This is a genomic window from Moraxella lacunata (genome assembly GCF_900453205.1).
Taxonomy (GTDB): Bacteria; Pseudomonadota; Gammaproteobacteria; order Pseudomonadales; family Moraxellaceae; genus Moraxella; species Moraxella lacunata_B.
On the sequence record NZ_UGQU01000003.1, the window covers coordinates 57,672 to 115,342 of the forward strand.

Consider the following 57,671-nt stretch of genomic DNA (forward strand, 5'->3'; position numbering starts at 1 on the left):
TGTAAGCTGGGCGGTGGCGGTAGGATAAACCACGACCAGTAAGCAGGGCGATAGCAAGAATGCCAAGTGATGTCGCCTTGTTTGGTTGAGCCACTGATAAGATATAGATAAAAGCACAGTAAAATGGCGATAAGTGTAATGATAAAAATAGCGATATATTTTAAAAATGATTTTAAGAATTTTAAAGTCATACAAAACCCAAAAACTAACAAAATTTTAAAAGTTATATGATAACATAAAATGTAACAAAATATGTATAATGATTAGTTTGCTTTATGATAATGGCAAATAAAATATGGTTTGAGAAAGTTTTCTCACAAAATGCTACAAATCATCACGCCATCGCCCTTGTAATTGTAACAAAAAATGTCAATAATAAGCCCATGTTTGAAATTAATTTGCAAAGCAAGAGAGTGATTATGTCTGTATTAAATAAATTTTTCAAAACTGCCACCACTGCCACTGTTGCCACAGGCATTGCCATGGGGGCAACCTTATCTGCCAATGCGGCGGATTTATCGGGCTTTTCTGCCACTTATGCGGTCAAAGCAGATGGCAAAAATGGCACGGCAACACGCACTTTGACCAAAAATGGCAATAATTACAGCTACAACGTCAAAGCCAGTGCTGCAGGCGTGGCAAGCGTGAACCAATCGGCAAATTTTAGCTTATCTAATGGCAGAATTGTGCCGTCTAGCTCCAATATGTCGGTTAAAGTGCTGGGTGTGGGGCGTACTCATAATATCAAGTTTAATAACTCTGCCAAATCGGTGGTTAGTACTTATAAGGGTAAATCCACCACCTTAAAAATGAACGGACAAGCCTATGATGATTTAAGCCTAGAAGCTCAAATCCGTCAAGAGCTGATTAACGGTAAGTTTAGCGGTAATTACCATTTGGTTAAGAAAAATGAAATAGAAGCCACCAGATTTAGACGTTCGGGCAGTAGCAAAATCACCGTCCCCGCGGGTACTTATGACGCCATTCGCATTGACCGTGTGCATGATGACAAAGGGCGTGCCACGAGCTTTTGGCTTGCCCCAAGTCTAAATTACCTACCCATCAAAGTCAGCCAAACCAATGACGGCAAAGTCATTAGCATGGAATTGACTAAGGTTAATTAAAAAGTGAATTAAAGACAAATTTAAAAGTAAAAAGGCGGACAGGGTTTCGCCTTTTTTAATTTTACAATATTTGGCAAAATGTGATAGAATTACTTAATTTGTATTTAAATTATAACAGGTGTGCCATGTCAGACGTCCATAACCCCAACGACAAAAATCCAAAATTTTCCCGTATCCTACTCAAACTCTCAGGCGAAGCCCTAGCAGGGGGCAAAGACATGGGTATTGATGCGTCCATTCTTGACCAGATGAGCTTGTCTATCGCCCATTTGCGTGGGCTTGGCGTGCAAGTGGGGATTGTCGTTGGGGGCGGTAATTTGTATCGTGGCAGTACCCTACAAAAAGAAGGGCTTGTTGGACGTGTTACAGGCGACCAAATGGGCATGCTTGCCACCGTGATGAACGGGCTTGCCATGCGTGATGCCCTAGTCCGCCGCAACATCAAATGCCGTCTCATGTCCGCTCTTAACATCGCCACCATTGGCGAGCCGTATTCTAGCCGTGAAGCCATTCGCCACCTAAATAATGGCGAGGTGTGTATTTTTGTGGCAGGTACGGGCAATCCGTTTTTTACCACCGATACGGCGGCGTGCTTGCGTGGGATTGAGATTGAAGCAGGGCTTATCTTGAAGGCGACCAAAGTGGACGGCGTGTATGACAAAGACCCAAGCGTTCATGCCGATGCGGTCAAATACGACAGCCTAACCTTTGACAAAGCCTTAGAAGACAAATTGGGCGTGATGGACTTAACCGCCATTGCCCTATGCCGTGAACACAACGTACCGTTGCAGGTGTTTGACATGAACAAACCCAATGCTCTATTAAATGTCGTTATGGGCGAAAAAGAAGGTACACGAGTGTATCATTAATTCAATTTTTATTGAATTTAAAATCAACTTTAAAAAGTGTTAAATCTTGCTTATCATGCCGATTGGTAGGGGCGAATCATATTCGCCCTGATTTAACAAAATCAATGTTTAGTAAATATTGCAAATAGGAAACCCTTATGATTAACCAAATCAAAACAGACGGCAAAGCCCGTATGGAAAAATCGCTTGAAGCTCTAGAAAGTGCGTTTGCCAAACTGCGTACAGGACGGGCTCACCCTGGTATCTTGTCAAGCGTCATGGTCAGCTACTATGGCTCGGACATGCCCCTAAACCAAGTGGCAAGCGTGAACGTAGAAGACAGTCGTACTCTGCTTGTACAACCCTTTGACCGCTCTATGGTGCAAGCAGTGGATAAGGCAATTCGTGAAGCGGATTTGGGGCTTAACCCCATGACCGCAGATGTGATTCGTGTGCCAATGCCTGCCTTGACCGAAGAGACTCGTAAGGATATGCAAAAATTGGCTCGCTCTGATGCTGAGTCTGCCCGTGTGTCGGTGCGTAATATCCGCCGTGATATGCTAGGCGACATCAAAAAATTGGTCAAAGACAAAGAAGCCAGCGAAGATGATGAACGCCGTGCCGAGACCGACATTCAAAAGCTTACCGATGACTTTATCAAAGCGATTGACACTCGCCTTGCCAAAAAAGAAAGCGAACTGATGGAAGTTTGATTGGTGGGCTTGCACATCCATGGGCGTGCAAGCCTTTTTTATTGAAATTTATACAGCCAACATATCATGTCAAATACCCCCATTCCCCCAAACAATCCGCCCCAACACATCGCCATTATCATGGACGGCAACAACCGCTATGGTAAGGCTCATGCTTTGCAGGCAGGGGCAGGGCATATCAAGGGCAAAGACGCACTTGACCCCATTGTGGAGCATTGTTTGGCACGGGGGGTTAAAGTTTTGACGGTGTTTGCGTTTTCATCAGAAAACTGGGCAAGACCACAGGCGGAAGTGGATTTGCTTATGCGACTCTTAGAAAGCACCATTCACGAGCAAATGCCCCGCATGAACAAATACCAAATTCGCCTAAGATTTATCGGCGACAGGTCAATGCTAAATTCCGACCTGCAAGCCCTTATGGCAGACGCAGAGAATAAAACCGCCCATTTTGACAAAATGACGCTTGTCATCGCAATCAGCTATGGCGGACAATGGGACATCGCTCAGGCGTGCCAAAAATTAGCCATGCAGGTGCAAAAAGGCGAGCTTGCCCCAAGCGATGTCAATGCAAATCTTATCGCAGAGAATGTAGAACTTGCCGATTTGCCTGATGTGGATATGCTCATTCGCACAGGGGGCGAGTATCGCATTTCTAACTTTTTGCTGTGGCAGTCGGCTTATGCCGAGCTGTTTTTTACCGAGACGTTGTGGCCTGATTTTGGGGCGGACGAGCTTGATAAGATGATACAAGATTTTGGTAATCGTGAACGGCGGTTTGGTAAAACCAGCGAACAGGTGCAAAACGAAAGTTAAGGATTGATTTTAATACGCCATTTAAAAAATAGTGAGTTGATGTTAAATGAAATAGAACAACTTGTTTTAATATTTTAAGTAATAGAAAAATGAAAAACTTATTTAACTATGATTTTTTAGATAAAAATAAGGGCATTCAATCGGCATTTTTTAGCGTGTCATTTTGTGTATTTATTGCCATTCCAAAATATAATACATTGTTTATTATTGTCTTGGGTGTGATTTGGGCGGTTTTGTTATTTGGTATTTATGCCTTTCTTGATAAATGGTTTTTAAAACAAAATTTTAATCAAAATCAATTAAGTATTTTTAATAAAATAGGTTGGATTATTTATATTATCAGCTTTATGGTAGCGGGTTATTTGGTCATTTGGCAAGATTGATAAATGAATTGTTAATAAGCCGTAAGGTGTGTATTACGCACCATTGAGTGAAGTAATAAAGTTGAATTAAAAGGAAGTTTGTATGAATGAATTGCAAAAAACTTACCGTTATTTGTTTAAATTGCCCATTAGTGTGCCGTTAATTATTCTGTTTTTTATGTTAATGGTAACCGATAAACAAGCATTGGTAATGCTATTAAGAAAAGAAGGGGCAATTTGGATTTCTGTGGCGTTGTTTGTTGTTTTGGCTTGTGAGTTTATTTTTAAAAAAGTGGTAAAATTTTATTGTACCAATGGACAATTTTCAAACGAGCAATTAGAAAATGCCAACCAAAAGGCAAAATGGGTGGTTTATTTTTCTATTGTAGCGTTGGTGTTTTCGTTATTTTATATGCGTTATTTGATAAAAATCGTGGTTTGAGTTTTAAGTATGAGGTGCATATCACGCACCATTTAAAGCACAATGCCAATAGCGGTGCGTAATATGCACCTTTACGAGTGTTATATTATTTTTGAGATTATTAAAACTGGAAACCCTTAAATGTGGCAACGAATTAAAACCGCAATCATTCTAGTCATTATTGTTGGTGTGGCGATGTTCACCAGTCGTCAGCCCTTTTTGTTTTTGCCACTTTTGATGGTCGGTACGCTCATTGCGTCCCATGAGTGGACAAAACTCATGCCAAAACGCAAACAGCCTGCTCAGTTTATCGCTCTGATGCTTGCGGTTACGCTTGTCAGTATTTTTGTGCCTGTCTCTTGGGTGGTATGGTGGGTGTTGTCTTTTGGGATATGGCTTATGGCAACCAAATGGGTGCTGGTTTATCCCGCCCAAGAAAAATGGTACGGCAAACGCTTGTTTTTTATGGGGATTGTCATCTTAACCGCCAGCATTACCGCCATGTATAGTCTATGGCAAGTGTCGCCTTGGTGGCTCATGTATGTGTTTCTTTTGGTGTGGTGTGCCGATAGTGGGGCGTATTTTGTTGGGCGTAAACTTGGCAAACGCAAACTTGCCCCCAACGTCTCACCCAACAAATCCATAGAAGGGCTGATTGGCGGTATCATCACGGCAAGCCTTGTGGCGGTGGGCGTGGGCTTTGGGCTAAAACTTGACACGGTGGCACTTGTTGCCTTTTTGGGTTTATCGGGTCTTACGGTACTGGCAAGTGTGCTTGGCGATTTGTTTGAATCCATGCTAAAACGCCGAGCAGGGATTAAGGATTCTGGCACCATTCTGCCAGGGCATGGCGGTGTGCTTGACCGCATTGATAGTTTGCTGTCGGCAACGCCTGTGTTTGCTCTTGGGGTCTTGGTGCTCGTGTATTTGGGTGTATTGCCTGCTCTTGGCGACTTAAAGGGGCTTTTGTGATGACGGCATTGACAGTACCATTAACAGTCCTTGGAGCAACAGGCTCAATCGGCGACAGCACGCTTGACATCGCACGCCTAGCAGGGTTGCCTGTGTACGCTTTATCGGGCTTTGGTCGCTTGGATAAGCTCTTTGATTTGTGCGTGGAGTTTCGCCCAAGCCGTGTCGGTGTGCCATCTGATAAGGTGGATGAATTTGCCAAGCGTTTAAAGTCGGTAAATCTTGCGATTGACGTGGTGGGCGGTCAAGATGGTTTGGCGGAGTTGGCAAGCGATAAAGGGGCGGGCAGGGTCGTGGCAGGCATTGTCGGCTCGGCAGGGCTTGGCTCTACCTTGTCGGCGGTTCGGGCAGGGCAGACGGTGCTACTTGCCAACAAAGAAAGCCTTGTCATGGCAGGCGAGTTGGTTATGAACACCGCACGCACGTACAACGCTGTCATTTTACCCATTGACAGCGAGCATAACGCCATTTTTCAATGCTTGCCAAAGGCGGTGCAAGACGACAATACCGCCATTCATCGCACCGAGTTTGGCATAAAAAAATTGTGGTTGACCGCAAGTGGTGGTGGATTTTTACACAAATCTTATGATGACATGAAAAACGCCACAGTCGCCCAAGCGGTCAAGCACCCCAACTGGAACATGGGGAGCAAAATCACGGTGGATTCTAACACCATGATGAATAAAGGTTTGGAGCTGATTGAAGCGTGTCATTTGTTTAATTTGTCCGAAAGCCAAATTGACATCGCCATTCACCCCCAAAGTATCATTCACTCCATGGCAGAATATGTGGACGGCTCTATCTTGGCACAGCTCGGTACGCCTGACATGAGAACGCCCATTGCTCATGCACTTGCGTACCCTGACCGCATGGAGAGCGGTGCTAAGTCTTTGAATTTATTTGACATATCCGCCTTGGAATTTATCCGCCCTGATAAGGATAAATTTAAATCCTTAACGCTTGCCCGTCATGCCATACAGACAGGCGGTGGGGCGTGTATCGCCCTAAATGCGTCTAATGAGGTGGCGGTATCGGCATTTTTGGACGGTCGCATTCGCCTGACCGACATCGCCGACACGGTGGAGCGTGTGCTAAATGACGATGAGCTAGGGGCGGAATTTGGCAGGCATTTTGATGAGTTGGACGAGATTTTGGCGTTGGATAAACGGGTGCGAGATAGGACGGATGTTTATTTAAGAAAATTAACGGATTGATTTTACATGATTTTTTTAAATTAAAATGTATTTTTTAAATTAAAATGCGTAGGAGCGATTTATTCGCCCAAATTTACCCAACTATCCAAAATTTTTAAACCAAATCCTTGTATTGATTAAAATTTATCATTTAACCATATTTCAAAAATCGGTAAATGTCGTGGCGAATACACCGCCCAAAAATTAAGAGAACCCAAAAAGCATGACCGCTTTATATTTATTTTTATCCGCCTTGCTTGTCCTGACGCCCCTTGTCGCCTTGCACGAGTGGGGACATTATATCGTGGCACGGCTGTGCGGTGTGAAGGTGTTGACTTATTCTATCGGTTTTGGCACTCGGCTGTTTGGCTGGACAAGTCCCAAAACGGGCATAGATTATCGCATTTGTGCGATACCGCTTGGCGGATATGTTAAAATGCTGGACGAGCGAGAAGGGGACGTTGCCGAGCATGAGCGACATTTGGCGTTTAACAATCAGCACCCCTTAAAGAAAATTGCCATTGTGGTGGCAGGGCCTTTGATGAATTTTATCATCGCCATTGGGCTGTTTTTTGTGCTATTTTTACAGCCAAGCGAGCAGTTATCGACCAAAATCGGACGGATTGTGAGTGATAGCCCTGCCCAAGCGAGCGGACTTATGGTGGGCGAGACGATACACGCCATTGATGGCAAAGACACGCCCACATGGGAGAGTGTGAATTTTGCCCTAGCTGACCGCATGGGCGAGCGTGGGGCGGTGGTTGTGGCGACCGATAAGGGCAAATACAGCGTGCAGGTCAATGACTTTATGCAAGGGGCGGACAAGGGCAAAGACCCGCTCACCGCCTTAGGCACCTTGCCTTGGCGACCTGACATACCGCCTGTGATAGGCTCGCTCACCGCTGACGGAGCAGGGGCGTTAATGGGGCTAAAAGCAGGCGATAGGATTGCCCATATTGACGGCAAAGAGATAAAAGATTGGCTCTCTGCGACCGAAATTATCCAAAATAATCCCGAAAAATCGCTCACGTTTGGCGTTGTCCGAGATGGGCAAAACATGGACATCAAGGTCATGCCCCGAGCGGTCAAGGTGGATAATCGCACGGTTGGGCAAATTGGAGCAAGGGTGCAAGAGACTAAAATTACCGTTCCCAATGATTACAAAATGACGGTAAACCATACGCCATTAGAAGCCCTACAAAAATCCTTTGTCAAAACTTATGATTTGTCCGTGATGACTATTAAGTCTATGGGTAAGATGATTACAGGATTGATAGGGCTTGACAACCTATCGGGTCCGATTACCATTGCCGAAGTGTCCAAAGACAGTATCCAAATGGGCTGGGAGCAGGTGCTATCTACCGCAGGACTGATTAGTCTGTCGCTTGCCGTGCTAAATCTGTTGCCGATACCTGTGTTGGACGGTGGGCATTTGGTGTTTTATACTTATGAGCTGATTCGGGGTAAGCCCATGAGTGAGCGATTACAAATCGCAGGGCTACAAGTGGGCATGTTATTGCTGTTTGGTTTCATGGTGCTGGCCATTGGTAACGACATATCAAGAGTTTTTGGCTGATAGCGACTTTTGGTAATAATTGAGCAATATTTATAGAAATTTTTTAAAAATTTGATAATTTTACTTGCCAAAATTGATTTTTTGGCTTAACTTACACCATATTTTTGGTTAATTAACATCTGCCTATTCAATCATTATCAATATATACTTATAAAAGATATTTTTGGTGTTATTGCTAATGAGTTGAACGACTTTGAGTGAATCTGTTATGCGTACTTCTTTTCTGACTAAAACCTTAACTGCCTCAGTGATGATGGTCATGACAACCGTGGCTTATGCTGACGATACGGTCAGTAGCATTACCTTTAATGGACTAAGCCGAGTAACCCCCCAGAGTTTGCAAGTAGTACTGCCTTTGGGCGTGGGGCAGGCACTTACCTCAGATGCGTTAGCGGACAGCATTCGTGCGTTATATGCCACCGAGCAGTTCTCCAACGTACAGGCAGATGTTGATGGCGGGCGTGTGGTGTTTCATGTGGTGGAGCGTCCGATTATCGCTGAGTTAAATTTTGATGGCAATAAACTTATCCCTGATGATGGCTTAAAGCAAGGCTTGGAGAGTACGGGACTTGCGGTTGGTAATGTGCTAAAGCAAGCAACCATACAGACCTTGGAGAGTGAGCTTGAAAACCAGTACATCTCACAGGGTTATTATAATGCCGACATTGAAGTTAAACAGACCGAGCTAGACGGCAACCGTGTGAAGTTAGACATTAACTTTGTCGAGGGTAAACCTGCCCGTGTGGTGGATATTAACATCATTGGCAACACCCATTTTAGTGATGAAGAGCTAAAAGATGAGTTCGTGGTCAAGGATAAAAAATGGAATCCCTTGTCCAAAGCCGACCGTTATAGCCAAGAAAAACTCAATGCCAGCCTAGAAAATGTCAAAGCCAAATACCTAAATGATGGCTTTGTGCGTGTCAATGTTGATAATGCGACCCTAAACATCGATGATGAGAAAAAGAAAGTCTTTATTGAGACGACCATCAGTGAAGGTCAGCAGTATAAATTTGGGCAAACCCAGTTTTTGGGCAATCCAACATATAGTACCGATGAGCTAAATGAGTTGGTGAAATTTAAAGAGGGTGGCACTTATTCACAAAAAGAGCTTGATGAGACCACTGCTGACATCGCCAATAAATTCGGAGATGATGGCTATTACTACGCCCAAATTCGCCCCGTACCACGCATTAATGATGAAACCCTGACAGTTGATGTGGATTATTATATCGACCCTGTGCGTCCTGTTTATGTTCGCCGTATTAACTTCACAGGTAACCTAAAAACCAAAGACGAAGTGCTACGCCGTGAAATGCGTCAGTTAGAAGGGGCGCTCGCATCCAACCAAAAGATTCAGCTGTCTCGTGCCAGACTGATGAGAACGGGCTTTTTTAAAGATGTTAAAGTCGATGTCAAACCTGTGCCAAACAGTCCCGACCAAGTGGACGTTAACTACATGGTCGAGGAACAGCCGTCAGGGTCGTCCACCATCGCCGCAGGTTATTCTCAAAGTGGCGGTATGACTTTCCAAGTGGATTTGTCGCAGTCTAACTTTATGGGAACGGGTAATCGTGCCAATATGTCATTTAGTCGCTCAGAGACCCGCGATAATTACAGTCTAGGCATGACCGACCCTTACTTTACCGTCAATGGCGTGTCGCAAAGTGTGAACGCTTACTACCGTAAGACCAAGTACGACAGTAAAAACATTTCCAACTATGTGCTGGATTCATACGGAGCGAGCTTGATTTATGGCTATCCCATTGATGAGAAGCAACGCCTTAGTGGTGGTTTTACCATTGACAAAACCAAAGTGCGTGGCGGACGTTATATGGGTATTGCTAATGTCAAACAGCTGTTGGAAGACGGTGGTTCGGTGGATGATAGCGGTACTACGGATCTGAGTGATGATAGTTTTAGCAACAGTTACACCACTTATGGCGGGGTGCTTGGATGGAGTTATTCTAGCCTTGATAAGCCCGTATTCCCAACCAAGGGGATTAGTCATAATGTCGATGTCAACCTAGGCTTTGGTGATGACACATTCCAAAAAGTCAACTACCGTCTAAATGCCTACTACCCACTATGGAAAGGCATGGTACTGCGTGGTCATGCTCGTTTAGGTTATGGCAACAACCTACCATTTTATGAGAATTTCTATGCTGGGGGTTATGGATCGGTGCGTGGTTTTGAGGCGTCATCACTGGGTCCGACATCGCGTGCTTATGCTTGGGCAAATAACATAGGCACCATTCGTGGTGAAGAGGTAGGCGGTAATGCTTTGGCGACTTTTGGGGCAGAGCTAATTCTACCAGTACCGTTTAAAGGCGACTGGGCAGACCAAGTGCGTCCTGTACTGTTCTTTGATGCAGGTCAAGTATTTGATACCACCAACCTTGATAGTGAAGCAATTAATCTACCAGACTTGGGTGTCAGCAACGCCAACCTAACTTATATTGAGCAGGATAAAGAGCTGCGTTATAGCGTGGGTGCGGGCGTGACGTGGTATACTCCGATTGGACCTATTTCCATCAGCTATGCTAAGCCGTTAAATGAAAAAGAGGGCGACCAAGTAGAAAATGTCCAATTCCAAATCGGTAGCGTATTCTAATCATGATTGGTTTGGATAAACTTATCTGTGCCATTGAGCGTTGCCAAGTGGTGTCAAATAAAGATAGCTTGGCAAATCGCCATGTGTCGGTTAGCCGTGTGGCGGATTTGGCAGATGCCGATAAGGACAGTTTGGCGTTTTTGGCAAAGGCAAGTTATTTGTCTGATTTGGTGGGAACTTGTGCAGGCGTGGTGCTGGTGTCGGAGCGATTTGCTGACAAACTGCCCGCCCTGCCTGATACCACCGTTATCCTTGTTAAAGATGCGTATTTGGCATATGCGTCTGTGAGTGGACTGTTTGATTATCAAGTCGATAATGGTATTCACTCTACTGCTATCGTCTCGCCCACTGCTATCATCGGCAAAAACGCCAAAATTGGGGCGTATGCGGTGATTGGTGATTTTGTGCAAATTGGCGATGATTGTCAGATTGGCTCGCACGTTAGTATCGCTCACCACTGTGTGATTGGCGATGAGGTGCAGATTCATACTCATGCCAGTATTGGTGCGGACGGTTTTGGTTTTGCTCCAAAAGTGGGGGCGGACGGACTTTCTTGGCAAAAAATCCACCAGCTTGGACGTGTCATCATCGGTCATCGTGTGCGTATCGGTGCAAGCACTTGCATTGATAGGGGGGCGGTGGGCGATACCGTGATTGGCGATGACGTGATTATTGATAATCTGGTGCAGATTGCTCATAACGTCCATATCGGGCGTGGCACGGCGATTGCGTCCATGACAGGCGTGGCAGGCAGTACGCACATTGGGGCGAACTGCATTATTGGTGGTGCGGTGGGGATAGCAGGGCATTTGCACATTGCTGATAATGTCACGCTAACTGGCATGACGATGGTTACAGGCTCTATCAAAGAAGCAGGCTCGTACTCATCAGGCACGACCGCCATGCCGAGCAATGACTGGCGACGTGCGGCGGTCAAGTTTCGCCAAAGTGGACAAAAGTAAATTTTTATTTCAATGGATATATCCATGACAAATTCTACCCTAGACCTAGAACTGATGACCGATGGCGACCACGCACGCCTAACGGCTCAAAACTTGACCTTGCCATTTGGCTATTCCGTCATCAAACGGTATCTACCCCACCGTTATCCTTTTATGCTCATTGACCGTGTTACGGCAGTGTCGGCGGATAATTGGATTACGGGCTATAAAAACATCACGATTAATGAAGAGTTGTTCAACGGTCATTTTCCTGATAATCCTGTCATGCCGGGGGTGCTTATGGTGGAAGCTATGGCACAGTTGTCGGGCATTTTGGGCTTTGTCAGTGCAGGGCAATCGTCCGAAGACGGCTATCTGTATCTGTTTGCAGGCGTGGATAAAGTGCGTTTTAAAAAGCTCGTCAGCACAGGCGATACGCTGGTGATTCGCTCAAAGCTCGTTACCACCAAGCGTGAGATTTATAAATTTGAATGTACTGCTCATGTGGACGGCAAACTGGCGTGCAGTGCCGAGATTATGATTGCCCGTCAAAAGCTGGACTAATGTGGATAGCATCATGAACATACACCCCACCGCCATTATTGACCCGAGTGCTGTCATACACCCAACCGCTGTGATTGGGGCGTATTGTATTGTGGGCAAAAATACCACGATTGGCGAGGACACCATGTTAAAATCGCACGTCATCGTGGGCGATAATACGACCATTGGTAAACGTAACACCATTTTTCAATTTGCCAGCATTGGCGAGATTCCGCAGGATTTGAAATTTAAAGGCGAAACCACCTACCTAGAAGTGGGCGACGATAATACCATTCGTGAGTCTTGTACCTTTCATCGTGGTACAGCAGACGGTGGTAATTTGACCAAAATCGGCAATCACAACCTATTTATGGTAAATACCCACATTGCTCACGATTGCATGGTGGGCAACCACAACGTGCTTGCCAATAATGTGGGCGTGGCAGGGCATGCTTATATCGGTAATTATGTGATTGTCGGTGGGCAGACGGGTGTACACCAATTTTGTCGGATTGATGATTATGCGATGATTGGTGGGGCGAGCCTGATTTTAAAAGATGTCTGTGCCTTTACCACTGTATCGGGTAACCCATCCACAGTGCATGGGCTAAACAAAGAAGGCATGAGACGAAAAGGGTGGAGCAAAAAAACCATTGAGACGTTGGATAGAGCCTATGACGTAGTGTTTCGTTCTGGTAAAATCAAGGCGGACGTGATTGCTGAGCTGTCCACTTGGGTGGCGGATGAGCCAAAAGTGGCGTTGTTTATCGAGTCGCTACAAAACAGCAAGCGTGGACTGATTCGCTAATTTTAAGTCTACAGATGTTATCACCAACCCATAATATTTTGTTATGGGTTTTTATTTTTTTATTTATTTGACTTTTTTAATTGATTCAATCAAACTATGCAGGACAAAATATTTTTACAAAATTTAACAGATTTGGCATAACAGATGACAATGGGTAAATTCCCCATTAAATGGAGTTGCCAAAACATTAACAAGGAGCAATTATGTCCACACAACGAGAAAGTTGGTCGGCACGCTCAGGCTTTATTTTGGCGGCGATTGGGTCGGCGGTAGGCTTGGGCAACATTTGGCGTTTTCCTTATGTGTCCTATGAAAATGGTGGTGGGGCGTTTTTTATCCCCTATCTCATTGCTTTGGCAACCGCAGGGTTTCCCTTGCTGTTTTTGGATTATGTCGCAGGGCAAAAATATCACGGAGCTCCGCCTACCGCTTATCGGCGAATGATTAAATCAAAAGAAATCGTGGGCTGGTGGCAGGTGCTGGTGTGTACCGTCATCGGGATTTATTATGCGTCCGTGTTGTCATGGGCAGGGCAATACACCCTATACGCCTTTGGGCAACAGTGGGGCGATGACCCGCAGACGTTTTTCTTTGAGCATTATTTGCAAAATGGCTCGGGGCTAGATTTTGGCATTGTGCCTAGTCTGTTTATCGGGGTGGCTATCGTCTGGGCGTTGGTGCTGTTTATCATGTATGGCGGTATCCGAAAAGGCGTGGAGCTTGCCAATAAAATCTGCATTCCGCTCCTTGTTATCATGTTTACCATCATGGTTGTGCAAGCGGCACAGCTAAACGGTGCGTCCGCAGGTCTAAATGCCTTTTTTACCCCCAACTGGGAAAAAATGGCTGACCCCAAGGTCTGGCTTGCCGCTTACGGACACGTCTTTTTCTCCATGTCTATCGGCTTTGGGATTATGGTAACGTACTCATCTTATCTAAAGAAAAATGCCAACTTAACAGGCTCAGGACTGGTGGTGGGTTTTGCCAACTCATCGTTTGAAGTCATGGCAGGTATCGGGATTTTCTCGGTGCTGGGCTTTATGGCAACCCAATCAGGCGTGCCTGTATCAGAAGTGGTGTCGGGCGGTATCGGTTTGGCATTCATCGCTTTTCCAAAAATCATCTCTAGCATGGGAGACGCTGGTACGCTCATCGGTATCTTGTTTTTTGGTTCGCTGTTTGTGGCGGGCGTTACGTCCATGGCAAGTATCCTACAAGTACCAATCTCAGCGGTCAAGGACAAATTCGGCTGGTCGCATAAAAAAGCAGTTAGCGTGGTCGGTGGTGTATCAGCTCTCATCTCACTTGCCCTGTTTTCTACCAAAACGGCGATTACCTTTGTGGACGTGATTGACCATTTTGCCAATAACATCGGCGTGGTAACAGGGGCGATTTTGTCTATCATTTGGGTAACGTGGTTTAACCGTCCTGTCATGGATAAGCTCATCAACCACATTAACGCCATTTCTAGTGTGAAAGTGGGTAAGGGCTGGGCATTTATGCTGACCATTGTTACGCCCATTTCGCTCATCGTGGCGTTGGTGCTAAGTGTGTTCTCACTCGTTACCAAGGGCTATGACAGTTATGATTTGGCAACTCAACTTATCTTTGGTTGGGGTGTGGTGGCAGTGTTTGCACTCGGTTCATTCTTATTGACCAAGGCACCTGCTCACGCCACACATCATCAGCATAAATCCATAGAAGGAGAAAACGCATGAACGGTACCGCATTAGCAGTCATGGTGGTGGCTTTATCTATCGTTTGGGGTGGATTGATATTATCTATCATTCACTTAACCAAAAATCCCGACATTGACATGGATAAAGTGCCAAGCGACCATTAACCATTAGAGTAAAAACGGCAATGATAAGTTGCCGTTTTTGGTATTGTTAAATAAAGATAGATTTTAAGGTTTTCCGTTCGGACTGAGCTTGTCGAAGTCTAGGAAAACCGTTATGGTTCGACAAGCTCACCACGAACGGCTTTCTAGAAAAGTATACTCAATTAACAATACCCCGTTTTTTAAGGTAAATTTATTTAACATAATCCATTTTGATTTTTATAATTTGGTATTTTGGGGTGTGGGAGTGAATTACGTTCGCCCAAAATCAACACCTTTTAAAAGGCTAAATATCAAAAAAGACAGGGTGTTAAAAAGGGCAAACCCATGCCCTTTTGTATTATCAATCAATTATTTATAATACGCATTTTCCGTCTTAGTGTGGTCGGTTTCGTCAATGACTTGGGTGAGCTCGGGGATTTGTTGTTTTAGCTGAACTTCCACGCCTTGACGCAAGGTAACGTCCACCGCACTGCACCCTTGACAGCCACCGCCAAATTTTAACACGGCGGTTTTGCCTGCATCGTCTTCGATGACTTCCAAAAGCTCCACATGACCGCCATGACTGGCAAGTTGGGGGTTAATCTCGGCTTGTAGCACATAAGTAATCCGCTCTTCAATGCTGGCATTTTCGCCCACTTGGGGAACTTTTGAGTTGGGGGCTCTAAAAGTGAGCTGACCGCCAAAACGGTCTTTGTTATAGTCAATCACCGCATCATGCAGATAAGGAATGCTCGGTGCATCAATGTGGGCGACAAATTTGTCATAAGGAATTTGCAAATCGTCTTCATCAATCTCATCGGGCTGGCAGTAGCTCATACAACATTCGGCTCGGGGCGTGCCTGCGTGTTCCACAAAAATACGCACGCCAATGCCTTCAACTTCTTGCTTGGCAAGCAGTTCTGCCAGATAGTCTTGGGCGCTCGGTGTGATGATGATGTTACTGCTTAATGGTTCGTTTTGCAAATCACTCATGGTAAAAACTCAATAAAAAGATAAAAATTTATGCTTTTATGGTAACATAATCGCTTTTATCAAGTCTAATTTTTTAAATAATGAGATTTAACATGGCTCAATTTGATTATTTGGTATTTATCGGGCGATTTCAGCTGTTTCATCATGGACATGAATTTGTCGTGCGTGAAGCCCTAAACCGTGCCAAAACCGTCATCATGCTCATCGGTTCGGCAAATAGCCCACGCACCATTAAAAATCCGTTTAGCTTTGATGAGCGTGAAAGCATGATTTTAAAAGCCTTTGATAATGATACTGGCGACAGCGAGCGGATTATTTGTATGCCCATTGATGACACGCTCTATAATGACCATAAATGGCTACAAAACGTCCAACAAGCGGTCTCATTCATCACCCAAAACGAACCTGCCAATATTGGTATCATTGGGCATGCCAAAGATGACAGTTCGTATTATTTGTCGTTATTTCCTGATTGGGGTTTTGTTGATCTGCCCAGTTTTGAAAATCTGTCCGCCACACCGCTAAGACGGGCGTATTTTTTAGATGAACGCCTAAAAAATGGCGATGATTGGCAAGATAAACTGCCTGCCCCGAGCGTGGCGTTTTTACAAAAATTTGCCCAAACGGATGATTTTACTCATCTGCAACGTGAATACCGCCATGTCCTAGATTATCAAAAGGCGTGGGAATCTGCTCCGTATCCGCCCGTATTTGTCACAGCGGATGCGTTGGTGGTGCAGGCAGGTCATGTGCTACTTATCGAGCGTGGGGGCGAGTATGGGCGTGGGCTGTATGCGTTGGCGGGCGGATTTTTGGATAAAGATGAGAGCCTGCTTGACTGTGCCTTGCGTGAATTGCAAGAAGAAACGGGGCTTATCATCAGTCCCAATGCCCTAAAAGCAAGCCATACCTTTGATGCTCCTGACCGTTCGGTTCGTGGACGGACGGTAACGACGGTGTTCTATTTTGAACTGACAGGTGATAAGCTCCCCGATGTGGCAGGGGGCGATGATGCCAGCCTTGCGTTTTGGCTGCCGCTTGGCGAGCTTGATGGGCGTATGATGTTTGAAGATCATTATAGCGTGATAACCAAGATGTTGGGGTTGTAGGGGTGCTTTGATGAGATGGTTGCTTTGTTTGATGATGTTTATGAGTGCTTGTGCTTATGCAAACAGCCATCCAAATGCTGATGAGCTGATTGGTTGTTTAAAACATGACGAAGACAAGCCTTATCAGAGTATGATGTGTCTTTTGCCCAATCAGCGTGTGATGATAAGTGCGATGGGCATGGTGGTGTTTGGCGGTTATCAGCTTGTGGATGATGTGATGTCTATTGAGATGGACAAGCCTTCTGTGTTTGCCGTGATGAGTAGGCATAACCGTTATCAAGATGGCACGCGTCTTCATATCAAGGGGCGAAGTGATGAAGATGGTTTTTTATTACAAATTAATGATGATGAGCCAAATTACGTCTCTGGCGGTAGTGCTTATTTGTGTCATGGTAATGATGTCAATACCTTGAAGTTTTATGCTAACATGAATGAAGTGGGTAAAGATGGCAGGAAGCACCAAGAGGGCTATGCATGGCAAAATGATATTCCGAGCGGTCATAATGACATCATTGTCGTGTATGGTACCAAACGAGAGCGATTTAGCCAAAGTTTTAGTTATAAACTGATGACTGATAATGGGCGGATTTATTTTACACAAGATAGGGCGGATGAGACAGTAGGGCGAGCGTATCTGAGCCGTGATGAGAGCGAGCTTGATTTTATTGATGAATATTTTGATGACAACGGCAATCCCATTGTGGAAAAATTAAACAACCCTAATTTTATCCTGCTAAATGGGTTTAATCAAATAGACATCCTGATGAGTGATGATCAGTCGTATGGGTGGGATTTGGATGCGTTTGATTATCATGAAAACGGTGATTATTATACGGTTAAACCTGAGCATTTGTCTGAATTTCATGCCAAAGATGATAAAATCTATCGGTATCATTGGGTATCAAACCAGCCCAACAAGACGGCAAAGACAGACATGGCTAAGCATCAAGACATCCGTCAAGGTCGGTGGCAGTGCCAAGCAATCGCAAATGATTGGTGATGGGGTGTGGGCATGATGGTGTGGTTTTTGTCATCATGTCCATGGTGTCAAGCAACTAATGACATAACCAAAAATAAAAAACCCTTTCCAAAATAGAAAAGGGCTTTTAAATATGGCTCCCCAACCTGGGCTCGAACCAGGGACACACGGATTAACAGTCCGATGCTCTACCGACTGAGCTATTGGGGAATAACTTGTCGTATCAAGTGATTGCGTATTATATAGATTTTTGACATCTTGTCAAGCAAATTTTTCAAAAAAATGATAAAAATTTTGAGATTAAAAATATTTTTGTTTAAAATCAATATTTTAAAAGCATAAAAAATAAAAAACCGAAACACCGCTGTCAAGTGTTGCCCATGAACCAAGTAGTTCAAGGCGGGTAAATCTTTGCTGTTTTAGGTTTCCCGATACATCAGATGATGCGGGCATACACACCACAGCAAACAGTCATTACCCTGTAAGTGTGATTATCGGCTCAGGTGTATTCTCAACTGGCGAATGTTTCAGTGGCTCTATTGTACGATAATTTTGTAAAAATTTCAAGATTTGGGCGGTTTTTGCCGTGCCGAATGGGGGTATTTTGTGATAAAATGAGAAATGAGTTATCATTTTTGATTTGTTAAAAAAGGCTTTATCATGAAAAAAATCCCCCACGTTTTGATGATTTTGGACGGTGTTGGACACCGAGAAGACCCCCGAGACAACGCCGTTTATACCGCCAAAAAACCCAATCTAGACACGCTCATGGCGACTTGCCCACATGGGCTTATCTCAGGCTCAGGGCAGGATGTGGGCTTGCCTGACGGTCAATTTGGCAATTCAGAAGTGGGGCATATGAACCTAGGAGCGGGGCGGATTTTGTACCAAGATTCTACCCGTATCATGAACGACATCAGATCGGGCGAATTTTTTAATAATGACGTGCTGGTTAAGGCGGTCAAGGACACGATAGACAATGAAGGGGCGGTGCATATTTTGGGCTTGCTGTCGGACGGTGGGGTTCATGCTCACATTGACCACATTAAGGCGACCGCCAAACTTGCCGTAGAGCAGGGGGCAAGCCAAGTGTTCGTTCATGCGTTTTTGGACGGGCGAGACACTCCGCCAAAATCGGCAGACGGCTATGTGGCGGATTTGGAGCAGTATTTGGCAACTCTTAGCCAAGAGTTTGATGCCGAAGCCAAAATCGCAAGTTGTATCGGACGCTTTTTTGCCATGGACAGAGACAAGCGGTGGGATAGGGTGGAGCAGGCGTACGACCTGATGACCCAAGCCAAGGCGGTGCGTGAAGCGGACAGTGCCAGTCATGCCATAGAGCTTGCCTATGGGGCGGACGAGACCGATGAGTTTGTACAAGCAACCATGATTGATGATAATGGTGTGATAGCGGACAATGACGGCGTGATTTTTGTCAATTTTCGGGCTGACCGTGCCAGAGAGATTAGTGGGGCCTTTGTGAGTGCTGATTTTGACGGTTTTAATCGTAAGGCAACGCCCGAGCTGTCCGCCTTTGTCATGATGACTAAATATTCTGATGAGTTGGAGGCTAACCCCAAAACAACAGTGGCGTATTATCCCACAAGCCTTGCCAACACACTGGGCGAATACCTGCAAAATCACGGCAAAACTCAGCTTCGCATTGCCGAAACCGAAAAGTACGCTCATGTTACGTTCTTTTTTAGTGGTGGACGTGAAGAGCTGTATGACGGCGAAAAGCGTATTTTGGTAAACAGCCCTGATGTTAAAACCTATGACCAAAAGCCCGAGATGAGTGCTTTTGAAGTTACCGATAAGCTAAAAGAGGCGATACTCTCAGGCGAGTTTGATGTGGTCATCATCAACTACGCCAATGGCGACATGGTAGGGCATACGGGCGTGTTTGATGCGGCGGTCAAGGCGGTGGAAGCGGTAGATGCCTGTATCGGCGAGATAGTCGGTGCGGTGCGTGAGATGAGAGGTCATCTGCTCATCACTGCCGACCACGGTAACTGCGAGCAAATGCAAGACTATGAGAGCGGGCAGGTGCATACTCAGCACACGACCGAATTTGTGCCGTTTATCTATGTGGGCGACAAGCAGGTGAGCGTGCGGACAGGCGGACGACTGTGTGATGTCGCTCCGACCATTTTACACCTGATGGGTATGCAAAAACCTGCCGAGATGACGGGGATGAGTCTATTGGTGGATTTATGAAACTGACAAAAACACTACTGGCGAGCATGGTGGCGTTGTCGCTAAGTGTGCCGACGACAAGCCATGCCGAGCTACCCAAAGCCATCAGTACTCCCATCAATAAAGTGGCAAATCTGCTCGGCTTTGGCGATGATGTGCAAGCCGACAGCGGTCTGGATGTTGAAGCAGAGACAGGCGAGCAGATGGATGTTCAGGACCCAACAAGCCCGACACTTGATGCCTTAGAGAGTAAGCCTAATACACTGCATGGCATAGAAGGGCTTCATCAGGGGCGTGTGCCGTTGGGGGCGGTGTCGCCAAACACCCTAAAAACCTTTGTGTCGGTGGTGGATTTGGTGCGTCGTGACTATGTCGAAGAAGTCAGTGATGAGAAGCTCTTTGAAAATGCGATGAGTGGCATGCTGACAGGGCTAGATAGCCATGCTGAGTTTTTGGACAAAGAAGCCTTTGCCAATCTACAATCATTCACCGCAGGCAACGTGGCGAACATCGGACTGTCAGTAGTGTGGCAAGCTGATGAAGAGCATTGGGTCGTCACTGATGTTCATGAAGACTCATCTGCCAAGCGTGCTGGCGTGAAAGTGGGGGACTATCTACATCAAGTGGGTGATACTAAGCTGTCCGACAGTCATAGTGAAAATGACGTCAAGCAGTTATTAAATGGTATTGCAGGCACGCAAGTGGATATTGTGATATCAAGTGCGGGGCGTAACAAAAGACGACTTACCGCTCAGCGTAATGAAGTACTAAAAAGCAATGTTGAAACCAGTATCGTCGGCGGGGTAGCCATCATTAAGCTCCCTGTGTTTCAAAATAACACCCGTCAGCAGATTTTGGAGAGCTTGGGGCAGGCGGGCGTACCCATATCGGGGGTAATATTGGACGTGCGTAATAACCCCGGTGGGGTCTTAGAGTCGGCAGGGGCAGTGGCATCGCTCTTTATGCGTAATCAGACGTTGGTGCAGGTGGCAGGGCGACAAGGGGTAGAGCGAGAGCTAAAAACCGAAGGTTCACCACTGCTGATTGATTTACCAGTGATGATACTACAAAACCGTTATTCGGCATCGGCCGCCGAAGTGCTTGCCAGTAGCTTGCAGTCGCAAAAGAGAGCGTTGATAGTCGGTGAGACGAGCTATGGCAAAGGCTCGGTGCAGTCGGTCATCCCTATCGGTGACAATCAAGCAGTTAAGATGACCACCGCTCATTACCTAACTGCCGATGGCAAGCAGATTGATGGGGTAGGGGTCGTGCCTGATGTGACATTTAATAAATCTACCGATTTGGTACCGACCATGATGGCGGTGTCTGACGTGTGGCTGTCGCAAGCACTCATCTTGATGGATGGAGCAAAACTAGAAACAGGCGTGGAGTTTGCTCCTGTGGGTGGATTCTAGGCGTGTAAAAAAAGGGGTGTGATGTGAACCGCCCCCCCCCCAAAAGTTAGACACCAAACTAACCTTTGGGGTGCTTTCTATGGCAAAATACACCACCGACTTTAAACTGTCTGTCATAGCATATTATCTAAACGGACACAGTTACAAGCAAACCGCTAAACAGTTTAACCTATCCACAGACAGCATTGTTGAACAGTGGGTCAAACTCTATCAAACACATGGCATTGATGGCATTAAAAGACGAAGTACCAAAGCTGTCTATGACACAGACTTTAAACTTAATGCAATCAAACAACTTCAAAATGGCAAATCCTTAACCCATCTTGCCATAGAGCTTAATCTACCAACCCCCGTCTTTACTGTCAAACTGGTTAAAGTCTTATCAAAGCTTTGGTATAATGGGACTCACCCCCAAACCTAAAGGCAGAAAGTCTGTGTCCAATTCAAACAAAACCAAATCAACCAGCAAAGTCAATCTACAAGATGATGACTATGCCAAACTTCTAAAACGCTTAGCCTATTTAGAAGCAGAGAACGACTACCTAAAAAAGCTCGATGCCTTAATTCGTCAGAAAGAGCAAAACAAGTAAGCTCATCAGCCAAACACCTAAATCAGTTAAAGACAACCATCGTGCAAGAACTAAGGCATAAGCACACCCTAAACACCTTACTTGGCATTGCCAAATTACCAAGAAGTGTGTTTTATACTCACCAAACCCCAAAATAACACTTCAAACCTTCTTCGATTGTATCAAACTCTGACAAATGACTTCTAAGCCATCTTTTAATCGTTGCCCAAGTTTGCTCTATTGGGTTTAGCTTGGATGAGTAAGGTGGTAATGGTAAGATGATGTGTTTGTATGTTGTGTTATTGATAAGCTCTTGCAAGTGTTTCATTCTGTGAAATCTTGCATTGTCTAAGATGATGATACAAGGCTTGCCTGTTTGTTTGGTGTGATTGTTAAGACAAGGCAGTAGCATTTGTTCAAACCACGTTTCAAACAAAGCACTTGTCATTGTATTGTTGTAGATGAGTGGAGCAATCAAGTTTTTGGCTTTGCCCCCTATTTGTCCTGCCACTAAGGAGACTCGTTGATAGCGTCTGCCACTGACTTTATCATAGGCTCTTTGACCTTTTAGACTTCTTGCATGAGTACGGTGTAGATAAGTGCCAATGCCTGTCTCATCTATATAGACAAGCTCATAACCGTGTTTGGACGTAGCTTGTAGTTGTGTTAATTTGTCTTGGAAGTCTTTGACTTTATTTGGGTCTTTCTCGAAGTAAGTTGTGGTCTTTTTTTAAGAGTAATGTTCATTGCTTTGAGTGCTTTATGGATTGCCATATCACTACACCCAAATACTTCACCAATTTCACGTAGGTATTTGTCAGGATTTGCTTCTACGTAAGCAAGAAGCTCTTTTCTGTCAAACTTTCTGGGTCTGTTGGTGGGTTTTTTACAAGACAAATTGCCTGTTTCTTTAAGTTGTCGTCTCCAACGAAACACGGTGTGTCTTGATACACCAAAAGCTTCCATAACAAGGTCAATGTTCTTGCATTTGTCATAATAAGCCAAGGCTTTTTGTCTGATTTCTAGTGAATAAGCCATTTGAAGTAGTGATTAGTGAATGGTGATGGAGATATGGGGATGATTGGTGTTGTTTCAAGGTTTGTTGGTTATATTACCACCCAAAACAAAACAAACAGCAAGACAAAGACCTATCCCTAAAAGAACAAATCAAGCACATTTACCACACCCACAAAGGCAGATACGGTTATCGTAGGATTTGTGCAGAGCTTAATCAAACACTTGCTGGTCAGGGCATTGTCATCAACCATAAAAAAGTACAACGACTCATGCGAGAGCTTGGTTTAAAATCCAAAATCAGACAACGAAAATACAAAGCTTACTCATCTTATCAAGGTGAACACCAAGGCAAGATTAAAGACAATGTCCTACAAAGAGATTTTAAAGCCACAAAGCCCAATCAAAAGTGGGCAACAGACATCACAGAATTTAAGGTTGAGGTTATATCACATGGTGATGATGGTAGTCATGGTAAAACTTGCCAAAAACTCTACCTATCGCCCATCATAGACTTGTTTAATGGAGAGATTGTCAGTTATGCCATCAAAGAGCGACCAAACTATGACTTGGTCAAAGAGATGCTTGATGATGCCTTAAATAAGCTAAGCCAAGAAAAGAGGGATGACAAGCCCATCATTCATTCAGACAGAGGTTGGCATTATCAAATGTTTCATTATCAACAAACTACCCCACTCTCAACTAAAAATCATCTCAAACTTAAGCGGTGGGTTGCCAAGTTGTTTGTTAATCTCTATGCAAAAACTGTGGGCAAGTAGCTTTCTAGTAAGTCGGTTAGACAGATGCCATAAATCTCTTGCTTTTGTTTGTTGAATGTTAAATCTTTGTGACAGTTGCGAGATGACGGTCTCTATGGTTTTTCTGCTTTTTTTAAGATGGCTTAAAAACCCTTTATCCCTGTCATCGGTCATATTGTCCCTAAGCGGTGTTTGTAAGTCAATGTCAGCTTTGGCAAGTTCGCTTTGCAGATCTTTGGATAAATACCCTTTGTCGCCAAATAACTGACAGATGTGTTGCTTTGATTGGTTTTGTAGGATGTCTGTTAGTTCAAATACCATTTGTCTATCATCAATGTTGGCAGGTGTTAAACCAAAGCCAATCACTTGACCTTGTACACTGGTCAGTAGATGACCTTTAAAGCCAAAATAATGCTCATGTTGACTTGCACAAAACCCAAAACTTGCCACGGATTTAAAGCTTTTGTTTCGTCTTGCTCTACCATAACGACACACAGGCAAGGGAAAACTGTCAATCAGATAAGGGTTGTATTCATTCTGGCTGTGTATGCTGATTGCATTCATCATCTTATCTTTTACCCAAAGCAAATTGGCACAATGTTTGGCAAAATTAGGGTATGAGCCTAATTTGGGAAAGTAGTGAGTGTAATGATTGGTAAAATAAGCCCAAATACCTTTGTCTGTATCAAAACCCAAACACTCACCAACAAGTTCCATAGTGATGACTTCGGCATCGGATAAGGCAGGAGGATAGCCTTTGGTTCTGATAGGCTTAGTTACAATATTTTTATAAAAAGCATCTACCATAAGATAGACACTAATGATAAAATCATCATAAGACATAACTTACTCCCTTTGTTTTGTGGTGAAACTTGGATTGGGCTATGTCTTTTTTTATTTCAAGGGAAAGTTGAGAGTGGGGTACAAACTTTAAAGAACCATGGCATTACCCAAAGTATGTCAAGAAAAGGCAACTGCCTTGATAATGCTGTCATTGAGAACTTCTTTGGAACACTTAAAGAAGAAATCTTTTATGAACAAACCAAGTTTACAAGCCTTAATGAGCTTAAAAAAGTAATTGATGAGTATATACACTACTACAATTATGATAGAATAAAGACCAAACTAAAAGGACTAAGTCCTGTCAAGTTCAAAGAACAGTACAGAGACTTAGTCCTTGGTCAAACCACTTAGCTTTATTAACCTAACCTTTAATCTTGTGTCTAAGATTTGGGGGTCGGTTCAATGAACACCCCTTTTTTTGTGGCTGATTTTTATGGTTGGTATGTCAGAGGTTATTCATCGTCGCCATCATCGATATCAAGTTTTTTCATGCGATAACGCAGAGAGCGAAAGGTCATGCCAAGCAGTTTGGCGGCTTGGGTTTTATTACCTCCTGCCTGCTGTAAAGCGTTGCAGATTATTTGACGTTCTTGGTCAATCAAATAAGCTTCTAGTCCTTGACTGGGTAGTTCGCCGTTTGCCAAATTTTCATGCTCTGACGAATTTAGGTCATCAAAAGCTTGGCTGACACTATTTGAGTCAAGTGGACTGACTTTTTGGGATTTTGGGGTGGATAAGGGCGTGCCATAGTTGGCAGAAGCGATGATATTTAGACCTGGGGTAATAGGCTTGGGCTCTTTATTTTCTTTGATGACGGTGTTGGCGGTATAGGTTGGTCGTTGGTCATGATAGGGTGATACCTTGATGACATTGGAGGGGGTGGGGATGTCATTGGTAATAGTGTTGATCGCCTCTGTTGCAGGTTCGGACGGTGCAAGCGTGATGATGTCATCATGGCTGACATGAGATGGGGTGTCATCTAATTCTGATATGTCGTGAACATCATCTAGCATGAGATGATGGGCATCAATCTCATCACTGTCGCTCATGGTAACAGCACGTTCTAAGATGTTTCTAAGTTCACGCACGTTGCCTTTAAAATTATGATAGGTCAGCACATCGATGGCATCATCGGTCAGGCTAAGATTATCAAGCCCCCAATCTTTGGCAATCAAATCCAGAAAATGCTCGGCCAGCATGGGAATGTCATCACGACGGTCATTTAAGGCAGGGAGTTTCACTTCGATGACGTTAATGCGATAGAACAAATCTTGACGAAACGCCCCTTTTTGTACCAAATCCGCCAAATCCTTGTGCGTGGCACAGACAATGCGAATGTCCACAGGCACTTCTTTGGTGTCGCCAATGGTTCGCACGGTTTTTTCTTGGATGGCACGCAGGAGCTTAACTTGCATGGCAAGCGGTAGATCCGCCACTTCATCTAAGAACAGCGTCCCGCCATCGGCTTGCTGGAACAGTCCGATTTTGTCTGATGTCGCCCCCGTGAAACTGCCTTTTTTGTGCCCAAAAAATTCACTCTCCATTAGCTCAGATGGTATCGCCCCGCAGTTGACAGGGACAAAGCTACCATCACGGTGAGGACTTAGGTCATGAATGAGTCGTGAGACGACCTCTTTGCCCGTGCCTGACCCGCCCCACAAAAATACAGGGGCTTGCGAGCGAGCCAGTTTTTTGATGGTAGAGCGTAGCTGTTTCATGGGGCGAGAATCACCAATGAGCCGACCGCCAAAAATGTCATCGTCACTGACGACGGCGACAGGCGTGGATGACTTGCTTTTTTTGGTGCTATTTTGACCTGTTTTTTGGGGCTTATCTTTGCTAGTTTCGGTGTTGTGTTCTGTGTCTGTCTTGGTATCATTTTCTGTGGGTACAACCAGCTCACCTGTCAAAGGATTGGGTGGAATGGCGGCACTGACACTTTTTTCTTGGCTGTCGTCTTGCGGTGCATCATCTTTGGTGCTTTGAGTGATGGTTTCATTGACTTTTAGGGCAGACTGAGCCAACTGACGCAGGCGAGGCAAATCCAATGGCTTATTGACGAAGTCAAATGCCCCGATTTTCATCGCTTCAATGGCGACATTGACATCGCCGTGAGCGGTGATGACTGCCACAGGTGTGGTGGTGGTTTTGGTGACAAGCTCCACAATCTCCATGCCAGAACCATCAGGCAGGGCAAGGTCAGTCAGACAAAAATCATAGTGGTTGTCCGCCAAAAAAGCTTTGGCACTTGCCACGTCATAGGCAACGTGTGTATCCACCCCCATCTTGTTTAGGGTGATTTGCATGAGACGACACAGGTCGGCTTCATCGTCAATGACTAGGGCGAGTGGCTTATCTTGCATGAATATTCCCAATAACTTAGATGTGCTCTATTATATAGGATTTTTACACAAAACCCAACATACAGAGATTTTACGGTAAAATTAAGTGGATGAATGTATCAAGCAAAGGTGGTTGGGTGCTGGCCAAACATCAGGTAACTGGCGTGTTAGAGACAATCAAGCGAAAACAGCTTTTGTCATCTTCTCTAAAATAGCGAATTTTGGCGTTATTGGCTTCACTAAATGATTGGGATAGATACAGCCCAAGCCCCGTGCCTTTTTTGCTGGTGGTAAAAAACGGATTAAATAGGCTTGCCAAATCCTTCTCGCTTACGCCCTCACCGTGATCTAGTACATCAATAAACGCCCCTGTTTTGGTCTTGGTTAGACGTATTTCCACATCATTATCATGGAATTGATGAATGGTGTGGTATAAGGCGTTATTAATGAGATTTGTCATGACTTGTTCTAGCTGATTGGCATCAAAATAGAACGAGATAGGCTTGGCGGTGTCGCCCGTTACAATGATGAATTCGTGTGGATAATGCTTCGCTAAAAACTGTCGCACCCAACTTGGTGCGTCTAGGGCGGACTGATTGGGTATCTCTTGGCGAGATAGGCTTAGTACATCAGAGATGATGGAATTGACCCGTTTGGTCTGCTGATAAATCATCTCATAAAACTCAGCATTGACATCATCATCACGCACATCTTCCATGAGTAGCTGACTGGCTTGGCTGATGGCGGCAAGGGGGTTTCGTATTTCATGGGCGATACTGGCAGAGAGCTGACCTAGGCTGGCGAGTTTTAGTTGTTGGGCGTGGCTTTGTTCGCGGCTCAAATCTTCGATGATGAGAATCTGCCCATGTTCAAGTAGGGGCTTGGAGCTGATGCGTAGCTTATCGGCAAGGTGAGTTTGACTCATGTGAGCTTCATCGTGAGTCTTGGGCGGTATGTCGTAGATGAGTTCAGCTGATTGGCTGGGGGCAAGTGAGCGATACCAACCGATGATTTTGGGGTGATGTTTAATGATAATACGAGACAGCTCAATGATTTTGGCAGGGCTGTCACAGGCATTATCATCAATGGGTAGATGCAAAAGACGTTGGGCGGCGTTATTTATCATGACGATGTTACGCTCAGGGTCTAGCACCAACACGCCGTTTACCATGTTCTTGACAACAGCTTGGTTGATGGTGTGGAGCTTTTCCACCTCATCGGCATGATCAAGCAGGGACCGCTCGGCTTTGGCGAGTCGCTGAGAGATGGACCAACTTAAAAAACCCACCGCAATCAAGCTTACCGACAACAATAGACTGTCATTGATGGTAAGTAAGTTTTTTTCGGTCGTCGGTGTCTCAAAGAAAAAGCGAAAAAACTGCTGGTAGATGAGCGCTGAGACAGTCATGAGTGTGATGGCGGTCGCTCGGGATAGGGACAATAGCATGTAGCTTGCGGCGATGACCACCATGTATAGTAGGGTAATTTGAAAATCACTGATTTTGCCATACAGAGCAAATAAGGTCAAAAAAACAACGTCCACCACAAAGCCTGATAATAGCTGCAATCTTGACCGTTTTTTTATCATAAAAAAAGCAAATAACAGCACCAAAGCGACAACAACATAAATACTAAATACCGTCTGTTCTAAAAAAGTAGGCTCGGTGGGTAGACCTGCCTTGTCACGGTTGAGTAAAAAGTTTGCCATGAGCAAAAAGCAGGCGATGATAAAACGATAGACGCCATAGGTGAGTCCAAGCTGACGCACACGCATCGTGGAAATGAGCGCTTCTTCGTGAACATTGGCGGACAAAAACCACAGTTTTCGCACCCATGTTTTGGTGTGTCTGATGGGAGATGGGCTCATGTATTGACCAGTCCGTGACGTATGGCAAGATGGGTGAGTTTGACATCAGAATCCACACCCAGTTTTTCAAAAATTCGATAACGGTAAGTGTTTACGGTTTTGACACTCACAAATAAACTGTCGGCAATTTGACTGGCACTTTGGCAGTTCGCTACCATCATGGCAACTTGTTTTTCACGCTCGGACAAGCCATCAAAAGGATTGGCTTTTTTATCAAGCACATTTTGGGCAAGCACATCGGCAATCTCATGGCTAAAATACTTACCACCTGCCTTGACTTTTTTGATGGCGGTTATCATCTCGCCAATGGGCGTGCCTTTGGTAATGTAGCCATCTACCCCCGCCTTTAAAAGCATGGATGGGTAAGGCTCAGCCACCAAGCTAGACACTGCCAGAACCTTGATGTACTCATCAAGCTGTTTAATCCGTCGTGTCGCCTCCACGCCACCGATGTTGGGCATATTAACATCTAGCAGCACCACGTCAGGAGCGAGCTTGCGGGTCATTACCACTGCCGTCTCGCCACAGCCTGCTTCCCCAACAACTTCAATGTCGGGGTCATCACCAAGCATGCGACTGATGCCCATGCGGACAAGCTCATGGTCGTCTACGATGAGTACTTTTATTGTCATTTTGCCCACCTTTCTAAAATAAATATTAAATGGTTTTTAAAAATGTTTTTTAAAATAATCTGTCTAAATCATATCAGAACTGTTTATCATGTGTACATTTAAGCACCCAAATCCAAAAAATCATCCAAAATGGCTCAAAAATTGCAATGTCTTAGTTGATTTGGGCTAAACTAAAATCGATGTTTGGGTACCGTCTGTACGATTGACAATTTTAACAATTAACCAGTCATCTAGCAATTTTTTTAGTAACTTTTTTTAACAAAAAACTGCTCTAGGTGTTGCCCAAAACCGGACAATGTTTTGCAAAAATGTTACAAAACACTTGCTTGATTATTACGCTAACAAAGATGATGAGTTAGATAAAAGTTAGGGATAAAAACGTGTTAAATTTGTTTACAAATTTACCCAAAAACTTTGATTTTTAACATAAAAAAGTGTTCTTGTTATGTTAGAATAAAAATGATGAGACGGTCTAAATGTATTTGTCCGTTTCACCAAGCCAGTGTTGCCGATGTCATTGATGTGACGGTGTGTTGATGTCAATGCAAGTGGCCTAGGTATTTTCTTGCAAACAAGGTTGTCGCCCGAGAAAATCAATCCTGCAACCCCATCAATGAGCCGAGAGTGGAACTTATGAAGCAAATTAATTTTAAAAAAGTCAGCCCCAAGCACCTAGCCTGTGGGCTAAGCCTGTCTGTCATGTCCATGATGACAGTGTCTGCCCATGCGTTTTTGGTGGACAACAGCCAACAAAAAACCATCTATATCGGCAAAGGCAATGCCCAGAGCATGCAAGCGGTTACCGTCCAAGAGATTCCACCTGCAACCACGACCATTCAGCAAACTCGCACTTATACCAACACCAATACAGCCCCTAACACCTACAACCAAGGCTACACCAACACTCAGGTTACTAGAACATCTGTTCCTGCTGGTACGACCACTTCTCAGCCCTTTGCCATTCAGCCTTATGGACAGCAGACCAGTTATGGCAGCAGCTACCAATATGGCGAGCAGTTGCCTATTAGCACAAAGTCTGCCGCCGCCATCGTATTTGACCTACAAACCGGTCAGCCCATCTATCAAAAAAATGCCGATGCCGTGCGTTCTATCGCCTCTGTAACCAAGATTATGACAGCGATGGTGCTGATGGATGCGGGGCTTGACATGCGTGAAGAGATTGTGATTGAACCATCGGACTTTATCGCCGCCAAAAAAGCAAGCTCTAACCTACGCTCGGGCGACCGCATGAGCCGTAGTGAGTTCATGCTCCTTATGCTCATGAAGTCAGAAAACCCTGCTGCCAAAGCCCTAGCCCGTACTTACCCCGGTGGTTATGATAACTTTATCTGGGCGATGAACCAAAAAGCCAAAAGTCTGGGCATGAACAGCACAAGCTACTCTGACGCATCAGGTCTAGACCCACGTAACCGCTCATCAGCGAACGACCTAGTGAAGATGATGCGAGCGGTGAATTCTGACCCACGTTATCAGACTGTGCGTAACTTCTCAACCGCCCCAAACTATGACTTTTATGTCAATAACTACAACTCAGGTTCACGCACTTACAAAGCTCAAAATACCAGTCGTCTTGTCCGTGCAGGCAATCACCCGATTGGCGTGTCAAAGACAGGCTTTATCCGTGAGGCAGGTTATTGCTATGTGATGGAGACCCACGTCAATAACCGTCCTGCCGTTGTTGTACTGCTCGGTGCCAGTGCCTCTAACAGCCGTTGGGATGACGCTGAGGACATCCTAACTCAGCTTGCCTATCGTTATTGATTGCCCTATTGATGGCAAAAAAAGACCCGACCATTGGGTCTTTTTGTTATTTATTATTTTTTGGTATTGTTAATTGAGTATACTTTTCTAGAAAGCCGTTCGTGGTGAGCTTGTCGAACCATAACGGTTTTCCTAGACTTCGACAAGCTCAGTCCGAACGGAAAACCTTAAAATCTATCTTTATTTAACAATACCTATTATTTTGACGAATTGACTATAATATAGTACCGATACCAACCAGCTCTGCCTCCAAGGACGACCATGACCGCCCCCAAATTATACCTGCTTACCAGTGATGAAGACATTCACACCCTAAGCGAGAAATTAGAACGTGCCTTTGATACGGGTGTGGTATCACTACTACAAATCCGCCGTCATCAGACCGCTCATGTCTTTGATTTGATTACGCTCTACCAAGAGACCGAGATTCTCATCAGTCTGGCGGACAAATACGACATTCCCACGGTCATTAATGAAAATCTAGAACTTGCCTCCCACTTTAACACAGGGCTACATCTGTCAGGGACGATGAGTGTGCGAGTGGCACGAGAGATACTCGGCGATGGCGTGCATGTCGGTCGCAGTTGTCATGGCGATGTGGCGGTATTTAGAGAAGCCAAAAAACAGGGGGCAAGCTACGGGGCGATGGGAGCGATGTTTGGCACGATGACCAAGCCACTGGCTAAGACCGTCAGTAGCGAGACGCTATCTCGTGCTCACAAAGTGGGCTTGCCCCTATGTCTGATTGGTGGGATAAGCCTAAACAACATGGATGAGCTTCGCCAAAAGGTCGGTGAGATACCCATTGATTATGTCGCTGTGACCACGGACATCCTGCACCATAGCCCTGAGATGGTCACAGCAAAATGCCAAGCATGGCGTCGCTACCTAGAAACATGGGATTGATGGTTTTTGAAAAAATGACATCATTATAAAAAATACCATCATTTGCTGTCATGATAACATTGAGAAAAGCCAAAAAATTATGCTAAAATAGCGTTACTTTATGTCACCATCCATATCATGACCAAAAGGAAGACCCATGAGCATTACCTATCTATCTGACTTAGACGTATCGGGCAGAACCGTCCTTATCCGTGAAGATTTAAACGTACCCATCAAAGACGGTGTCATCACCAGCGATGTCCGCCTACAAGCCTCCCTACCCACCATCAAGGCATGTCTTGACAAAGGGGCGGGCGTGATTGTTTGCTCGCACCTAGGTAGACCCACCGAAGGCGAGAGCGAGGGCAAATATTCATTAGCTCCGATTGCTGATTATTTGGCGGACAAACTGGGCGTGAACGTGGCGTTCTCCACCGATTATCTGGATAATGGCGTGTCGGTCAAATCAGGCGAGGTGGTGCTATTAGAAAACGTCCGCTTTAACGTGGGCGAGAAGAAAAACAGCCCCGAGCTATCCAAACAATACGCCAACCTATGCGACATCTTTGTCATGGACGCTTTTGGCACCGCTCACCGAGCCCAAGCATCTACCGAAGGGGTGATTCGTGCGTGTATCGCAGACGGCAAGCCTGTGTGTGCAGGCAACCTACTCTCTGCCGAGCTTGATGCCCTATCCAAAGCCTTAGACAATCCCGCCAAACCTGTACTATCTATCGTGGGTGGCTCAAAGGTATCTACCAAACTTGACGTGCTAAACAGCCTAGCTAAGCTATGCGATAGTATCCTAGTCGGTGGTGGTATCGCCAACACCTTTTTGGTGGCGAGTGGCAAAAATGTCGGTGCCTCCCTATACGAAGCCGACCTTGTGGATACCGCCCGTGACATCATGACCAAGACAAACATCCTACTACCTACTCATGTCGTGGTCGCGGATAAAGGACAGATTGATTTTGATGACTTTTTGGGTTCACTCAGTCGAGCGACTGCCACCATCAAATCCGTGGATGAGATTGGTGAGCATGACATGATACTAGACATCGCCCCAGAGTCGGCGAGTAAGCTGGGCGAGCACATCAAATCCGCCAAAACCATTCTATTTAATGGGCCTGTGGGCGTGTTCGAAGTGGACGCATTCGGTCAAGGCACCGCCATCATCTGTCAAGCAGTGGCGGACAGCGAAGGATTTAGCATCGCTGGCGGTGGCGATACCTTGGCTGCCATTGACAAATATGGCGTGGCAGATGGTGTGGACTACCTATCCACAGGGGGCGGGGCGTTTCTAGAATTTGTTGAAGGTAAACCCCTGCCCGCCATCACCGCACTAGATACACCTTGATAAGTATCTGATTTTTATATAAAAATGATAAAATGCAACAAAAACATTTGTTAATTTTTGTTGCATTTTTTATGTTTGCCCTTGCCAAATACCATCATTCTGCTAAACTATGACTAGATTTTAAGACATCTTTAAATGTTGGTGTTTTATCATTTTTAAAGATGTACTGCCATTACTAATACATACTTCCTTTGGAGTGCTTTTATGAAAAAATTAATCCTAACCACGCTTGTCGCTGCCCTTGCTTTGACAGCGTGTAGCAAAGAGACCAGCGATAAGGCTGCCGAGACGGCTCAGTCTGCCGCCACTGACACCGCCAATAACGCCAAAGCCGCTGCTGACACTGTGGCCGCCGAGGCCGAAGCTGCAGCCAATGCGACCGCTGAAGGTGTCTCTAATGTCGCTCATGACGTGGCAAATAATGGCGTAGAAAATGCCAAAAATACCGCCGAAGCCGCCGCAGGCGTGGTCTCTGATGCCGCCACCGCCACCGCCGATGCCGTGACAGGGGCTGCCAGCAGTGCCACTGATACCGTAACAGGCAACACCGCCACCGCCGAACAGCAAGCCCCCGAAGACCAAAAGTACTAATCCACCATCACCAAAGCCCCGAACATGTTCGGGGCTTTTTTGATAAAAATGAATTTACAGCCAGCGAATCTGATGTTCGCCATGGATCTGTGATGTTCACCCATTTCACATCATCTTATGCCAGTTTATCAACATTGACAAAATCGTCACACATGACACATTAATGCCATGTCAGTGTCCATTTGTGTCAAAAATTGGCTAATATGACAAATTTTGGCAACAATTTTTGATAGGTAAAAATTTTGTCCATGTCAAAAATTGGCACATCCACCAAAATGTCAGCCCAACCTGCCAAAAAATGTCAAAAAATCCAAAACTGACAAAAATTGTCACCCAAAATTACCTGCCAGACATCAAATTTTAAAAATTTTTAAAAATTTTTTTGGTAAAAAAGAAAAAAATTTGTACATATCTTAATCAATTTTAAAAAATGGCAAAAAATCTGCTTATTTTTTAGACAAAATTTTTAAAATTTTCTCAATTTTGCCTATTTTTCCCAAAACAGTCCAAATCCGCCAAAAAGTTGGCACAGACAATGCAACAGTATGAGTGTAAGGTTAGCAAATATGTTTAAAGTTGCTAATCACTTAACTTAAACAAACTGGGCAATATCGCCCCTATGAACTAAGGAGTTCATTATGAACGCTCAAAAAGGTTTCACCCTTATCGAACTAATGATTGTAATCGCCATTATTGGTATCCTAGCTGCAATCGCTCTACCTGCTTACCAAGACTACATCTCTAAGTCTCAAACTACTCGTGTAGTGGGCGAACTAGCTGCTGGTAAAACTGCTGTAGATGCTGCTTTGTTTGAAGGTAAAGAGCCAGTATTGCAAGCTAATAATGCTGATACCTCCAAAGAGGATATTGGTCTAACTGACACCAGCAACAAACCTCGTTCCAACTTGATGTCAAATGTTGAATTAAGTGGTTTCTCTGCTACTAGTTCAGCTGGCACTATTACTGGCACCTTGGGTACACGTGCTAATAAAGACATCACTGGTGCGAAAATCATGCAAAATCGTGCTGCTGATGGTGTATGGAGTTGTACTATTAACGGTTCTGGTGCTACTGGTTGGAAAGACAAATTTATCCCAACTGGCTGTACAGCTCAGTAATAATCTACTCTTAGATTACAAAACACCGCTCCTTTATGGGGTGGTGTTTTACGTAAATACATCATCAGCAACCACTATTAACATCTCTTAAAAAGAGCAATTAACATCAAATATAAGAAAAACCGCCACTCAAAGAACCGTTGGCGTACCAGCTCAGGTTACACATTCAAGTCTAACCACACTCAATTCATATCAAAATCATACAAAAACCGTTCGCTCTGAGCCTGCCTGCGGGTGAAGCGGTTCTCCGTTATGGGCGGGCATAGCTTACCACGAACGGAGAACCTTTGTTGTGCTTTGAATAGAATTTACTATACAAATTGTCAAATATTGCTTATTCTTGGTGGTATATTTGTGCCGATAGTTGGTTTTTATAGGGTAGATAAGGAGATGGTGTGATGTGTATGGTGTAATGATTTAAAGTTTTGCGATTAAAAAAGATAAAATGACTGTTGTGCTTGATGTTCTCACCCAAGATAAACTCTTCATCACCGTTTGCCACCAAGATGTAATAAGGGCGATTCTCTACTTCAATAATCATAACCCGTAAAAAAGGCTGAACGCAAATACCCTATCGAAAACGCAGAAACGACCACATACACAAAAATAAAAGCCATAAAAATCTGATAATATTTTTCGTTACTCATCAACTCCCTAAGACGAATAGAAAAAGAGATTGCCCGTCCGAACTTATGGCAAACTAAAGAAATAGCTAAAATAGAAAGTACACATCCCATCAGACGGTATGACGACAAAATACCAATATAAAAATACAGTAGCAACATGATGGGTGTTGATACGATCGCCAATAAAATAAAAATTTTGACAAACCCCAAATGAGATGCACCCCAAGAGGCATGTAGTAGCCCAAAAAATCTCTTAATAAACTTAAACGCCTGATATCCGATCAAATAGCCAATAACAAGAATCATGGATACCACACAGACATAAGCCAAACTTCTGGCAATCATGCTACCACCTTGCACTACATGCCACCATGGGTAGCCATGATATGCTGCTTGACCCCAACCATAAGCGTAAGCCGTCGCCCAACTTAATACAGCCAAATACGCCATTGATACCGACGAGGCGACAAATTTATTAAAATTATTTAGCATGACTTAAGTATCTTTTAAAACAAGAATAAAAAGAAATGGATGATAATTGTGATTGATTATTTTAGATAAAAAATAGACAAGTGTTTTCTTATTTTTGTATATTTATTGTAAAGATAAATTTCTCTCACAAACAAAAATCACCTCCAATAAGAGGTGATTTCGCATAACTAAAATATATTCAATAATTAAAATTATGGTGCAGTATTTGTGCAACCTGTTGGAATAAATTTATCCTTCCAACCGGTAGCAGTGCCTTGCTGTACGTGACAAGTCCATACACCGTCATTAGCACGTTTTTGAGTGATGATAGCACCACTGATGTCTTTATTGGCACGGTTACCCAAGGTACCAGTAATAGTACCAGCTGAACTAGTGGCAGAGAAGCCAGCTAACACAACGCCACCAGTTTCTTTTAGTAGATTAGAGCGAGCCTTGCCACCGGTGGAAGTTAAGCCAATATCTTCTTTAGAGGTTGCGGTGTTGCCAGCATCCAAAACCGGCTCTTTACCTTCAAACAAAGCAGCATCTACAGCAGTTTTACCAGCAGCTAGTTCGCCCACTACACGAGTAGTTTGAGACTTAGAGATGTAGTCTTGGTAAGCAGGTAGAGCGATTGCAGCTAGGATACCAATAAATGTTATTCATGAATGCGTTTGTCAAAAGGGCGATTTTGGCGAATAACGGCATAGCTGATGGTGAGTAATTTGCGCATGATGGCGATAATAATTTGTTTTTTGGTTTTGCCTTTTTGTTCCATGCGTTTGACGAACTTTTGAAAAGCGGGATATCGACCAAAGCTGACTATGACAGCGGGCATAAAAAGGGCTGAACGTAGTTCTTTTTGTCCACTAAATCCAATGGAAGACTGCTTGTGAATACTAATGCCTGATTGATGATGACGAGGGGCAAGCCCAGCATAGCTTGCTAGATGTTTGGCACTTTGAAATGATGAACCATCTCCAATGACAACCAGTAGATGTGGCAGTGTCTTTTTGCCAATTCCAGGTATTGTGGCAAGTAGGCTGGCACGGTAATTTAGCTCGGGCGTGCAATTGATGAGTTGCCAAATTTGATGATCGAGCTGTGTGATGCTGTCACTCCAATGACGAATGTTGTCATCAGTATACGATTTCACATAAATAGACAGAGCTTCCTGTCGAGTGCGTTCTTTGATGAGTTGCCGTTTGTGGTGTTCACGTTGTTTTAGAAGGGCAGTCAGTTTTATTTCGTTGTCTGATTTAGGCTGCCATAAAGGTGGATTTTCTTTTGCACCATAGCGTGCCAAGAGAATGGCATCCTGCTTATCTGTCTTGGTGCGTATGCCTAGGCTTTTGGCGTATGCATGAATATATAAGGGGTTGACAATACTTACCTTATGATGATGAGAGATTGCCCAATGAGCTAATTTTTCCCAATAAGCCCCCGTTGCCTCAATAATCAAATGTAAGGTAGATGTGTTATAATGATGTGCTTGAATCCACAATGTTAGCTCTATAAAACCCTGTTGGTTATTTGTGAATGTACAGTTTTGCCAAGTGTTATGGGTAATAAAGCAGGCATCAAATGTGTTTTTGGCGATATCAATCCCAATGTAAGTTTTAGACATGGTAGTATAAAGCACCAAACTAGTTTGGTAAAGGAGTTATCTCAACCTAGCTTGCGGGTTTTGCTCCCAGGATACCAAGCGAGTTTTCCCCAATATTATTGCACAATGCATGAATTATAGAGGATTTGATCTATAAATGCAAATTTAACGGTAATTGTTCTATGACCATAAAAAAGAATTCTTCTAAAAAATATCCCGATTGGCTCGTTCATGATTACAAACTGCCAAAGCTTGATTGGCTGCTTTTGGCACAGGCATTGATTTTTTTGCTGATTCCCAATGTTTTTTTGCTGATTGGTGCGTATTTTGTGGGTGTGTCTCGGCCTCTTATTAACATTGATTATTTTGTGGCATGTGTGCTATTTGCTCTGCCTTATCGGTTTTTTCGTGTGTTGGCGATGTTGGTGCTGCTTTGCACCATAAGTCTTGATGTTGTGATGATGACCATGCAATTATTCCCATTTTTGGATATTTTTGCAGCAATATCACTTGCTCCATTTTTGGTCAATGCCCCCTTGCGTTATATGGTGCTTGTAGGAATTGTGGCGACATATCTTACCGTTATGCCCTTTATTATGAGACGACTTGCCAAACCTTTTATGATTAAGACAGGATGGCTTTATGTGTTATTTGTGTCACTCGTTGGTTTTTTTGCGTATAGCCACTTTAATGAAATCAAATATGTAGATAGACATGGTGAACGATTCGCTCAGTCAGATTACTTTGTCATTCATAGCCAGTACAAACGCTATCGGTGGGTGGTAGATAGTGAATTTATTAAACATTTTGGCAAAGTACCAACCATGATCCCCATTGACATTGATAACGCCTCTAGCTATTTTGGCAATTCTGATAAAAAATTACTCATTGTGGCAGAGTCATGGGGGGTGGCACGTCATGATAGCACTCAAAAAGATATTTTGGCAGGTATTTACAATCAAACTGACAGACTAGAGTTTATCAAGGACGGTTATTTTGACTTTGCAGGAGCAACGGTGGAAGGTGAGCTTAGGGAGCTGTGTTTGCTTGACGTAGAGGGTGGTTATGCCTTTAATAAAGTTGCTAATAAAGAATTTGACAACTGTTTGCCCAATCAATTAAAGCGGATGGGGTATCATACCATAGGCATGCATGGTGGATTTAGTCAGATTTATGAAAGAGATTTTTTGTATCCAAAAATGGGTTTTGCTGAGACGGTCTTTGCTGAACATCATGGCGACAAAAAACGTTGTGAGGCTTTTAATGGTATTTGTGATAACGAACTGTTTGATATTGTTGCAGAAAGTTTTGCCACCCATGATAAAAACTTCTTTTATTGGCTAACCCTAACCAGTCATTCCCACTACCCTAGAGGTGATATCATCAATCACCGACTAGACTGCAATAAGCACAACCTACCCAAAGGTGATATTTGTAACAACTTTATGCTACACGCCCAGTTTTTTGATGGATTGGGCGAACTTATCAAACGCCCTGAGATGGCAGGTGTTGAGGTGATTGTTGTGGGCGATCATATGCCTCCGCTGATGATGCGGGAGCCTATCCATTCGCACATTCATTGGCAGCGGGTGAGCTGGTTGCATTTTAAGGTTAAAGCATGATGTTAAGAGATTGGTTTTTCGCCAAATTTTGCTACCAAGTTAAAGTCTTCATCAAGGGCGAAGTATGCTCCATTGTATTTTGCCATGACAGATAAGATATACAGCTTGCCGTATTGTTTTTCCAAACTTTGCAGGACGGCTGAATCATCCATATTTTGAGCAAGAGTACGTCGATTGGCTAGATCGGTTTCTTTAATAACATCCAAAGATTGTAACATGGACTGATAAGAGTGCTTTCGATCTGGTGTATAGACAGCCGCAGGTAATTTGCCTAGTTTTTCATATTGCGATAATTCGCCCAATTCAAAATCGGTCATCTCGCGTTTATTGATAACCGTTGCTGAGCTTTTGGGGTAGATGATGACTGCTTGAGGTTGTTCTTTGTAGAGTGTGGTCAGACCATATGCCAAGGCGGCAATCTGAACGGCACCAATGATAACAAAGTCAGAGATGATTTCTTTTTTAGGTTTGGCAGGATTGTACACCAAAAATGACAACAAAGGTCCTAGCACGACATCTATCAAGAAGACCAAGGTAAGCCCCTGTATCGCCCCCGCCATGGTAAAGTACACGTCAGGATAAGCAAAAAAATATACCCAAGCTACCACAAAACAGAAGATGAGCAACGAGATGGTAAAGTGAGTGATACCGGCTTTAGCTTTGGTTTTTATCAAAGAGAGGGTAAGTGATGTCATAAAATAAAAGTTGGTACAGAAATTGCTTAATTATATCAGATATTAATTTCTTTACTAGAGTTATGATGAAAAACAATTTAAATGCCCAACAGGGCTTCACCTTAATAGAGTTGATGATTGTGGTAGCAATCATCGGGACGTTGGTAGCGATTGCCTTACCTATGTATCAAGATTATATTGCTAAAGCTCAGGTGAATAGGGTGTATTATGAGATTAATGCAACTCGTACAGTAATTGATACCATTTTATCGGATGGGCGATTACCAACATTAAAACCAGAGCAAGCTATTAATAATGAGAGTTATGAGTATATTGGCATGACCGAAGATCCTGCATCCAACTTGGTGTATATTGCCAGTATTACAAACAATGGGGATAAATTTCAGAAGATTACAGCTGAATTTGGCAAACAGTCCTATAAGGCATTAACAGGAGCAAAGATATCTATGGTGCGTGGTGCAGACGGTCTGTGGTCATGCGTACTAGAAGAAAGGTCGGCTGGCTGGAAGGATAAATATACGCCAATATCATGCAGAGAATAATAAAATAAAACCACTCATCACGAGTGGTTTTATTTTTTGGGTTATTTAGGCGCTATCAAAACAACACACGCACCTTGATGGTCTGCGGTACGGAACGCAAGCGTTCTAAGGCTTTGGCAGAGTCGTGGTCGTCCACGTCCATGACCAGATAGCCGACATCGCCATGAGTCATCATCGACTGGGCGGTGATGTTGATGCCAGCGTCCGCAAAGGAGGCGTTGACCTGCGAGAGTACACCAGGGACGTTTTGGTGAATGTGTAGCAGGCGGTGGCTCTTGTCCGTGAACGGAATGGAGACGTTGGGGAAGTTCACCGCACTTGTCGTGTCGCCCATGTCAGAATAGCGGACGAATTTGTCAGCGACTTCTAGACCGATGTTGGCTTGGGCTTCTTGGGTAGAACCGCCGACATGGGGGGTGAGAATGACGTTTTCAAAGGCACGAAGGGGCGAGATAAACTCTTCATCAGCCGATTTTGGCTCTTTGGGGAATACGTCAATGGCAGCCCCGAGCAGTCTGCCACTCTCCAAGGCGGCGGCTAAGTCGTCAATGTTCACACACCCACCACGAGCAGCGTTGATAAAGAACGAGCCGTCTTTCATAAGACCAAACTCACGAGCGGTCATCATATTACGGGTGCTAGGCAGGTCAGGGACGTGCAGGGTTACTACGTCAGCTTTTTCTAGGAGTTCATCAAAACTGCCCACTTGTACGGCATTACCCAGTGGCAGTTTGGTCAGCACGTCATGATAGATGACTTTCATGCCCAGTCCTTCGCACAGGACGGACAGCTGTGAGCCGATAGAGCCATAGCCCACGATACCCATGGTCTTGCCACGCACTTCATAGCTGTCTTTGGCGGATTTGTTCCAGCCGCCACGATGGACGACCGCATTTTTCTCAGGAATGCCACGCATGAGCATGATGGTCTCAGCAAGCACCAGCTCCGCGACCGAGCGAGTGTTTGAGTAGGGGGCGTTAAAGACGGGAATGCCCAGCTCTAAGGCGGCGTCCAAATCCACTTGGTTGGTACCGATACAAAAACAGCCGATACAGATGAGTTTTTCGGCAGATTCTAGCACTTTGCGAGTCAGCTGAGTGCGCGAGCGGATGCCGATGAAATGGGCGTCTTTGATTTTTTCGATGAGTTCATCTTCATCAAGGGCGGTTTTGATGTATTCGATGTTGGTGTAGCCAGCTTCGTTTAGCACTTTTAGGGCGTTGTCATGCACGCCTTCTAAGAGCAAAAAGCGGATTTTGTCTTTGTTAAGGGATAAAGTCATGAAAAATCCTTACAATAAAGAGTGGTTGGCAAAGACATAGTTATACACCCATTTGGCAGATTTTGCAAAGGATTTTGAGGCGAAAAGGCGATTATTTTTTTGATGTGGGGATTTTTTTGGGATAAATTTACCAAAATGGCTTTACTTTTAAAAAAAAGGGTGTACAATAAGCCGACTTTTTAAAGCGATATTTAAAAGTCATATTTTTGATGTGGGGTTTATCCTACTTGTACATTTTTTAACACAATCATTTTATCGTGTGTGGTAAAATGACCTCAAATTCAACTTAACAAAGGTTTTAAGATAGCTTAGACAAAACGAAATGATAGTAAGTTTGTTGTTTTAGATTAAAAACTCCATTCCCAATATCAAATCAAAACTTGATTGATTTTAACAAGTTTGGTTTGTCTGCCATTTTTGTGCGTTGCACAAATCTTAGAACCTATGCGATTTCGTGTAGGTTTTTTGTTGCCAATCATTGGCTTTTTTATTCATCAAGATGGTAATTGATATGAACAAAACCCCCGTAACCCTTGCTCCCAACGCAACCAACGACTACTATTTGACTCGTCAAAACCAAATGGAGTCAAATGTCCGTAGCTACCCCCGTAAACTTCCACTAGCCATTGCCAAAGCACAAGGGTGCTGGGTAACAGATGTTGAAGGCAATGAATACCTTGACTGTCTGGCAGGTGCTGGGACACTTGCCCTAGGACACAATCACCCTGCCACTATCAATGCCATTAAAGACGTGCTAGAAAGCGGTTTGCCACTGCATACCCTTGACATCACTACGCCAATCAAAGACGCATTTACCGAAAAATTGTTGTCATTTTTTCCAAAAGATTTTGTCCTACAATTCTGCGGCCCAACAGGGGCAGACGGTACAGAAGCCGCCATCAAACTTGCCAAAACCTATACAGGGCGTGATAATGTCATCGCATTCTCTGGCGGTTATCATGGCATGACGCACGGCTCACTTGCGATGACAGGCAATTTGTCTGCCAAAGAAAAAGTCGGTAATCTCATGGCAGGCGTGCAGTTTATGCCTTATCCGCACGAATACCGTTGTCCGCTAGGGCTTGGCGGTGAAGCTGGTGTGGACGCTTTGACTTATTATTTTGAAAACTTCATCGAAGATGTAGAAAGTGGTGTGGTAAAACCCGCTGCCGTTATCCTAGAAGCCATTCAAGGCGAAGGCGGTGTTGTCCCTGCTCCCAAAAAATGGCTGCAAAAAATCCGTGAAGTAACCGCCCGCCACGACATCGTGCTAATCTTAGACGAAGTGCAAGCTGGCTTTGCTCGCTCTGGCAAGATGTTTGCCTTTGAACACGCCGAGATTGTCCCTGATGTGGTGGTGATGTCTAAGGCGGTGGGCGGCGGTTTGCCACTTTGCGTATTGGCGATTAACAAAAAATTTGATGCTTGGCTACCTGCTGGGCATACAGGTACTTTCCGTGGCAATCAGCTGGCGATGGCGGCAGGCTATAATGTGTTAGAAGAGATTAGCAAAAACAATCTGACCGAAAATGCTCGTGTGCAAGGCGAATTTTTGCGTGAAAAATTAAACGAACTTGCCAAAACCTATCCTTGTATTGGCAATGTGCGTGGCAAGGGTCTGATGACTGGCATTGAGATTGTGGACGAAAGACAGCCAAAAGATAGAATCGGCTCATACCCTGCCGACAATGAACTTGCGGTGGCGATTCAAAAGGCGTGCTTTGACAACAAGCTACTTCTTGAAAGGGGCGGTCGTGGTGGTACGGTCGTTCGCCTGCTTTGCCCAATCACCATCACCCGTGAAGAGTGTGAGCTTGTCATTGAACGCTTTGGCAAAGCGGTAGAACAAGCGGTCAAAGCGGTGCGTGGTTAATTTTAATCGCCAATCAAACAGACGGCAAAATTCGCTCACGGTGGATTTTGCCGTTTAGATTATATAATTGTTTTGGGATTGTGCTAGATAAGCCTAAACTCCACACCATTTTCTCAGCACTTTAAGCTGATTTGATGGTTACCATAGTTAAATCTAAACTCACATTCTTTGATAAAAAGATGGAATTGTTTCTTGTCAATGCTGTTGTAGTATCGGCGGCACTCGTTTGGCTTGCGACCAGAAGTTTTCTTGTGCCTTGATGTGATTATGGTCTTGTGCAAATTCTTTTGAATGATTGATACGAAAGTGTTTGAAATCACTCACATCAAGGGCGTTGTAGCTTTTGTAGCTGTCAGTATAGACAATGCTATCAGGCTTGATTTTGCTTGTGATGATAGGCATTAAGGTGTCTGGTTTAGTGTCTTTAACCACAACAACAAAGACTTTACCGTTACGCTTTAAAAGACCAAAAACAGCAGTCTTACCACCTGCACTTGCGACCTTGTTTGCCCTTACGAACACCGCCAAAATAGCTTTCATCAAGCTCAATCTCGCCATCAAACAGCTCTTTGGCTTCTTGGGCAAGATGGTATTCTATCACAAGTTAAGATTTTGTGGTAAAATAAAGCTGATGAGTTATGCTGAATACCAAGCAAATCACTTGCTGTTCTAGCAGCAACTTGTGCTACAAAAAATTCAAGCGGTTTTAGCTGTGCTTTTTTTATTTAGTTTACAACGGGTTATCTTCATATTTGTAGTATATCACATTGTGTAATCTACTACAGCCCCATTATTTATGTCTAGTTGGGAGAGTATTATGGGTGAAAAATCAAAACGAATTGGTGAAATTGGTGAGGATATTGCTCAAAATTTTTTGAATTTGCTAGGGTGGACAGAGCTTAGAACGGGTATAGATATGCCTTGTTTAAAACCTCAAAAGCATGCTAACCCAGAATCTAAGTCTGGGAAGCGAAATGCACACGGTTTGGATGTGTTATTTAGTTATGCAAGTCCATCAGAAAGTGACACTTTGGAGAGTGTTATTGTTTCAGTAAAATATAGTAATGAACCCTACCCAAACAATCCTAAAGACAAATTTAAATCCTATGCTTTAGACTTGACAGGAGTGATGGAATGTTATAAAAACTCTGAATTACAACAAGAACAACGCAAACAACTGGGAAGATTTAAAAAGCATAAAACATCAGGTGTATTATTTTGGCTAAGTAACCACAATTCTGATGACAAAGATGATATTGTTAGTTTAATTAGCAATTCGGATATTGGTGATTTTGAAACCAAGTTTGAAACATTTTATGTAGTTGATACAAGACAGGCTTATTTTTTATATTCAAGTTTGACATATATAAGGAAAAATTACCCAGATTATGAAATGGATTTTTATTATCCAGAAACCACTTTAAATTACAATATTGATTTGTCTCGTGTTGGCAAAGTTTTGCCTGTGGAATTTTTAACATCATCTATTATTCTAATTCGCTTACGAAAGGACGATAATACAGATCTGGATATTTTTTGTGTGGTATCTAGAGATGATTTTAATAGAGAAAATTTATTTAGCCTGATACAGGCTAGCAAAGAATATACAAGTGAAATAAAATGTAAATATTTATTTTTGTTTCCTGACTATAATGCTGGTATATATGAATATGAGCAAGATTTTCAGCTATCGAAAGTTGGTTCATCTATTTCAGATAAAATAACTATCAAATCCTATTTATCAAATTTGGGAGATTTATCATCATGACTGAAAATTATCAACCTGATATGTCTCAAGAAATTTTATTACCTACAAGAGATTTTTTGCGTCAATTTATCGCTCAACCAGCAATTACGGCCAAAACCTTGAAAGATATTTTGCGTGATCGCGGTGTATTTTGTTCATCTAGCGATAAAGCTGATTTGGGAACTATCTTAATCAAAACTGGCCTATCCCCTTATGAGTTTCAAGAGTTAAAGGCGTTACTTAAAATAAAAGAGTCTACACCTAAATTCAAAACCAGAACCATTAAATGGGTTTCAGATAAAGACTTAATTGATTGTTTGCCTGATATAAATTATGATGGCTTGATAGATAGTCAGTTTGAAACATTAAGATTACTTGATGTAAGTAATTTCACCCTGATAAATCATAATCCGAATCATGGTTATATTGACTTTGAGTTGGAGCGGGATGATTTATTGCAAAATTTGGGTAAAAACAAAACAAAGCATAAGGGGCAAATTGAATTCAAGAGAGATTCTAAAACTGGAACACTCACAATGTCATTAACTCATACAGCAGATGAGACATCAAAGTTCTGTGATAAGGTTGTAAAAAAGTTTATTCAAACTTGGACAGAAAAAGATTTTATTCCCAAAGATGAGGAGTTACTGATTATTGGATTTGCGGATTTTGATAATAAATCTCGCATTGCCTTTTTTAAGGAATTAACAAGGAATCCAACATCTTTGTTAAGATTCAAAGATACTGAAAACATAAATTTCGGTCCAGATGAGGAAGCGGAAACCTTACCATCTGAAATTCATTGGATGGAGAACAGAGTAAATTCATCTTATATGGGTGGAAAAGATTTGCATAGCTTATTTTTTGTATCGGATGAAAAGATTTTGCCCTACATTAAATTGTATGGCGTGAAATGTAATTATGACATAAATTATGAAGATATAACTGGTACGGCAAGTATTGATTTTGAATTTTCCTCTGTCGATGTGTCAAGTAAAAGTTTAAATGAACTTGTTTTAACAATTAAGGTGTCAGCTAAACAGAATAAAAGTTCCATTTCTCGCTCCCAATTGGAAAAAGAAATTATTGCATCGATAGAAGTAAATAAATTGAAGTTCTATCAGCAATATGCCAAAAAATCATAAATTTTATATAGGAGTTTTTTTGATGGCAGACTTTCAACAACACCGCCAAGCCCTATTTTGCAATGACGACAAATCCATCGCTGACTACCAAACGGCAATGACCCAAGCGGTACAAGCCGTCTCAAACTGGCTAAAAAACGACAAAATGTACACAGGCGGTAGTATCAAACAGCTCCGCTCCGAAATTAGCTTTAATCCAAGCAAAGAAGGCTTGGGCATCCAAAAGTCGCTTGAGCGTTTGGTGGAGCTGTTTTTAAACAAAAGCCTAAAAGTCCACCACCCCCACTCGCTCGCCCATTTGCATTGCCCAACGATGGTAACTTCGCAAATCGCCGAAGTGCTGATTAACGCCACCAACCAATCAATGGACTCATGGGATCAGTCGCCTGCAGGCTCGCTCATGGAGGTTCAGCTCATTGACTGGTTACGCCAAAAGGTCGGTTATGGCAGTGGCACAGCAGGGGTATTTACTTCAGGTGGTACGCAGTCCAACCTGATGGGCGTGCTGTTGGCTCGTGATTGGGCGATTAGCAAACATTACCAAGACGACAACGGCAAAGCGTGGTCGGTACAACGTGATGGCATTCCGCCTGATGCGATGCAAAAAGTCAAAGTACTTTGCTCTGAAAATGCCCACTTCTCCGTACAAAAAAATATGGCGATGATGGGAATGGGCTTTCAATCGGTCGTTACCGTCCCTGTGGGTGACAACGCCCAGATGGACACCAAAGCCCTAGCCGACATCATGGCGGACTTACAGGCAGATGGCAAAATCGTGGCGTGCGTGGTGGCAACAGCAGGCACGACAGATGCAGGGGCGATTGACGACATCAAAACAATCCGCAAGCTGTGCGATGACTATGGTGCGTGGCTACACATTGACGCAGCGTGGGGCGGAGCGTTACTGTTATCTAACGACTACCGTGATATGCTTGATGGTGTGGAGCTGTCGGATTCTATCACGCTTGATTTTCATAAGCACTTTTTCCAAAGTATCTCGTGCGGTGCGTTCTTACTAAAAGATGAGAAAAACTACCGCTTTATGCACTATGAAGCCGAGTATCTAAACTCTGCTTATGACGAAGAGCATGGCGTGCCAAACTTGGTGTCAAAGTCTTTGCAGACCACTCGCCGATTTGATGCGTTAAAATTGTGGTTTACGGTGGAGGCGTTGGGCGAGGAGCTTTACGGCTCAATGATTGACCACGGGGTGAATTTGACAAAACAGGTGGCGGATTATATCCGTAATACGGACGGTTTGGAGCTACTGGTTGAGCCGCAATTTGCGTCCGTGTTGTTCCGTGTTGTGCCAGATGGCTATCCTGATGAGTTTATTGATAGCCTAAATCAAAACGTGGCGGATGAGCTGTTTGCCCGTGGGGAAGCCAATATTGGCGTAACTCGCGTGATTGACAGCCGTCAAAATGTACAGTCATTAAAGATGACCACATTAAGCCCAATTGCTACACTTGAAAACGTACAAGCCTTGTTATCACAGGTATTAGCAGAAGCCGAGCGTATCAAAGATGATATTAAAAATGGCACTTATACACCGCCGATTGATTGATTTTTCATTGAATTAAATGACAAAAAACCGATTAAGTGAATTAATCGGTTTTTGTTTGGAAAATTAAAACAGGGTTTGTTTGTTTCTACTTAACTGAAAACCGTGTCCTGATTTATTCACACATCTCATGCCTGTGGTTTGGCTAGTACAAGTCCAACCGTTGCCGTTGATTGACGAACCATAAGGGATAATCTTTGTAACATCTTCTGCTTCGTTCTCAGGCTCAAATTCATGATTGGTGCATTGGAGTTTGCCTTTGCCAGTCTGGTTTAAGGTAAATTCCAATCCAACGCCTTCACTGCATTTTGCAGGTTTTTTGGCAACGTTTTGAATGTAGCAAGTAAGGGCGTTGCCAGAACTGGCAATATTATCACCGCCACAGACAATATTACCACTAGGCGTGGCAAAAACCTTATTATGGGTGTTTGCGTAGTTAAATGATGACCAGCCAGCAAAAGCGGTTATTGCTGAAAATAGACCGCCACTGAGCAAAGCAATCTGCATAAGTTTTTTCATAAAAACTCCTATTAATGGAAAAGAACGTGATTAATACTACGATATTCGTAGTAAAAAATCAAGTAAAATATACGAAATTCGTAACTTTTTAATCTAGGGTAAAAGTTATGAGTTTGCAACAGATATTTACACGGCGTTTTAAGGTGGCTCGCAAGGCTAAAAATCTTACCCAAGAGCAGTTAGGTATCGCCATTGGCTTAGATGAATTTGTGGCAAGCTCACGCATTAACCGTTATGAAAAGGGTGTGCATTTGCCTGATTTGACCACATTAAACAACATTGCCACTGTCTTAGAAGTACCGCCTGCTTATTTTTTTGCTGATGATGAGTTAGCGCAGATGATTTTGGCACACAAAAAAGCTGATAATTAAGTCTAAATTATCAGCTTTTGGCTTGGCTTATTTTACATCTTCATCCAACACCGTCTCTTCGGTCGATTTCCAGTTATAAGCACCGTAGAGAATCATTTGCATTTGGCGAGTGCAATGCAATAGCATGGCTTCTTTGGCTCGTTCTAGGTCGCTATCAACAGGCTTGGCCTCTTCATCGTCTTCAAGCTCGGGGGCATAGGTCAAGTCTAACCAGTCGATAATCCATGAGAAACTTAGGTTTACCCCAATCTCGGCAAGCAAATAACGGTCGCCGGCACTGACATGTTCAAATGATGGTTGTAATGCCAGGTCTTCGCTCATGACCTTGGCAAAGGTTTTGATTTGTTCGCTGATGGCACGGCGAACCGCTTCTGAACCACCAAAACGCTCGGCGGCGATGAATTGCCAGTAGCGTGGCTGAGCGTCCACCGCTTTAAAAAATAGTTGTACGCTTTTAGCGATTTGGCGTTCAAAGGTGCGTTTTTTGCCAAACTGCATATGCTCACGCAAGGTTGATAGAGCATCACCCAACTCGTCTTCTACCAATGATTTGCCCAGCTCTTCCATGTCATCAAAATGACGATAAAAAGCGGTCGGCACCACGCCTACTTCACGGGTTACCTGACGTAGGCTGATAGAACTAAACCCTTGCCCCATCATGCATAGGTCAAGCACGGCATTATAGAAGGCTTGACGGGTTTGGCGTTTTTTCTCTTCACGGGTTAGGGCTTTGGCTTCTTTGGTTTTGTCGGTCGTGGTCATAAGACACCTTTTGGGTATTAATTGATAAATGATGGTAAAAGACAAATAAAAACGACCAAAATCCCAAATTGTGTAGATTTTGGTGAATTACTGTTTATTATGTAGAAAAATCTCAAAAATTGCAAGGCTTTTGGTGTGAATGGATATTTAAATGAATATCAATCAAATCTACCAAACAATTTTTGATGCTAGCATACATTATAACACATTTTTTTGATTAAAAAAGTGCATAAGTACACTAACGGCAACATCATGGTGACTGTCGGTACGAAGCCTAGTGGTAGTGCGAGTAAGTTTGGCGATTTGTTCGCTAGGATTTGCCAGTGCATCCAAAGCATGACGGGCGATGTTGTCGGCATTTGCGTCATCTTGGATAAGCTCTGGCACGACTGCTTGTCCTGTTTGATTATAGGCTAGGATGTTGGGCAAGGAGACATAAGGGATTTTGACCAGTCGCTTGGCGATGGTGTAGGTTAGGACATTGACTTTATATACCACGACCATCGGGCGGTGCAGTAGCAGAGCTTCTAGGGTTGCCGTGCCTGATGCTAAGATGGTCAGCTCACAGGCGTTCATCACATTTTGAGACAGTGAGAGCGTGGTCGGCAGTCGCCCTGCTTGGTCATCTTTGGCGTGATGAATGTTATCGGCGACATTTTTGGCGGTTTGAGTGAAGATGATGTGGCATTTGTCCAATAAATGTCCTGCTTGCTCTTTGATGAGCGATTTGACCAGATGGGCGTGTTCATGACTCACCACAGGCAGGATAAAGGCGTGGTCGCCTGCCTTGTCCAGCTTATCCATTGCCTCAATCAGCAAGGGCAAAATGGCGTTAATCTCACTGGTGCGAGAACCTGCCATCACGCAGATAGGGCGAGCAGGGCTATGTTGCAGGCGAGCAAGCTCAGGAAATAGCGGGCTATAATCGCCCAAAAACTCATCGTAAATCTCACGCCCTGACCGCTCATCAGCCTGTATCTTGTCAAGCAAGGGATGTCCCACGCACACCGCAGGGTGTTCATGTTTCTCATAAACTGCCGTTTCAAAAGGGAATAAACACAGCACCAAATCGGTGGCAGATTTGATGCCAAAAATCCGCCCTTCACGCCACGCCCACACACTCGGGCTGACGTATTGCACACAAAAAATGGGCTTGATGACTGATTTTTGTTTGAGACTTTTGGCAAGGCGTAAATTAAAATCAGGAGCGTCAATGCCCACAAAAATATCAATGCCAATGGATAAAAACTCATCTAAAATCTCTTTTTTGGCAAGCAATAAATCCGGCAAATGCTTGACGACTTCACCGATGCCCATGACCGATAGGCGAGTCATGTCGATGAGCGAGTCAAGTCCCACCTTGGTCATCAGCTCACCGCCCACGCCCACCCAGCGAATGCTTGGATAAATGGCGTTCATCTTTGCCATAAAATCCGCCCCCAATGCATCGCCCGATACTTCCCCTGCGACAATGCCAATGGTCAAGGGCTTGTCGGTGGGCAAGGTGGACAAATCAAAGGGGGGTATGGCGTGTGTCATGATGTCTCGTGGGTTTGTGAGTGATTTTAAAAAATTAGCGTTCTAGATACTGGATTTTGCCTGCCACGCCGTCCCATTTTTCATGGTCGGGCAGGGCGTCTTTTTTCTCGGTGATGTTCGCCCATTCGGCAGAGAGCTCTTCATTGATTTTGATAAATTCTTCTTGACCTGCTGGCACTTCATCTTCGGAGAAAATGGCGTTGGCAGGGCATTCAGGTTCGCACAAAGCACAGTCAATGCACTCATCAGGATTGATGACCAAAAAGTTTGGACCTTCATAAAAACAGTCTACAGGGCAAACCTCAACGCAGTCGGTGTATTTGCAAAGAATGCAGTTATCGGTTACTACAAATGTCATGGCGGTACCTTATTATTGGGATTGTAGATGTTGGATTGGCTTGACAAAATGACAAAATTTGTCTTGATTTTGAATAAGGCATGAAAAATCACGCCCAAAAAACAGGGTATATTTTATCCTTTTTAACAAATTTTCTCAAACCAAAGCTGATGATTTATTATGCCAAAATAGAAAATCTTTGTTAAAAAACGGCAAAAAGTTGTAAACAGTAAAAGTGATTATTATTACAATGAGCAAAATAGGCGGTGTTGATAAAATAAAAATGGGAATGATTGATGATTGTTAAGTTTTATTATAAATCTTCATCATAAAAAAGCAAGGCAACAACCTTGCTTTTGCTTTTAGTTTTTAAATTGCTTTTGCTTTTAGTTTTTAAATTAAACCTAGGTTAAACCGCTTTGCCTTGTTGGGCGGATTTTGCCACACGGTAGCATTCTTCGATGTGGTCAAAGGTGATTTTTTTAAAAATCATATAACCAATTGTCCCTGCGACAATCTGACCGCCTAGGGGTACATATTTGGCGACTTGTTTGCCGATGATACGCCCACCAAAACCTTGTACGGTTTTATTGACGATACCACGTGTGGCGACCAGTCCGCCCACGGCAAGCACTTTGTCTTTGATGTTTTTCTCACGAGCTTCGGCAGTGTCTTTGTCTTCTAGACCAAAACGCTCAGTGATTTGGGGGAGTAGCTTAGTGAGCATACCAACATCCACCGCCACGTCCAAAAATGGCACAGGGACGATGGCGACACCTGCTGAGATTTTGGCACGAGATTTGGCAAGCTCTTGACATTCACGGCGGATTTGTTCTAGGTTAAGTCCGTTTACGTTTTTGGCGATTAGGGTGCTTTTACCAAGGTCGCTAAGGTTCATGAATTGCTCCAAATTGATTTGTAAAATGTAAAGTATGGATAAATCATACCACAGTATGCAGATGGCATTGTAATAAAGTTGCTAACAAAATGTATCATCGTGTAAATTTTGGGCAATGATTTGGGGTAAGTTAGGGCAAGTTTTTTGGTAAAACTGTGCTAAAATAACCACAAAGATAAATGCAAAAGAAAAAGAGAGTAAGTAATGAGTACACAAAATTACCAAGACGATGACAGTCCTTTTGATAACCACCCATCGCCAAACCTACCCAAACCCGCCCAAGTGACAAGCACGCAAAAATTTGCCAATGCCAATTTGTCACACCTGACCAACACGAGTGTGCAGGACTTTGAGCGTGCCTTTGATAAAGTCGGGCGGTTTACCCCTAAGCACCTGACACTTGCTCCACGTCATCAAGGCGATGTGCCTGATGAGCTAACGGCGATGTTTGGTGAGACACTCGGGCGACTACTGGTGTCACGGCAGATAGGCAGTATTGATGAGATGGACATGTCTGTGGCAAAGCTTCTGCCTGCGAGTGATTTATTGGGGCTGGATGTGGGGGCGGACATCATCAGTCGTGCCATTGATGAGAACAAACGCATACTTATCGTGGGCGATTTTGACTGTGATGGAGCGACATCGACCACGCTCATGGTGCGATGTTTGCGTGAGATGGGGGCGGATGTGCAGTTTTTGGTGCCTGACCGCTTTAAATTTGGTTATGGGCTGACCCCCCAAATCGTGGAGCATGGGGCAGAAGAATTTGACCCCAAACTCATCATCACGGTGGATAATGGGATATCGAGCCATGATGGCGTTGCCAAAGCGGACGAGCTGGGCATTGATGTCGTCATTACCGACCATCATTTGACGACCAGTAGCTCGCCCAAGGCAAGTGCGGTCATCAACCCCAACCAAGTCGGCTGTGAGTTCGGTAGTAAGTGGCTCGTGGGTGTGGGCGTGGCGTTCTATGTCATGGGACGTGTCGCCAAAATCCGTCGTGAGATGGGTAAATCGACCACGCAAGTCGCCAAATATCTTGACCTTGTGGCATTAGGGACGATTGCGGATGTCGGTCATCTTGACCAAAATAACCGCATTTTGGTAACGCATGGGCTTAACGCCATTCGAGAGGGGCGGTGCTGTGTGGGGATTTTGGCACTCTTGGAGCAGGCGGGGCGGGACGTGCGTAAGATTACGGCAGATGATTTTGGCTTTGCCATTGCCCCACGCATTAACGCCGCAGGGCGTATGGATAATATGCGAACAGGGGTGGAGTGCCTGCTGACCGACGATTTTGGCGAAGCACACCGTTTGGCGATAGAGCTGAACCGTCTTAATCACTCACGCCGTGCCATAGAAATACAAATGCGTGATGAAGCCAGCAGTATCATTGATGAGCTACATTTATCTGATGAATCCGATGATAAGCCCAAATGTGTTGCCAAAGCCATTTGTCTGTATCAAGACAACTGGCACCAAGGTGTGATTGGTATCGTGGCAGGGCGTATCAAAGAGCAGTTGTATCGTCCAACCATTGTTTTTGCTCCTGCCGATGCTGACAAAGTGGGCGATGATGACCTAATCAAAGGCTCGGGGCGGTCTATTGCAGGTGTACATATCCGTGATGCCATTGAGACGGTGGCGATGGCAAATCCTGAGCTGATTTTGCATTTTGGTGGTCATGCGATGGCGGCAGGCTTGACCATTCATAAGCGAGATTTTGAGCGGTTTAAGACAGAATTTTTAAAAGTGGTGGATGGCTTTGATGATGAGCTGTTTAGTGAATTAAAGTACACCGATGGCGTGCTGACCCCGCCTGATTTTAGCTTAGCCTTTGTCCATGCCCTAAAAAATGTCAGCGTGTGGGGCAACGGCTTTTTGCCCCCTGCCTTTGATGGGGTCTTTGAAGTGGTTAATTTTCGCATTTTAAAGGATAAGCATTTAAAGCTGACGTTGCGAGCCGATGGCGTGCAGTACCCGATAGATGCCATTTGGTTTAATTATGACGTGGACGAATGGGATTATCGGGCAAGTGCGGTGCATATTTTGTTTACCCTAGACATTAACGAGTGGCAGGGTAATCAGAGTTTGCAGCTGATTATCAAGGATTTGGCGGTGTGTGCGATTGATTAGATAACATAAAAGCCGATATTGATTATCGGCTTTTGTTTTATTTGCCCTTAGCGTCCGCCCAAATGATTTTGTGTAGTTGCAATTGAAAACGCACAGGCAATCCGTCCGCCAATATCCACTCGGCAAGCTCTACCGCCAAATTTGGCACGTCCGATTTACGCTCGTCTATGTTAAACATGGGCGAAAACCACACCACACCGCATTTTTTGTCAAGCTCGTATTTTTGCAAAACGTCTTTTGCCCAATCATAATCGGCACGGTCAGCGATGACGATTTTGATTTGGTCATGGGGAGTTAGATAATCTAAATTTTCCCACAGATTTTTGCCATCTTCGCCCGAACTTGGCGTTTTTAAATCCATTACCTTTGACACTTCCACAGGCACATCTTTGACCGACAACGCCCCTGCCGTTTCTAGTGAAATCTCATAGCCGTTATCAAGGAGCAATTTCATCAAGGCAATGGCGTTGGGCTGGGCAAGTGGTTCGCCCCCTGTTAGGCAAATGCGTTTGCAAGGATACTGTTTGATATGTTCCAAAATCGCATCAAGTCCCCAACGCTCGCCCCCCGTAAAGGAATAAGTCGTATCGCAATAGACACAGCGGAGCGGACAACCTGTCAGACGAATAAAAATGGTCGGCAAACCCATTGCCAAGGCCTCGCCCTGCAAGGAATAAAAAATCTCCGTTAAACGCAAGCCTGCGGACGGGTCAGTGGTGGGGATAAAAGTGTTGCGTAAGGCGGTGGGGTGTGGCATGGCATTAAAATTGGTAAAAACTTGTTATTATAAGGGATTTTTTTTGTTTTTGCCACGATTTGCCATAAAAAACCGCCCCAAAGGACGGCTTTTATTTTTAAATTTTAAAAATCACTCGGTACGCAACAAATCATTCAAACTGGTCTTGGCACGAGTTTGGGCGTCTACCTTTTTGACGATGATGGCGGCGTATAGGCTGTATTCTCCGCATGGGCTTGGCAAGTTACCTGGTACGACAACCGAACCTGCTGGCACACGTCCGTAGTGGATTTCACCTGTTTCACGGTCGTAGATTTTGGTGGATTGACCGATATACACGCCCATAGAGATGACTGAGCCTTCTTCAACAATCACGCCTTCCACGATTTCAGAACGAGCACCGATAAAGCAGTTGTCTTCAATGATGGTCGGGTTGGCTTGGAGCGGTTCAAGCACGCCACCGATACCGACACCGCCCGACAAATGCACATTTTTGCCGATTTGGGCACAGCTACCCACAGTCGCCCAAGTGTCCACCATCGCGCCTTCGTCCACAAACGCCCCGATATTGACATAGCTTGGCATTAAAATCACATTTTTACCGATAAACGAGCCTTTGCGAGCGACTGCAGGGGGAACGACACGCACGCCTGCGTTTTTAAAATCTTCTTCTGACCAATCGGTAAATTTGGTGTCCACTTTGTCAAAAAAGCGTAAATCGCACGACTCAATCGGCTTGTTATCATTGATTTTAAAGGATAAAAGTACCGCTTTTTTGACCCATTGATTGACCACCCACTCACCATCAATCTTTTCGGCAACTCTTAGCTCGCCCTTGTCTAGCTTGGCAAGCACTTCATTAACCGCAGAGCGAATCTCGGCAGGGCAGTCAGACGCACCAAAATTGGCACGGTTTTCAAAGGCTTGTTCGATGATTTGTTCAATGTTCATAAAATTTCCTATCATAAAATTGAAATTAAAGGGGTCTGGCTATTTTAACACAGATTTAACACAAAATTTCCAATGGTTTTAATCAATTTTGCCAATATGATGATTTAACCAGCCCAAAATGTCTTGATGGACTTTGTCTTTGTCCATTTCGTGCAAAATTTCGTGTCGCATATTGGGATAAAGTTGGGCGGTAACGCTCTTGCCGTGTTTGATGAGTTCGTCTTGCAAATCGGCGATGTCTTGCCCCATGCGTCCGACTGGGTCGTCCTTGCCACTGACAAGTAAAATGCCAAAATCTTTGGGCGTGTGGGCGTACCATGCAGGATTGATCGCTTTTTTGATAAGACCTTGCAAGGCGACAAAGCCATTATTACTAAATGCAAAACCGCACAAAGGGTCGGCTTCAAAGGCTTTGATACTGTCGATGTTTTCGGTGAGCCATGCAAAAGGCGATGCTGAGATGGGCGAGCGGATTTGGGAGAGTAGGTAATGATTTAGGAGCGTGGCAAAGCGGGTGTTGGGGCGTTTTGGGTTGATATAATTCATCGCTCCAAGGGCGGTCAGGGCAAAGTGGTTGATGACCCCAAAACTGTTGCCCGTCCCCATCAAAATCGCCCCATCAAAGCTCATGGCGTGGTGGGTCAGCACCGTCCGCACGACAAACGACCCCATAGAATGCCCCATGATATAGTGGGGGGTGGGTGGGTCGGTCAGCGTGCGTGCCTTGTCTTTTAATTTGTCCGCCATGATAACCACGTCTTTGCACAGGGCTTGGATGGGGTGTTTTTCGTCAATAAAACCAAGCTCGTATTTGTCCTTGACCGTCTGTCCGTGTCCAAGCTGGTCATAAGTCGCCACCAAAATGCCGTGATTGGTAAGAAACTGGGCAAAATCAGCATATCGTCCACTGTGTTCGCTCATACCGTGAACAATGAGCAGGGTGGCTTTAATCTTGCCTTTGGGGGTAAAAAAGGTGTGGTGTAGGCGATGAATGCCGTTTGATGAGAGAATGGTTTTGGAGGTCATAATGGCATACAAGTGTTATT

The 57,671-nt window shown here is 44.1% G+C and carries 55 protein-coding genes, 1 tRNA gene, 1 other RNA gene and 3 pseudogenes (1 of these 60 only partly in view); 36 read left to right on the forward strand and 24 right to left on the reverse strand.

Annotated elements, in window-relative coordinates:
• A protein-coding gene (locus DX073_RS09095; RefSeq protein WP_115007676.1) for an alpha/beta fold hydrolase crosses the window boundary here: on the reverse strand, positions 1-191 show its start. The gene continues 1,285 nt to the left of window position 1, outside the view; 191 of the gene's 1,476 nt are visible here — the first part of the coding sequence; it begins with the start codon at positions 189-191; its stop codon lies beyond the left edge, outside the window.
• A 291-nt stretch (positions 192-482) separates the two neighbouring features.
• Between DX073_RS09095 and DX073_RS09100 the strand changes: the two genes are divergently transcribed.
• From DX073_RS09100 to DX073_RS09170, 15 genes are all read left to right on the forward strand, one after another.
• Positions 483-1,124, forward strand: coding sequence for a DUF3108 domain-containing protein (locus DX073_RS09100; protein ID WP_115008316.1), 642 nt, complete (start codon positions 483-485; stop codon positions 1,122-1,124).
• A 125-nt stretch (positions 1,125-1,249) separates the two neighbouring features.
• Positions 1,250-1,993, forward strand: coding sequence for a UMP kinase (gene pyrH, locus DX073_RS09105; protein WP_062499309.1), 744 nt, complete (start codon positions 1,250-1,252; stop codon positions 1,991-1,993).
• A 137-nt stretch (positions 1,994-2,130) separates the two neighbouring features.
• Complete coding sequence (frr, locus tag DX073_RS09110) at positions 2,131-2,685, forward strand: ribosome recycling factor (protein ID WP_029102574.1); 555 nt, start codon at positions 2,131-2,133, stop codon at positions 2,683-2,685.
• A 66-nt stretch (positions 2,686-2,751) separates the two neighbouring features.
• On the forward strand, positions 2,752-3,498 hold the full coding sequence (uppS, locus tag DX073_RS09115; protein ID WP_115007678.1) for a polyprenyl diphosphate synthase: 747 nt from the start codon (positions 2,752-2,754) through the stop codon (positions 3,496-3,498).
• An 89-nt stretch (positions 3,499-3,587) separates the two neighbouring features.
• The gene (locus DX073_RS09120) at positions 3,588-3,881 is read left to right on the forward strand and encodes a hypothetical protein (RefSeq protein ID WP_115007680.1); all 294 of its coding nucleotides are present in this window, start codon (positions 3,588-3,590) and stop codon (positions 3,879-3,881) included.
• An 82-nt stretch (positions 3,882-3,963) separates the two neighbouring features.
• Positions 3,964-4,302: a hypothetical protein gene (locus tag DX073_RS09125; protein ID WP_115007682.1), complete on the forward strand. Its 339-nt coding sequence runs from the start codon at positions 3,964-3,966 to the stop codon at positions 4,300-4,302.
• Positions 4,303-4,422: 120 nt separating this feature from the next.
• Positions 4,423-5,253, forward strand: a complete 831-nt coding sequence (locus DX073_RS09130; protein ID WP_115007684.1) for a phosphatidate cytidylyltransferase — start codon at positions 4,423-4,425, stop codon at positions 5,251-5,253.
• Complete coding sequence (dxr, locus tag DX073_RS09135) at positions 5,253-6,467, forward strand: 1-deoxy-D-xylulose-5-phosphate reductoisomerase (RefSeq protein WP_115007686.1); 1,215 nt, start codon at positions 5,253-5,255, stop codon at positions 6,465-6,467. The genes DX073_RS09130 and dxr overlap by 1 nt, the downstream gene beginning before the upstream one ends.
• Before the next feature lie 202 nt (positions 6,468-6,669).
• Positions 6,670-8,022 (forward strand): RIP metalloprotease RseP, encoded by a 1,353-nt coding sequence (gene rseP / locus DX073_RS09140; RefSeq protein WP_115007688.1) that lies wholly within the window; start codon positions 6,670-6,672, stop codon positions 8,020-8,022.
• A 208-nt stretch (positions 8,023-8,230) separates the two neighbouring features.
• Positions 8,231-10,636: an outer membrane protein assembly factor BamA gene (gene bamA, locus DX073_RS09145; protein ID WP_115007690.1), complete on the forward strand. Its 2,406-nt coding sequence runs from the start codon at positions 8,231-8,233 to the stop codon at positions 10,634-10,636.
• A 2-nt stretch (positions 10,637-10,638) separates the two neighbouring features.
• Complete coding sequence (locus DX073_RS09150) at positions 10,639-11,598, forward strand: UDP-3-O-(3-hydroxymyristoyl)glucosamine N-acyltransferase (protein WP_115007692.1); 960 nt, start codon at positions 10,639-10,641, stop codon at positions 11,596-11,598.
• Positions 11,599-11,652: 54 nt separating this feature from the next.
• Positions 11,653-12,141 (forward strand): 3-hydroxyacyl-ACP dehydratase FabZ, encoded by a 489-nt coding sequence (gene fabZ / locus DX073_RS09155; RefSeq protein WP_404932938.1) that lies wholly within the window; start codon positions 11,653-11,655, stop codon positions 12,139-12,141.
• A 13-nt stretch (positions 12,142-12,154) separates the two neighbouring features.
• The gene (gene lpxA / locus DX073_RS09160; protein WP_115008317.1) at positions 12,155-12,928 is read left to right on the forward strand and encodes an acyl-ACP--UDP-N-acetylglucosamine O-acyltransferase; all 774 of its coding nucleotides are present in this window, start codon (positions 12,155-12,157) and stop codon (positions 12,926-12,928) included.
• Positions 12,929-13,131: 203 nt separating this feature from the next.
• Entirely contained in the window at positions 13,132-14,646 is a 1,515-nt protein-coding gene (locus DX073_RS09165) for a sodium-dependent transporter (protein WP_115007696.1), read from the forward strand.
• On the forward strand, positions 14,643-14,771 hold the full coding sequence (locus DX073_RS09170; protein ID WP_078274910.1) for a methionine/alanine import family NSS transporter small subunit: 129 nt from the start codon (positions 14,643-14,645) through the stop codon (positions 14,769-14,771). The genes DX073_RS09165 and DX073_RS09170 overlap by 4 nt, the downstream gene beginning before the upstream one ends.
• A 348-nt stretch (positions 14,772-15,119) precedes the next feature.
• Here the strand turns inward: DX073_RS09170 and nfuA are convergent, their stop codons facing one another.
• Positions 15,120-15,743 carry a Fe-S biogenesis protein NfuA gene (gene nfuA / locus DX073_RS09180; RefSeq protein WP_115007700.1) on the reverse strand — a complete coding sequence of 208 codons (624 nt, stop codon included), beginning with the start codon at positions 15,741-15,743 and terminating at the stop codon, positions 15,120-15,122.
• 92 nt (positions 15,744-15,835) lie between these two features.
• Between nfuA and DX073_RS09185 the strand changes: the two genes are divergently transcribed.
• Together DX073_RS09185 and DX073_RS09190 are read left to right on the forward strand one after the other, a co-directional pair.
• Positions 15,836-16,852 carry a bifunctional nicotinamide-nucleotide adenylyltransferase/Nudix hydroxylase gene (locus DX073_RS09185; protein ID WP_115007702.1) on the forward strand — a complete coding sequence of 339 codons (1,017 nt, stop codon included), beginning with the start codon at positions 15,836-15,838 and terminating at the stop codon, positions 16,850-16,852.
• 10 nt (positions 16,853-16,862) lie between these two features.
• Positions 16,863-17,852 (forward strand): hypothetical protein, encoded by a 990-nt coding sequence (locus DX073_RS09190; protein WP_115007704.1) that lies wholly within the window; start codon positions 16,863-16,865, stop codon positions 17,850-17,852.
• Positions 17,853-17,965: 113 nt separating this feature from the next.
• On the opposite strand, the gene DX073_RS09195 is transcribed toward DX073_RS09190, so the two are convergent.
• A tRNA-Asn gene (locus tag DX073_RS09195) sits at positions 17,966-18,041 on the reverse strand.
• A 136-nt stretch (positions 18,042-18,177) separates the two neighbouring features.
• A non-coding RNA gene (ssrS, locus tag DX073_RS09200) (6S RNA) lies at positions 18,178-18,368 on the reverse strand.
• 123 nt (positions 18,369-18,491) lie between these two features.
• On the opposite strand from ssrS, the gene gpmI reads away from it, so the two are divergent.
• The 4 genes from gpmI to DX073_RS14330 all read left to right on the forward strand — a co-directional run bounded on the left by gpmI (position 18,492) and on the right by DX073_RS14330 (position 22,032).
• On the forward strand, positions 18,492-20,048 hold the full coding sequence (gpmI, locus tag DX073_RS09205) for a 2,3-bisphosphoglycerate-independent phosphoglycerate mutase (RefSeq protein ID WP_115007706.1): 1,557 nt from the start codon (positions 18,492-18,494) through the stop codon (positions 20,046-20,048).
• A complete protein-coding gene (locus tag DX073_RS09210) occupies positions 20,045-21,442 on the forward strand; it encodes a S41 family peptidase (RefSeq protein ID WP_258556923.1) in 1,398 nt (465 codons plus the stop codon). Before gpmI ends, DX073_RS09210 begins: the two co-directional genes overlap by 4 nt.
• Positions 21,443-21,521: 79 nt before the next feature.
• The gene (locus tag DX073_RS09215) at positions 21,522-21,863 is read left to right on the forward strand and encodes a helix-turn-helix domain-containing protein (RefSeq protein ID WP_115006852.1); all 342 of its coding nucleotides are present in this window, start codon (positions 21,522-21,524) and stop codon (positions 21,861-21,863) included.
• 13 nt (positions 21,864-21,876) lie between these two features.
• Positions 21,877-22,032: a hypothetical protein gene (locus DX073_RS14330; protein ID WP_181814412.1), complete on the forward strand. Its 156-nt coding sequence runs from the start codon at positions 21,877-21,879 to the stop codon at positions 22,030-22,032.
• 118 nt (positions 22,033-22,150) lie between these two features.
• Here DX073_RS14330 and DX073_RS15075 read toward each other — a convergent pair.
• Positions 22,151-23,049 (reverse strand): IS630 family transposase gene (locus DX073_RS15075; RefSeq protein ID WP_404932928.1). Its coding sequence is split into 2 segments (ribosomal slippage): positions 22,151-22,734 and positions 22,734-23,049, totalling 900 coding nucleotides; the frame shifts between segments, so codons are not numbered across the junction.
• Between the two features lie 71 nt (positions 23,050-23,120).
• Between DX073_RS15075 and DX073_RS09235 the strand changes: the two are divergent.
• Positions 23,121-23,711, forward strand: a pseudogene (locus tag DX073_RS09235) (IS3 family transposase); the annotation flags it as partial.
• Positions 23,712-23,723: 12 nt separating this feature from the next.
• Here DX073_RS09235 and DX073_RS09240 read toward each other — a convergent pair.
• Positions 23,724-24,626 carry an IS982 family transposase gene (locus DX073_RS09240; protein ID WP_115005464.1) on the reverse strand — a complete coding sequence of 301 codons (903 nt, stop codon included), beginning with the start codon at positions 24,624-24,626 and terminating at the stop codon, positions 23,724-23,726.
• Positions 24,627-24,707: 81 nt separating this feature from the next.
• Between DX073_RS09240 and DX073_RS09245 the strand changes: the two are divergent.
• Positions 24,708-24,977, forward strand: a pseudogene (locus DX073_RS09245) (transposase); the annotation flags it as partial.
• A gap of 101 nt (positions 24,978-25,078) precedes the next feature.
• Here DX073_RS09245 and DX073_RS09250 read toward each other — a convergent pair.
• The 3 genes from DX073_RS09250 to DX073_RS09265 all read right to left on the reverse strand — a co-directional run bounded on the left by DX073_RS09250 (position 25,079) and on the right by DX073_RS09265 (position 29,467).
• A complete protein-coding gene (locus DX073_RS09250; protein ID WP_258556924.1) occupies positions 25,079-26,989 on the reverse strand; it encodes a sigma-54-dependent transcriptional regulator in 1,911 nt (636 codons plus the stop codon).
• 130 nt (positions 26,990-27,119) lie between these two features.
• Positions 27,120-28,835 (reverse strand): sensor histidine kinase, encoded by a 1,716-nt coding sequence (locus DX073_RS09260; RefSeq protein WP_115007713.1) that lies wholly within the window; start codon positions 28,833-28,835, stop codon positions 27,120-27,122.
• A complete protein-coding gene (locus DX073_RS09265; protein WP_115007715.1) occupies positions 28,832-29,467 on the reverse strand; it encodes a response regulator in 636 nt (211 codons plus the stop codon). The genes DX073_RS09260 and DX073_RS09265 overlap by 4 nt, the downstream gene beginning before the upstream one ends.
• Positions 29,468-30,109: 642 nt before the next feature.
• Here DX073_RS09265 and DX073_RS09270 point away from each other — a divergent pair.
• The 5 genes from DX073_RS09270 (at position 30,110) to DX073_RS09290 (ending at position 35,200) form a co-directional block, all read left to right on the forward strand.
• Positions 30,110-31,249 (forward strand): D-alanyl-D-alanine carboxypeptidase family protein, encoded by a 1,140-nt coding sequence (locus tag DX073_RS09270; RefSeq protein WP_404932939.1) that lies wholly within the window; start codon positions 30,110-30,112, stop codon positions 31,247-31,249.
• 261 nt (positions 31,250-31,510) lie between these two features.
• The gene (locus tag DX073_RS09275; RefSeq protein WP_115007717.1) at positions 31,511-32,155 is read left to right on the forward strand and encodes a thiamine phosphate synthase; all 645 of its coding nucleotides are present in this window, start codon (positions 31,511-31,513) and stop codon (positions 32,153-32,155) included.
• Between the two features lie 136 nt (positions 32,156-32,291).
• Positions 32,292-33,491: a phosphoglycerate kinase gene (locus tag DX073_RS09280; protein WP_115007719.1), complete on the forward strand. Its 1,200-nt coding sequence runs from the start codon at positions 32,292-32,294 to the stop codon at positions 33,489-33,491.
• 204 nt (positions 33,492-33,695) lie between these two features.
• Positions 33,696-34,082, forward strand: a complete 387-nt coding sequence (locus DX073_RS09285) for a membrane lipoprotein lipid attachment site-containing protein (RefSeq protein WP_115007721.1) — start codon at positions 33,696-33,698, stop codon at positions 34,080-34,082.
• A gap of 638 nt (positions 34,083-34,720) precedes the next feature.
• Positions 34,721-35,200 carry a pilin gene (locus DX073_RS09290; RefSeq protein ID WP_115007724.1) on the forward strand — a complete coding sequence of 160 codons (480 nt, stop codon included), beginning with the start codon at positions 34,721-34,723 and terminating at the stop codon, positions 35,198-35,200.
• 334 nt (positions 35,201-35,534) lie between these two features.
• Here DX073_RS09290 and DX073_RS09295 read toward each other — a convergent pair whose 3' ends face one another.
• The 4 genes from DX073_RS09295 to piv form a co-directional block, all read right to left on the reverse strand.
• Entirely contained in the window at positions 35,535-35,741 is a 207-nt protein-coding gene (locus tag DX073_RS09295; protein WP_115007726.1) for a hypothetical protein, read from the reverse strand.
• Positions 35,731-36,318: a hypothetical protein gene (locus DX073_RS09300; protein ID WP_115007728.1), complete on the reverse strand. Its 588-nt coding sequence runs from the start codon at positions 36,316-36,318 to the stop codon at positions 35,731-35,733. The genes DX073_RS09295 and DX073_RS09300 overlap by 11 nt, the downstream gene beginning before the upstream one ends.
• A 191-nt stretch (positions 36,319-36,509) precedes the next feature.
• The gene (locus DX073_RS09305; RefSeq protein WP_115007730.1) at positions 36,510-36,959 is read right to left on the reverse strand and encodes a pilin; all 450 of its coding nucleotides are present in this window, start codon (positions 36,957-36,959) and stop codon (positions 36,510-36,512) included.
• Complete coding sequence (gene piv / locus DX073_RS09310; protein WP_076611962.1) at positions 36,956-37,924, reverse strand: IS110 element transposase-like pilin switch DNA invertase Piv; 969 nt, start codon at positions 37,922-37,924, stop codon at positions 36,956-36,958. The genes DX073_RS09305 and piv overlap by 4 nt, the downstream gene beginning before the upstream one ends.
• 161 nt (positions 37,925-38,085) lie before the next feature.
• Between piv and DX073_RS14545 the strand changes: the two genes are divergently transcribed.
• Positions 38,086-39,525, forward strand: a complete 1,440-nt coding sequence (locus DX073_RS14545; protein ID WP_115007732.1) for a sulfatase-like hydrolase/transferase — start codon at positions 38,086-38,088, stop codon at positions 39,523-39,525.
• A gap of 2 nt (positions 39,526-39,527) precedes the next feature.
• Here the strand turns inward: DX073_RS14545 and DX073_RS09320 are convergent, their stop codons facing one another.
• Entirely contained in the window at positions 39,528-40,220 is a 693-nt protein-coding gene (locus DX073_RS09320; RefSeq protein ID WP_115007734.1) for a hypothetical protein, read from the reverse strand.
• A gap of 65 nt (positions 40,221-40,285) precedes the next feature.
• Here DX073_RS09320 and DX073_RS09325 point away from each other — a divergent pair, with 65 nt between their 5' ends.
• A complete protein-coding gene (locus DX073_RS09325; protein WP_181814413.1) occupies positions 40,286-40,762 on the forward strand; it encodes a pilin in 477 nt (158 codons plus the stop codon).
• Positions 40,763-40,817: 55 nt separating this feature from the next.
• On the opposite strand, the gene serA is transcribed toward DX073_RS09325, so the two are convergent.
• Entirely contained in the window at positions 40,818-42,044 is a 1,227-nt protein-coding gene (serA, locus tag DX073_RS09330; protein WP_115007736.1) for a phosphoglycerate dehydrogenase, read from the reverse strand.
• Positions 42,045-42,555: 511 nt separating this feature from the next.
• Between serA and DX073_RS09335 the strand changes: the two genes are divergently transcribed.
• The gene (locus DX073_RS09335) at positions 42,556-43,917 is read left to right on the forward strand and encodes a diaminobutyrate--2-oxoglutarate transaminase (RefSeq protein WP_115007739.1); all 1,362 of its coding nucleotides are present in this window, start codon (positions 42,556-42,558) and stop codon (positions 43,915-43,917) included.
• 93 nt (positions 43,918-44,010) lie between these two features.
• Here DX073_RS09335 and DX073_RS09340 read toward each other — a convergent pair.
• Positions 44,011-44,667 (reverse strand): annotated as a pseudogene (locus DX073_RS09340) (IS1595 family transposase).
• A gap of 67 nt (positions 44,668-44,734) precedes the next feature.
• On the opposite strand from DX073_RS09340, the gene gapS4a reads away from it, so the two are divergent.
• From gapS4a to DX073_RS09355, 3 genes are read left to right on the forward strand one after another with little or no spacing between them, the layout of a single operon-like run.
• Positions 44,735-45,685: a GapS4a family protein gene (gapS4a, locus tag DX073_RS09345; protein ID WP_115007741.1), complete on the forward strand. Its 951-nt coding sequence runs from the start codon at positions 44,735-44,737 to the stop codon at positions 45,683-45,685.
• Positions 45,682-46,809: a GapS4b family protein gene (gene gapS4b / locus DX073_RS09350; RefSeq protein WP_115007743.1), complete on the forward strand. Its 1,128-nt coding sequence runs from the start codon at positions 45,682-45,684 to the stop codon at positions 46,807-46,809. The genes gapS4a and gapS4b overlap by 4 nt, the downstream gene beginning before the upstream one ends.
• Before the next feature lie 22 nt (positions 46,810-46,831).
• A complete protein-coding gene (locus DX073_RS09355) occupies positions 46,832-48,376 on the forward strand; it encodes a pyridoxal phosphate-dependent decarboxylase family protein (protein ID WP_115007745.1) in 1,545 nt (514 codons plus the stop codon).
• Positions 48,377-48,439: 63 nt separating this feature from the next.
• Here the strand turns inward: DX073_RS09355 and DX073_RS09360 are convergent, their stop codons facing one another.
• Positions 48,440-48,892 (reverse strand): DUF6636 domain-containing protein, encoded by a 453-nt coding sequence (locus DX073_RS09360; RefSeq protein WP_115007747.1) that lies wholly within the window; start codon positions 48,890-48,892, stop codon positions 48,440-48,442.
• Between the two features lie 107 nt (positions 48,893-48,999).
• Here DX073_RS09360 and DX073_RS09365 point away from each other — a divergent pair, with 107 nt between their 5' ends.
• Positions 49,000-49,263, forward strand: a complete 264-nt coding sequence (locus tag DX073_RS09365) for a helix-turn-helix domain-containing protein (protein ID WP_115007749.1) — start codon at positions 49,000-49,002, stop codon at positions 49,261-49,263.
• 27 nt (positions 49,264-49,290) lie between these two features.
• On the opposite strand, the gene DX073_RS09370 is transcribed toward DX073_RS09365, so the two are convergent.
• The 4 genes from DX073_RS09370 to DX073_RS09385 form a co-directional block, all read right to left on the reverse strand.
• Positions 49,291-50,025 carry a TetR family transcriptional regulator gene (locus DX073_RS09370; protein WP_181814414.1) on the reverse strand — a complete coding sequence of 245 codons (735 nt, stop codon included), beginning with the start codon at positions 50,023-50,025 and terminating at the stop codon, positions 49,291-49,293.
• Positions 50,026-50,223: 198 nt separating this feature from the next.
• Positions 50,224-51,528, reverse strand: a complete 1,305-nt coding sequence (locus DX073_RS09375) for a lipid-A-disaccharide synthase (RefSeq protein ID WP_404932940.1) — start codon at positions 51,526-51,528, stop codon at positions 50,224-50,226.
• Between the two features lie 70 nt (positions 51,529-51,598).
• Positions 51,599-51,922 carry a ferredoxin FdxA gene (gene fdxA / locus DX073_RS09380; RefSeq protein WP_079324764.1) on the reverse strand — a complete coding sequence of 108 codons (324 nt, stop codon included), beginning with the start codon at positions 51,920-51,922 and terminating at the stop codon, positions 51,599-51,601.
• Between the two features lie 388 nt (positions 51,923-52,310).
• Entirely contained in the window at positions 52,311-52,799 is a 489-nt protein-coding gene (locus DX073_RS09385; protein ID WP_112741875.1) for a hypothetical protein, read from the reverse strand.
• Positions 52,800-53,243: 444 nt separating this feature from the next.
• Here DX073_RS09385 and recJ point away from each other — a divergent pair, with 444 nt between their 5' ends.
• A complete protein-coding gene (recJ, locus tag DX073_RS09390) occupies positions 53,244-54,938 on the forward strand; it encodes a single-stranded-DNA-specific exonuclease RecJ (RefSeq protein ID WP_115008323.1) in 1,695 nt (564 codons plus the stop codon).
• A gap of 37 nt (positions 54,939-54,975) precedes the next feature.
• Here recJ and queE read toward each other — a convergent pair whose 3' ends face one another.
• The 3 genes from queE to DX073_RS09405 all read right to left on the reverse strand — a co-directional run bounded on the left by queE (position 54,976) and on the right by DX073_RS09405 (position 57,651).
• On the reverse strand, positions 54,976-55,695 hold the full coding sequence (gene queE / locus DX073_RS09395; protein ID WP_115007753.1) for a 7-carboxy-7-deazaguanine synthase QueE: 720 nt from the start codon (positions 55,693-55,695) through the stop codon (positions 54,976-54,978).
• Positions 55,696-55,806: 111 nt separating this feature from the next.
• A complete protein-coding gene (dapD, locus tag DX073_RS09400; protein ID WP_115007754.1) occupies positions 55,807-56,625 on the reverse strand; it encodes a 2,3,4,5-tetrahydropyridine-2,6-dicarboxylate N-succinyltransferase in 819 nt (272 codons plus the stop codon).
• A gap of 78 nt (positions 56,626-56,703) precedes the next feature.
• Complete coding sequence (locus DX073_RS09405; RefSeq protein WP_115007756.1) at positions 56,704-57,651, reverse strand: alpha/beta fold hydrolase; 948 nt, start codon at positions 57,649-57,651, stop codon at positions 56,704-56,706.
• Between the last annotated feature and the right edge of the window lie 20 nt (positions 57,652-57,671).

Bases quoted from the DNA above. Each gene is read 5' to 3' on its own strand.
- DX073_RS09100 (WP_115008316.1), top strand. From the start codon at position 483: ATGGGGGCAACCTTATCTGCCAATGCGGCGGATTTATCGGGCTTTTCT.
- pyrH (WP_062499309.1), top strand. From the start codon at position 1,250: ATGTCAGACGTCCATAACCCCAACGACAAAAATCCAAAATTTTCCCGT.
- frr (WP_029102574.1), top strand. From the start codon at position 2,131: ATGATTAACCAAATCAAAACAGACGGCAAAGCCCGTATGGAAAAATCG.
- uppS (WP_115007678.1), top strand. From the start codon at position 2,752: ATGTCAAATACCCCCATTCCCCCAAACAATCCGCCCCAACACATCGCC.
- DX073_RS09120 (WP_115007680.1), top strand. From the start codon at position 3,588: ATGAAAAACTTATTTAACTATGATTTTTTAGATAAAAATAAGGGCATT.
- DX073_RS09125 (WP_115007682.1), top strand. From the start codon at position 3,964: ATGAATGAATTGCAAAAAACTTACCGTTATTTGTTTAAATTGCCCATT.
- DX073_RS09130 (WP_115007684.1), top strand. From the start codon at position 4,423: ATGTGGCAACGAATTAAAACCGCAATCATTCTAGTCATTATTGTTGGT.
- dxr (WP_115007686.1), top strand. From the start codon at position 5,253: ATGACGGCATTGACAGTACCATTAACAGTCCTTGGAGCAACAGGCTCA.
- rseP (WP_115007688.1), top strand. From the start codon at position 6,670: ATGACCGCTTTATATTTATTTTTATCCGCCTTGCTTGTCCTGACGCCC.
- bamA (WP_115007690.1), top strand. From the start codon at position 8,231: ATGCGTACTTCTTTTCTGACTAAAACCTTAACTGCCTCAGTGATGATG.
- DX073_RS09150 (WP_115007692.1), top strand. From the start codon at position 10,639: ATGATTGGTTTGGATAAACTTATCTGTGCCATTGAGCGTTGCCAAGTG.
- fabZ (WP_404932938.1), top strand. From the start codon at position 11,653: ATGACCGATGGCGACCACGCACGCCTAACGGCTCAAAACTTGACCTTG.
- lpxA (WP_115008317.1), top strand. From the start codon at position 12,155: ATGAACATACACCCCACCGCCATTATTGACCCGAGTGCTGTCATACAC.
- DX073_RS09165 (WP_115007696.1), top strand. From the start codon at position 13,132: ATGTCCACACAACGAGAAAGTTGGTCGGCACGCTCAGGCTTTATTTTG.
- DX073_RS09170 (WP_078274910.1), top strand. From the start codon at position 14,643: ATGAACGGTACCGCATTAGCAGTCATGGTGGTGGCTTTATCTATCGTT.
- nfuA (WP_115007700.1), bottom strand. From the start codon at position 15,743: ATGAGTGATTTGCAAAACGAACCATTAAGCAGTAACATCATCATCACA.
- DX073_RS09185 (WP_115007702.1), top strand. From the start codon at position 15,836: ATGGCTCAATTTGATTATTTGGTATTTATCGGGCGATTTCAGCTGTTT.
- DX073_RS09190 (WP_115007704.1), top strand. From the start codon at position 16,863: ATGAGATGGTTGCTTTGTTTGATGATGTTTATGAGTGCTTGTGCTTAT.
- gpmI (WP_115007706.1), top strand. From the start codon at position 18,492: ATGAAAAAAATCCCCCACGTTTTGATGATTTTGGACGGTGTTGGACAC.
- DX073_RS09210 (WP_258556923.1), top strand. From the start codon at position 20,045: ATGAAACTGACAAAAACACTACTGGCGAGCATGGTGGCGTTGTCGCTA.
- DX073_RS09215 (WP_115006852.1), top strand. From the start codon at position 21,522: ATGGCAAAATACACCACCGACTTTAAACTGTCTGTCATAGCATATTAT.
- DX073_RS09240 (WP_115005464.1), bottom strand. From the start codon at position 24,626: ATGTCTTATGATGATTTTATCATTAGTGTCTATCTTATGGTAGATGCT.
- DX073_RS09250 (WP_258556924.1), bottom strand. From the start codon at position 26,989: ATGCAAGATAAGCCACTCGCCCTAGTCATTGACGATGAAGCCGACCTG.
- DX073_RS09260 (WP_115007713.1), bottom strand. From the start codon at position 28,835: ATGAGCCCATCTCCCATCAGACACACCAAAACATGGGTGCGAAAACTG.
- DX073_RS09265 (WP_115007715.1), bottom strand. From the start codon at position 29,467: ATGACAATAAAAGTACTCATCGTAGACGACCATGAGCTTGTCCGCATG.
- DX073_RS09275 (WP_115007717.1), top strand. From the start codon at position 31,511: ATGACCGCCCCCAAATTATACCTGCTTACCAGTGATGAAGACATTCAC.
- DX073_RS09280 (WP_115007719.1), top strand. From the start codon at position 32,292: ATGAGCATTACCTATCTATCTGACTTAGACGTATCGGGCAGAACCGTC.
- DX073_RS09285 (WP_115007721.1), top strand. From the start codon at position 33,696: ATGAAAAAATTAATCCTAACCACGCTTGTCGCTGCCCTTGCTTTGACA.
- DX073_RS09290 (WP_115007724.1), top strand. From the start codon at position 34,721: ATGAACGCTCAAAAAGGTTTCACCCTTATCGAACTAATGATTGTAATC.
- DX073_RS09295 (WP_115007726.1), bottom strand. From the start codon at position 35,741: ATGATTATTGAAGTAGAGAATCGCCCTTATTACATCTTGGTGGCAAAC.
- DX073_RS09300 (WP_115007728.1), bottom strand. From the start codon at position 36,318: ATGCTAAATAATTTTAATAAATTTGTCGCCTCGTCGGTATCAATGGCG.
- piv (WP_076611962.1), bottom strand. From the start codon at position 37,924: ATGTCTAAAACTTACATTGGGATTGATATCGCCAAAAACACATTTGAT.
- DX073_RS14545 (WP_115007732.1), top strand. From the start codon at position 38,086: ATGACCATAAAAAAGAATTCTTCTAAAAAATATCCCGATTGGCTCGTT.
- DX073_RS09320 (WP_115007734.1), bottom strand. From the start codon at position 40,220: ATGACATCACTTACCCTCTCTTTGATAAAAACCAAAGCTAAAGCCGGT.
- DX073_RS09325 (WP_181814413.1), top strand. From the start codon at position 40,286: ATGAAAAACAATTTAAATGCCCAACAGGGCTTCACCTTAATAGAGTTG.
- serA (WP_115007736.1), bottom strand. From the start codon at position 42,044: ATGACTTTATCCCTTAACAAAGACAAAATCCGCTTTTTGCTCTTAGAA.
- DX073_RS09335 (WP_115007739.1), top strand. From the start codon at position 42,556: ATGAACAAAACCCCCGTAACCCTTGCTCCCAACGCAACCAACGACTAC.
- gapS4a (WP_115007741.1), top strand. From the start codon at position 44,735: ATGGGTGAAAAATCAAAACGAATTGGTGAAATTGGTGAGGATATTGCT.
- gapS4b (WP_115007743.1), top strand. From the start codon at position 45,682: ATGACTGAAAATTATCAACCTGATATGTCTCAAGAAATTTTATTACCT.
- DX073_RS09355 (WP_115007745.1), top strand. From the start codon at position 46,832: ATGGCAGACTTTCAACAACACCGCCAAGCCCTATTTTGCAATGACGAC.
- DX073_RS09360 (WP_115007747.1), bottom strand. From the start codon at position 48,892: ATGAAAAAACTTATGCAGATTGCTTTGCTCAGTGGCGGTCTATTTTCA.
- DX073_RS09365 (WP_115007749.1), top strand. From the start codon at position 49,000: ATGAGTTTGCAACAGATATTTACACGGCGTTTTAAGGTGGCTCGCAAG.
- DX073_RS09370 (WP_181814414.1), bottom strand. From the start codon at position 50,025: ATGACCACGACCGACAAAACCAAAGAAGCCAAAGCCCTAACCCGTGAA.
- fdxA (WP_079324764.1), bottom strand. From the start codon at position 51,922: ATGACATTTGTAGTAACCGATAACTGCATTCTTTGCAAATACACCGAC.
- DX073_RS09385 (WP_112741875.1), bottom strand. From the start codon at position 52,799: ATGAACCTTAGCGACCTTGGTAAAAGCACCCTAATCGCCAAAAACGTA.
- recJ (WP_115008323.1), top strand. From the start codon at position 53,244: ATGTTTGGTGAGACACTCGGGCGACTACTGGTGTCACGGCAGATAGGC.
- queE (WP_115007753.1), bottom strand. From the start codon at position 55,695: ATGCCACACCCCACCGCCTTACGCAACACTTTTATCCCCACCACTGAC.
- dapD (WP_115007754.1), bottom strand. From the start codon at position 56,625: ATGAACATTGAACAAATCATCGAACAAGCCTTTGAAAACCGTGCCAAT.
- DX073_RS09405 (WP_115007756.1), bottom strand. From the start codon at position 57,651: ATGACCTCCAAAACCATTCTCTCATCAAACGGCATTCATCGCCTACAC.